Annotated in this window: 39 protein-coding genes and 2 pseudogenes (1 of these 41 cut by a window edge); 24 read left to right on the forward strand and 17 right to left on the reverse strand. The window is 60.5% G+C overall.

Going from position 1 to position 49,558, the window contains the following annotated elements; genetic code table 11:
- Positions 1–117, reverse strand: partial view of a DUF748 domain-containing protein gene (locus GIW28_RS10860; protein WP_017137403.1) — the start only. Its footprint begins 960 nt before the window's first position; the window shows 117 of its 1,077 coding nt (coding positions 1–117); the start codon lies at positions 115–117; its stop codon lies beyond the left edge, outside the window.
- 124 nt (positions 118–241) lie between these two features.
- Here GIW28_RS10860 and cysK point away from each other — a divergent pair, with 124 nt between their 5' ends.
- From cysK to GIW28_RS10870, 3 genes and pseudogenes are all read left to right on the forward strand, one after another.
- Positions 242–1,216: a cysteine synthase A gene (gene cysK, locus GIW28_RS10865; protein WP_099548669.1), complete on the forward strand. Its 975-nt coding sequence runs from the start codon at positions 242–244 to the stop codon at positions 1,214–1,216.
- Positions 1,217–1,220: 4 nt separating this feature from the next.
- A pseudogene (locus GIW28_RS30785) lies at positions 1,221–1,319 on the forward strand (N-acetyltransferase); the annotation flags it as partial.
- Between the two features lie 132 nt (positions 1,320–1,451).
- The gene (locus tag GIW28_RS10870; RefSeq protein ID WP_017137405.1) at positions 1,452–2,390 is read left to right on the forward strand and encodes an aspartyl/asparaginyl beta-hydroxylase domain-containing protein; all 939 of its coding nucleotides are present in this window, start codon (positions 1,452–1,454) and stop codon (positions 2,388–2,390) included.
- Positions 2,391–2,454: 64 nt separating this feature from the next.
- Here GIW28_RS10870 and acnA read toward each other — a convergent pair whose 3' ends face one another.
- Positions 2,455–5,196, reverse strand: coding sequence for an aconitate hydratase AcnA (gene acnA, locus GIW28_RS10875; protein ID WP_236447496.1), 2,742 nt, complete (start codon positions 5,194–5,196; stop codon positions 2,455–2,457).
- Positions 5,197–5,392: 196 nt separating this feature from the next.
- Here acnA and rlmM point away from each other — a divergent pair, with 196 nt between their 5' ends.
- Positions 5,393–6,469 carry a 23S rRNA (cytidine(2498)-2'-O)-methyltransferase RlmM gene (gene rlmM, locus GIW28_RS10880; protein WP_017137407.1) on the forward strand — a complete coding sequence of 359 codons (1,077 nt, stop codon included), beginning with the start codon at positions 5,393–5,395 and terminating at the stop codon, positions 6,467–6,469.
- A 125-nt stretch (positions 6,470–6,594) separates the two neighbouring features.
- Positions 6,595–6,840 carry a sulfurtransferase TusA gene (tusA, locus tag GIW28_RS10885; protein WP_058419610.1) on the forward strand — a complete coding sequence of 82 codons (246 nt, stop codon included), beginning with the start codon at positions 6,595–6,597 and terminating at the stop codon, positions 6,838–6,840.
- On the opposite strand, the gene GIW28_RS10890 is transcribed toward tusA, so the two are convergent.
- A complete protein-coding gene (locus tag GIW28_RS10890) occupies positions 6,837–8,219 on the reverse strand; it encodes an MATE family efflux transporter (protein WP_017137409.1) in 1,383 nt (460 codons plus the stop codon). The genes tusA and GIW28_RS10890 overlap by 4 nt on opposite strands.
- A gap of 208 nt (positions 8,220–8,427) precedes the next feature.
- Here GIW28_RS10890 and pdxB point away from each other — a divergent pair, with 208 nt between their 5' ends.
- Positions 8,428–9,570 (forward strand): 4-phosphoerythronate dehydrogenase PdxB, encoded by a 1,143-nt coding sequence (gene pdxB, locus GIW28_RS10895; RefSeq protein WP_099548672.1) that lies wholly within the window; start codon positions 8,428–8,430, stop codon positions 9,568–9,570.
- 193 nt (positions 9,571–9,763) lie between these two features.
- Here the strand turns inward: pdxB and GIW28_RS10900 are convergent, their stop codons facing one another.
- Positions 9,764–9,937 (reverse strand): PA1571 family protein, encoded by a 174-nt coding sequence (locus tag GIW28_RS10900; protein WP_017137411.1) that lies wholly within the window; start codon positions 9,935–9,937, stop codon positions 9,764–9,766.
- 235 nt (positions 9,938–10,172) lie between these two features.
- Between GIW28_RS10900 and GIW28_RS10905 the strand changes: the two genes are divergently transcribed.
- A complete protein-coding gene (locus GIW28_RS10905; RefSeq protein WP_169985558.1) occupies positions 10,173–11,960 on the forward strand; it encodes an ABC transporter transmembrane domain-containing protein in 1,788 nt (595 codons plus the stop codon).
- A gap of 229 nt (positions 11,961–12,189) precedes the next feature.
- Here the strand turns inward: GIW28_RS10905 and GIW28_RS10910 are convergent, their stop codons facing one another.
- Positions 12,190–14,118, reverse strand: coding sequence for a transglycosylase SLT domain-containing protein (locus tag GIW28_RS10910; protein WP_017137413.1), 1,929 nt, complete (start codon positions 14,116–14,118; stop codon positions 12,190–12,192).
- A 213-nt stretch (positions 14,119–14,331) separates the two neighbouring features.
- Here GIW28_RS10910 and GIW28_RS10915 point away from each other — a divergent pair, with 213 nt between their 5' ends.
- Complete coding sequence (locus GIW28_RS10915) at positions 14,332–16,254, forward strand: ATP-binding cassette domain-containing protein (protein ID WP_017137414.1); 1,923 nt, start codon at positions 14,332–14,334, stop codon at positions 16,252–16,254.
- Between the two features lie 181 nt (positions 16,255–16,435).
- Here GIW28_RS10915 and GIW28_RS10920 read toward each other — a convergent pair whose 3' ends face one another.
- Positions 16,436–16,888, reverse strand: a complete 453-nt coding sequence (locus GIW28_RS10920; RefSeq protein ID WP_056857288.1) for a universal stress protein — start codon at positions 16,886–16,888, stop codon at positions 16,436–16,438.
- 105 nt (positions 16,889–16,993) lie between these two features.
- Here GIW28_RS10920 and GIW28_RS10925 point away from each other — a divergent pair, with 105 nt between their 5' ends.
- The 7 genes from GIW28_RS10925 (at position 16,994) to GIW28_RS10955 (ending at position 25,463) form a co-directional block, all read left to right on the forward strand.
- Positions 16,994–17,431 (forward strand): hypothetical protein, encoded by a 438-nt coding sequence (locus tag GIW28_RS10925; RefSeq protein WP_236447497.1) that lies wholly within the window; start codon positions 16,994–16,996, stop codon positions 17,429–17,431.
- A gap of 499 nt (positions 17,432–17,930) precedes the next feature.
- Positions 17,931–20,078, forward strand: coding sequence for a fatty acid oxidation complex subunit alpha FadB (gene fadB, locus GIW28_RS10930; protein ID WP_236459071.1), 2,148 nt, complete (start codon positions 17,931–17,933; stop codon positions 20,076–20,078).
- A 29-nt stretch (positions 20,079–20,107) separates the two neighbouring features.
- Positions 20,108–21,283: an acetyl-CoA C-acyltransferase FadA gene (gene fadA, locus GIW28_RS10935; protein ID WP_017137418.1), complete on the forward strand. Its 1,176-nt coding sequence runs from the start codon at positions 20,108–20,110 to the stop codon at positions 21,281–21,283.
- A gap of 97 nt (positions 21,284–21,380) precedes the next feature.
- Positions 21,381–21,617 (forward strand): DUF1653 domain-containing protein, encoded by a 237-nt coding sequence (locus tag GIW28_RS10940; RefSeq protein WP_017137419.1) that lies wholly within the window; start codon positions 21,381–21,383, stop codon positions 21,615–21,617.
- Between the two features lie 114 nt (positions 21,618–21,731).
- Positions 21,732–24,353, forward strand: coding sequence for a type I DNA topoisomerase (gene topA / locus GIW28_RS10945; protein WP_236459070.1), 2,622 nt, complete (start codon positions 21,732–21,734; stop codon positions 24,351–24,353).
- A 127-nt stretch (positions 24,354–24,480) separates the two neighbouring features.
- Positions 24,481–25,002 (forward strand): DUF6586 family protein, encoded by a 522-nt coding sequence (locus GIW28_RS10950; protein ID WP_026013729.1) that lies wholly within the window; start codon positions 24,481–24,483, stop codon positions 25,000–25,002.
- 227 nt (positions 25,003–25,229) lie between these two features.
- Positions 25,230–25,463 (forward strand): hypothetical protein, encoded by a 234-nt coding sequence (locus tag GIW28_RS10955; RefSeq protein ID WP_010212068.1) that lies wholly within the window; start codon positions 25,230–25,232, stop codon positions 25,461–25,463.
- A 251-nt stretch (positions 25,464–25,714) separates the two neighbouring features.
- Here the strand turns inward: GIW28_RS10955 and sulA are convergent, their stop codons facing one another.
- Positions 25,715–26,188, reverse strand: coding sequence for an SOS-induced cell division inhibitor SulA (gene sulA / locus GIW28_RS10960; protein WP_170038815.1), 474 nt, complete (start codon positions 26,186–26,188; stop codon positions 25,715–25,717).
- Positions 26,189–26,198: 10 nt separating this feature from the next.
- Positions 26,199–26,807, reverse strand: coding sequence for a transcriptional repressor LexA (gene lexA, locus GIW28_RS10965; RefSeq protein ID WP_017137423.1), 609 nt, complete (start codon positions 26,805–26,807; stop codon positions 26,199–26,201).
- Between the two features lie 263 nt (positions 26,808–27,070).
- Here lexA and GIW28_RS10970 point away from each other — a divergent pair, with 263 nt between their 5' ends.
- Together GIW28_RS10970 and nagZ are read left to right on the forward strand one after the other, a co-directional pair.
- Entirely contained in the window at positions 27,071–27,778 is a 708-nt protein-coding gene (locus GIW28_RS10970; RefSeq protein WP_017137424.1) for a TetR/AcrR family transcriptional regulator, read from the forward strand.
- Positions 27,779–27,912: 134 nt separating this feature from the next.
- Positions 27,913–28,923 carry a beta-N-acetylhexosaminidase gene (nagZ, locus tag GIW28_RS10975; RefSeq protein WP_099548676.1) on the forward strand — a complete coding sequence of 337 codons (1,011 nt, stop codon included), beginning with the start codon at positions 27,913–27,915 and terminating at the stop codon, positions 28,921–28,923.
- Between the two features lie 100 nt (positions 28,924–29,023).
- On the opposite strand, the gene GIW28_RS10980 is transcribed toward nagZ, so the two are convergent.
- Genes GIW28_RS10980 through mfd form a run of 3 tightly spaced genes read right to left on the reverse strand, consistent with a single transcriptional unit; the run spans position 29,024 to position 35,754 of the window.
- Positions 29,024–31,714: a DEAD/DEAH box helicase gene (locus GIW28_RS10980; protein WP_236447061.1), complete on the reverse strand. Its 2,691-nt coding sequence runs from the start codon at positions 31,712–31,714 to the stop codon at positions 29,024–29,026.
- A gap of 9 nt (positions 31,715–31,723) precedes the next feature.
- Positions 31,724–32,293 (reverse strand): CsiV family protein, encoded by a 570-nt coding sequence (locus GIW28_RS10985; protein WP_017137427.1) that lies wholly within the window; start codon positions 32,291–32,293, stop codon positions 31,724–31,726.
- A gap of 11 nt (positions 32,294–32,304) precedes the next feature.
- Complete coding sequence (gene mfd, locus GIW28_RS10990) at positions 32,305–35,754, reverse strand: transcription-repair coupling factor (RefSeq protein ID WP_236447062.1); 3,450 nt, start codon at positions 35,752–35,754, stop codon at positions 32,305–32,307.
- Positions 35,755–36,094: 340 nt separating this feature from the next.
- On the opposite strand from mfd, the gene GIW28_RS10995 reads away from it, so the two are divergent.
- Positions 36,095–37,558: a glyceraldehyde-3-phosphate dehydrogenase gene (locus GIW28_RS10995; RefSeq protein WP_017137429.1), complete on the forward strand. Its 1,464-nt coding sequence runs from the start codon at positions 36,095–36,097 to the stop codon at positions 37,556–37,558.
- 162 nt (positions 37,559–37,720) lie between these two features.
- Here the strand turns inward: GIW28_RS10995 and GIW28_RS11000 are convergent, their stop codons facing one another.
- Together GIW28_RS11000 and GIW28_RS11005 are read right to left on the reverse strand one after the other, a co-directional pair.
- On the reverse strand, positions 37,721–39,019 hold the full coding sequence (locus GIW28_RS11000; protein ID WP_017137430.1) for an MFS transporter: 1,299 nt from the start codon (positions 39,017–39,019) through the stop codon (positions 37,721–37,723).
- Positions 39,020–39,293: 274 nt separating this feature from the next.
- Complete coding sequence (locus GIW28_RS11005; protein WP_236447063.1) at positions 39,294–39,836, reverse strand: chalcone isomerase family protein; 543 nt, start codon at positions 39,834–39,836, stop codon at positions 39,294–39,296.
- Between the two features lie 235 nt (positions 39,837–40,071).
- Between GIW28_RS11005 and sthA the strand changes: the two genes are divergently transcribed.
- The gene (sthA, locus tag GIW28_RS11010; protein WP_017137432.1) at positions 40,072–41,466 is read left to right on the forward strand and encodes a Si-specific NAD(P)(+) transhydrogenase; all 1,395 of its coding nucleotides are present in this window, start codon (positions 40,072–40,074) and stop codon (positions 41,464–41,466) included.
- A gap of 42 nt (positions 41,467–41,508) precedes the next feature.
- On the opposite strand, the gene GIW28_RS11015 is transcribed toward sthA, so the two are convergent.
- A complete protein-coding gene (locus GIW28_RS11015; protein WP_236447064.1) occupies positions 41,509–42,231 on the reverse strand; it encodes a glycerophosphodiester phosphodiesterase in 723 nt (240 codons plus the stop codon).
- Positions 42,232–42,275: 44 nt separating this feature from the next.
- Complete coding sequence (locus GIW28_RS11020) at positions 42,276–42,854, reverse strand: PilZ domain-containing protein (RefSeq protein WP_236447065.1); 579 nt, start codon at positions 42,852–42,854, stop codon at positions 42,276–42,278.
- 94 nt (positions 42,855–42,948) lie between these two features.
- Here GIW28_RS11020 and GIW28_RS11025 point away from each other — a divergent pair, with 94 nt between their 5' ends.
- The 3 genes from GIW28_RS11025 (at position 42,949) to GIW28_RS11035 (ending at position 46,199) form a co-directional block, all read left to right on the forward strand.
- The gene (locus GIW28_RS11025) at positions 42,949–44,199 is read left to right on the forward strand and encodes a lipoprotein-releasing ABC transporter permease subunit (RefSeq protein ID WP_099548679.1); all 1,251 of its coding nucleotides are present in this window, start codon (positions 42,949–42,951) and stop codon (positions 44,197–44,199) included.
- Positions 44,200–44,206: 7 nt separating this feature from the next.
- Positions 44,207–44,890, forward strand: a complete 684-nt coding sequence (lolD, locus tag GIW28_RS11030; protein WP_020372695.1) for a lipoprotein-releasing ABC transporter ATP-binding protein LolD — start codon at positions 44,207–44,209, stop codon at positions 44,888–44,890.
- A gap of 61 nt (positions 44,891–44,951) precedes the next feature.
- Positions 44,952–46,199 (forward strand): lipoprotein-releasing ABC transporter permease subunit, encoded by a 1,248-nt coding sequence (locus tag GIW28_RS11035; protein ID WP_236447066.1) that lies wholly within the window; start codon positions 44,952–44,954, stop codon positions 46,197–46,199.
- A 105-nt stretch (positions 46,200–46,304) separates the two neighbouring features.
- Here the strand turns inward: GIW28_RS11035 and GIW28_RS11040 are convergent, their stop codons facing one another.
- The gene (locus GIW28_RS11040; protein ID WP_177032819.1) at positions 46,305–47,660 is read right to left on the reverse strand and encodes a heavy metal sensor histidine kinase; all 1,356 of its coding nucleotides are present in this window, start codon (positions 47,658–47,660) and stop codon (positions 46,305–46,307) included.
- Positions 47,657–48,337, reverse strand: a complete 681-nt coding sequence (locus GIW28_RS11045) for a heavy metal response regulator transcription factor (protein WP_169985568.1) — start codon at positions 48,335–48,337, stop codon at positions 47,657–47,659. The genes GIW28_RS11040 and GIW28_RS11045 overlap by 4 nt, the downstream gene beginning before the upstream one ends.
- 155 nt (positions 48,338–48,492) lie before the next feature.
- Between GIW28_RS11045 and copI the strand changes: the two genes are divergently transcribed.
- Both copI and GIW28_RS11055 read left to right on the forward strand, forming a co-directional pair.
- On the forward strand, positions 48,493–49,023 hold the full coding sequence (gene copI, locus GIW28_RS11050) for a copper-resistant cuproprotein CopI (protein WP_236447067.1): 531 nt from the start codon (positions 48,493–48,495) through the stop codon (positions 49,021–49,023).
- Positions 49,024–49,089: 66 nt separating this feature from the next.
- Positions 49,090–49,558 (forward strand): annotated as a pseudogene (locus tag GIW28_RS11055) (NADPH-dependent 7-cyano-7-deazaguanine reductase QueF); the annotation flags it as partial.

Genomic DNA, 49,558 nt, shown 5'->3' on the forward strand with positions numbered 1-49,558 from the left:
GGCCAGCTTGTCGTTCAGGTAATTGCGCACCAGATAGGGCAGGGCCAGGTCCAGGGCGATCAGTACTACCACCAGTACGGCGACGATCCATAGCAGCCCACTGTAGCGACGTTTCATGTCAATGCTCTCCAACGGTATAGGCGATGGACCGCACGCGCGGGCGCAACGTTCCTCTGACTGGACGCCCAAAGGCCTGAGGCATACCCTTGGGGCCTTCTTGAAATTGCCTTAAGGACCCGTCATGAGCCGTATCTTTGCCGACAACGCGCACTCCATCGGTAACACGCCCCTGGTGCAGATCAACCGCATTGCGCCGCGTGGCGTGACCATCCTGGCCAAGATCGAGGGGCGTAACCCGGGTTACTCGGTGAAGTGCCGCATTGGCGCCAACATGATCTGGGACGCCGAAAGCACCGGCAAACTCAAGCCGGGCATGACCATTGTCGAACCGACCTCCGGCAACACCGGCATCGGCCTGGCATTTGTCGCCGCCGCCCGTGGCTACAAGCTGCTGCTGACCATGCCGGCCTCCATGAGCATCGAGCGACGCAAAGTGCTCAAGGCCCTGGGCGCCGAGTTGGTGCTGACTGAGCCGGCCAAGGGCATGAAAGGCGCTATCGACAAGGCTGGCGAGATTGTCGCCAGCGACCCGGCCACCTACTTTATGCCGGCCCAGTTCGAAAACCCGGCCAACCCGGCTATTCACGAGAAAACCACCGGCCCGGAAATCTGGAACGACACCGATGGCGCCGTGGACGTGCTGGTGGCGGGCGTGGGCACTGGCGGCACCATTACTGGCGTTTCGCGCTATATCAAGAACATTGCGGGCAAGCCGATTCTGTCGGTGGCGGTTGAGCCGAGGGTATCGCCGGTGATCACCCAGGCGCTGGCCGGTGAGGAGATCAAGCCGAGCCCGCACAAGATCCAGGGCATCGGCGCCGGGTTTGTGCCGAAAAACCTCGACCTGTCGATGGTTGACCGCGTGGAGCTGGTGACCGACGACGAATCCAAGGCCATGGCCCTGCGCCTGATGCAGGAAGAGGGGATTTTGTGCGGTATCTCCTGCGGCGCCGCCATGGCGGTGGCCGTGCGTCTGGCCGAGAAGCCGGAAATGCAGGGCAAGACCATCGTGGTGATCCTGCCGGACTCCGGCGAGCGTTACCTGTCGAGCATGTTGTTCAGCGATCTGTTTACCGATCAAGAAACCCAGGCGTGATGATCTCCTGTGGCGAGGGAGCTTGCTCCCGCTGGGTCGCGAAGCGGCCCCCAAGAACGGGACTGCTGCGCAGTCCAGCGGGAGCAAGCTCCCTCGCCACAGGTTTGGTGTATATCAGCCGGTCGGCCTGGGCCTTCTTCATAATGGCCCAAGTGTTTATCATGGCCGGCTGCTACGTCTGGTTTCCCGTTGACGGGAGGTTGCTGGCCAGGCGCTTATTTTCAGGAGTTGCTGCATGACCTTTTCTTTGGCCGCCAAACTGTCGGTGCTGGCGTTGTTTATCGGCAGCATTCTGTATGTGCACTTGCGCGGCAAGGCGCGTTTGCCGGTGTTGCGCCAGTTCGTCAACCATTCGGCACTGTTCGCCCCGTATAACGCCTTGATGTACCTGTTCTCGGCCGTGCCGTCCAAGCCATACCTGGATCGCAGCAAGTTCCCGGAACTGGATGTGCTCAAGGATAACTGGGAAGTGATCCGCGAAGAGGCCATGCACCTGTTCGACGAGGGTTATATCCGCGCCGCCGAAAAAAACAACGACGCCGGTTTTGGCTCGTTCTTCAAGAAGGGCTGGAAGCGTTTCTACCTCAAGTGGTACGACAAACCCCTGCCATCGGCGGAGGCGCTGTGCCCGAAAACCGTGGCTTTGGTGAGCAGCATCCCGAACGTCAAGGGCGCGATGTTCGCGCTGCTGCCGGGTGGCAGCCACCTCAACCCGCACCGTGACCCGTTTGCAGGCTCCTTGCGTTATCACTTGGGCCTGTCCACGCCGAACTCCGACGACTGCCGCATCTTCGTCGACGGCCAGGTCTACGCGTGGCGTGACGGTGAAGACGTGATGTTCGATGAAACCTACGTGCATTGGGTGAAGAACGAAACTGAAAAGACCCGTGTGATTCTGTTCTGCGATATCGAACGCCCGCTGAGCAACCGCCTCATGACCGGCATCAACCGCTGGGTCAGCAAGCAGCTGGGTCGCGCGACTGCGCCGCAGAACCTGGATGACGAGCGTGTGGGCGGGATCAACCAGGCGTATGCCTGGAGCAAGACGTTCAGTGACAAGTTCAGTGGTGTGGTCAAACAGTGGAAACGCAAGCATCCCAAGGCCTACCGCATTGCGCGGCCGGTGCTGGCTGTGGTTGTGCTGGTGCTGCTGTGGAAGTGGCTGTTCGGCTGATCTGAACACGGTCAAAACTGTGGGAGCAGGCAAGCCAGCTCCCACATTTGATCTCCCGTGTTGCTTAGGACGCGATCAACTGGCGCAGCACATAGTGCAAGATGCCACCGGCCTTGAAGTATTCCACCTCATTAAGCGTATCAATCCGGCACAGCACCTCAACCTTCTCGCTGCTGCCGTCTTCGCGGGTAATCACCAGTGTCAGGTTCATCCGTGGCTCGATCTCGGCATCGGTAAGCCCAAGAATGTCGATCTTCTCCTTGCCGGTCAGCTTGAGCGCCTTGCGGTTCTGATCCAGCTTGAACTGCAACGGCAACACGCCCATGCCCACCAGGTTGGAACGGTGAATCCGCTCGAAACTCTCGGCGATCACTGCCTTTACCCCCAGCAGATTAGTACCTTTGGCCGCCCAGTCGCGGCTTGAACCGGTGCCATATTCCTGGCCTGCAATCACCACCAGCGGCGTGCCCGAGGCCTGGTACTTCATGGCGGCGTCATAGATCGGCATTTTCTCGCCGGTGGGGATGTACAGCGTGTTGCCGCCTTCTTCGCCGCCGAGCATTTCGTTGCGGATACGGATGTTGGCAAAGGTGCCGCGCATCATCACTTCATGGTTGCCCCGGCGTGAGCCGTAGGAGTTGAAGTCGCGTGGCTCCACGCCTTGCTCGCGCAGGTAGCGCCCGGCGGGGCTGTCGGTCTTGATATTGCCGGCGGGGGAGATGTGGTCGGTGGTCACTGAATCGCCCAGCAGGGCCAGCACGTTGGCGTCCTTGACGTCTTCGATCACCGGCAGTGGCCCGGAAATATCGTCAAAGAACGGCGGATGCTGGATGTAGGTGGAGTCTTTCTGCCACACATAGGTCGCGGCCTGTGGCACTTCAATCGCCTGCCATTGCTCGTCACCGGCAAACACTTCGGCGTATTCCTTGTGGAACATGCCGGTGCTGACCTGCGCGACCGCGTCGGCAATCTCTTTGCTGCTCGGCCAGATGTCTTTGAGGTACACCGGCTTGCCGTCTTTGCCTTCGCCCAGCGGCTCGCTGCTGATGTCGATGCGCACGGTGCCGGCCAAGGCATAGGCGACCACCAGCGGCGGCGAGGCCAGCCAGTTGGTTTTCACCAATGGATGCACACGGCCTTCGAAGTTGCGGTTGCCCGACAGCACCGAAGCCACCGCCAGGTCGGCCTTCTGGATGGCTTTTTCGATCGGCTCAGGCAATGGCCCGGAGTTGCCGATGCAGGTGGTGCAACCGTAGCCGACCAGATCAAAGCCTAGCGTGTCGAGGTATTGGGTAAGGCCGGCCGCCTTGTAGTAATCGGTCACCACTTTGGAGCCGGGCGCCAGGGAGGTTTTTACCCAGGGCTTGCGGGTCAGGCCTTTTTCGACGGCCTTTTTCGCTACCAGGCCTGCGGCCATCATCACGCTGGGGTTGGAGGTGTTGGTGCAGGAGGTAATCGCGGCGATCACCACCGCGCCGTTTTTGAGGCGGTAGGTGTGGCCGTCGTACTCGTAATCGGTCTCGCCGACCAAATCCGCATTGCCCACGGCAACCCCGCCTCCGCCTTCACTTTCCAGGCGGCCTTCTTCTTTGCTGGCGGGTTTGAACTGCAGGTCGAGGAAGTCCGTGAACGCCTGGCCAACATTGGGCAGTGACACGCGGTCCTGCGGGCGTTTCGGCCCAGCCAGGCTGGCTTCGACACTGCCCATGTCCAGCGCCAGGGTGTCGGTAAACACCGGTTCCTGGCCGGCGTTGCGCCACAGGCCTTGGGCCTTGGTGTAGGCCTCCACCAACTTGACGGTTTCTGCCGGGCGGCCGGACAGGCGCAGGTAGTCCAGCGTCACCTCGTCCACCGGGAAAAAGCCACATGTGGCGCCGTATTCCGGGGCCATGTTGGCGATGGTAGCGCGGTCGGCCAGGGGCAGGTCGGCCAAGCCGTCGCCATAGAATTCGACGAATTTACCGACCACGCCTTTCTTACGCAGCATCTGGGTGACGGTCAGCACCAGGTCGGTGGCAGTAATACCTTCTTTCAATTTGCCGGTCAGTTTGAAGCCGATCACTTCCGGAATCAGCATCGACACCGGCTGGCCGAGCATCGCCGCTTCCGCTTCGATACCGCCCACGCCCCAGCCCAGTACGCCGAGGCCGTTGATCATGGTGGTGTGGGAGTCGGTGCCCACCAACGTGTCGGGGAAGGCGTAAGTGCGGCCGTCTTCGTCCTTGGTCCACACCGTGCGCCCCAGGTACTCAAGGTTGACCTGGTGGCAGATGCCCGTGCCCGGTGGCACTACGCTGAAGTTGTCGAACGCACTTTGGCCCCAGCGCAGGAAGGCGTAGCGTTCGCCGTTGCGCTGCATCTCGATGTCGACGTTCTGTTCAAAGGCGCTGGTGCTGCCGAACTTGTCGACCATCACCGAGTGGTCAATCACCAGGTCCACGGGGGACAGCGGGTTGATGCGCTGCGGGTCGCCACCGGCCTTGGCCACGGCGGCGCGCATGGCGGCCAGGTCGACCACGGCGGGCACACCGGTGAAGTCTTGCATCAATACGCGAGCCGGGCGGTACTGGATCTCGCGGTCGGACTGGCGCTCTTTGAGCCAGGCGGCGATGGCCTTGAGGTCGGCGCCGGTGACGGTCTTGTTGTCTTCCCAGCGCAGCAGGTTTTCCAGCAGCACCTTGAGGGACATCGGCAGCTTGTCCAGGTCACCCAGGCTCTTGGTGGCTTCGGGCAAGCTGAAGTAGTGGTAAGTCTTGTCGTCGATTTGCAGGGTTTTAAGGGTTCTCAGGCTATCTAGCGATGACATTACATGACTCCTTATGGTCCGCACGGCTACGGACCTGACGGGACGAACAGAGCTTTCAACTTAGCCCTGTTTTCATTAGCAGGCTAATAACTGGACTCTATCGTTAAGTCCAAGGTTCCGAACTCGGCTATCATGCGCGCGTTTTCATGACAGGTATTGCGATAGCGCAAGGCCGGTTGAGTCACCAGGAGAGTTGATGAACACCCTTTTTATGCACTGCCGCCCGGGTTTTGAAGGCGAAGTCTGTTCCGAGATCGCGGAACACGCCGCGCGCCTGAACGTTTCCGGCTACGCCAAGGCCAAGACCGGCAGCGCCTGCGCCGAATTTGTCTGCACCGAAGAAGACGGCGCCCAGCGCCTCATGCACGGCCAGCGCTTTGCCGAGCTGATCTTCCCAAGGCAGTGGGCGCGCGGGGTATTCATCGACCTGCCGGAAACCGACCGCATCAGCGTGATCCTCGCCCACCTGCGCGAATTCCCGGTGTGCGGCAGCCTGTGGCTGGAGATGGTCGACACCAACGACGGCAAAGAGCTGTCGAACTTCTGCAAGAAATTTGAAGTGCACCTGCGCAAAGCCTTGCTCAACGCCGGCAAGCTGGTGGACGACCCGAGCAAGCCGCGCCTGCTGTTGACCTTCAAAAGCGGTCGCGAAGTGTTCATGGGCCTGGCCGAGTCGAACAACTCGGCGATGTGGCCGATGGGCATCCCACGCCTCAAGTTCCCGCGTGACGCGCCAAGCCGTTCGACCTTGAAGCTTGAAGAGGCCTGGCACCACTTCATCCCCCGCGATCAGTGGGACGAGCGCCTGCATGGCGACATGACCGGCGTCGACCTCGGCGCCGCGCCGGGCGGCTGGACCTGGCAACTGGTCAACCGTGGCATGCTGGTGACCGCCATCGACAACGGCCCCATGGCCGAAAGCCTGATGGACACCGGCCTGGTGCAGCATTTGATGGCCGACGGTTTTACCTTCGTGCCCAAGCAGCCCGTGGACTGGATGGTCTGCGATATCGTCGAGAAACCGGCACGTAACGCCGCGCTGCTGGAAACCTGGATTGGCGAAGGGCATTGCCGCGAAGCGGTGGTGAACCTCAAACTGCCGATGAAGCAGCGTTATGCTGAGGTAAAGCGTTTGCTTGAGCGCATCGAAGACGGCTTCAAGGCTCGTGGTATTCGGGTGGAAATCGGCTGCAAGCAGCTGTATCACGACCGAGAGGAAGTGACTTGCCACCTGCGTCGGCTGGTTGATGCAAAAAAACCTAAAGGTCGCTGAAACCCAATGTGGGAGCTGGCTTGCCTGCGATAGCGGTATAACGGTTGAAATCTATGTTGAATGTGCCCCGGTCATCGCGGGCAAGCCCGCTCCCACACTGGAGCGGGCCAGTTTCAGGAGTGATTATGAGTATTGAATTGCCTGTCGACGGCACCCTCGACGCCACCGGCCTCAACTGCCCGGAACCGGTGATGATGTTGCACCAGCACATCCGCGACCTGCCGCCTGGCGGCCTGCTCAAGGTGATCGCGACCGACCCGTCGACCCGTCGCGATATTCCCAAGTTCTGTGTGTTCCTTGACCACGAACTGGTGGATCAGCAGGAACAGGCCGGCAAATACCTGTACTGGATTCGCAAGAAGTCCGCTTAAACCAGGCGAATCCGCCGGCGCGCGCTGCGTGCCAGGCGGATAACCAGCATCGCCGCGGCGCAGCTCAAGCCCACGATCAGCCCTTGCCACAGCCCACTCGGCCCACTCGCTGCGCCCAGCCAATCGGTCAGCCCCAGGGCATAACCCACCGGCAACCCCACGCCCCAGTAAGCAAACAAGGTCAGCACCATGGTCACCCGTGTGTCCTGGTAGCCACGCAACGCGCCGGCTGCGGTGACCTGGATCGCGTCGGAGAACTGGAACAGCGCCGCAAACACGATCAGCATCGATGCCACGTGGATCACCCGCGGGTCAGGCGTGTAAATCGTGGCAATCTGTTCGCGAAACAGCAGCATCAGGCTGCAGGACAGGCACGCGTAGGTCAGTGCCGTGCCCATGCCGACCCCGGCGGCAAAGCGTGCTTCACGCGGCTCGCCACGGCCCAATGCCTGGCCGACCCGCACCGTGACCGCCATGCTCAGCGAATAGGGGATCATAAACACCAGCGAGCTGAAGTTCAGCGCGATCTGGTGCCCGGCCACCACGTTGGCGCCCAGGCTGCCGATCAGCAGGGCGATCACCGCAAAGATGCTCGATTCGGCAAATACGGCGATCCCGATCGGCAGGCCGATGCCCAGCACGCGCTTGATCACGGCCCATTGCGGCCAGTCGAAACGCTTGAACAACTCGCTGCTCTGGTACGCCGGTGCCCAGCGGGTCCAGGCGGCGAGGCCGAGCATCATCACCCACATCACAATGGCTGTAGCCCAGCCACAGCCCACGCCGCCCATGGCCGGCACACCGAAGTGGCCATAAATGAACACGTAGTTCAGTGGAATATTCAATGCCAGCCCGCACAGGCCCATGACCATGCTGGGGCGCGTACGGCCCAGGCCATCACTGAAGCAACGCAACACGTAATACAGGGCGATGGCGGGCATGCCGGACGCGATGCCGTGCAGGTAGGCCATGCAGGGTTTGATCAGCTCGGGGTCGACATTCATCGCGTGCAGGATCGGCTCGGCGCTGATCAGCATCAGCAGGGCAGTGATGCCCACCACCACTGCCAGCCACAGGGATTGGCGCACCAGCGGGCCAATCTCGGTGTGGTGACCGGCGCCGAAGCGCTGGGCGACTTTGGGCGTGGTGGCCAGCAGCGTGCCGGTCATCAGCAGGTATACCGGAATCCAGATCGAGTTGCCCAAGGCCACCGCCGCCAGGTCTCGCGGGCTCACGCGCCCGGCCATCACCGCATCGACAAAGCCCATGGCCGTGGTGGCGAGTTGGCCGATCATGATCGGCAGGGCCAGGGTCAGCAGGCTGCGCACCTCGCGACTGACGCGGGCGGGGCGGGAGAGGGTGGCGGTGGCGGTGTTCACGTGCGGTTGTCCAGTAAAAGAGTTGCAAAGGACGGCGAAGTCTACGCCTTGACGCAGTGGTCAGGAAAAAACCTGTGTTGCTGATTTGTAATGCGCTTTCCCGGTAGAGGATAAAACCCTGTGGGAACTGGCCCATGTGGGAGCTGGCCAGCTCCCACACTCGAACCACGCATCCCTGTACACTGCTGGTCCGCGAAAGGAGCCTGCCATGCTGATTGTTGCCGACGAAAATATCCCGCTGCTCGATGCCTTCTTCGAAGGGTTTGGCGAGATTCGCCGCGTACCCGGGCGTTCCATCGACCGCGCCACGGTCGAGCAGGCCGATGTGCTGCTGGTGCGCTCGGTAACCAACGTCAATCGTGCCTTGTTGGACGGCACTCAAGTGCGCTTTGTGGGCACCTGCACCATTGGCACCGATCACCTGGACCTGGATTACTTCAAACAGGCCGGTATCACCTGGTCCAGCGCCCCGGGCTGCAATGCCCGAGGCGTGGTGGACTATGTGCTGGGCAGCTTGCAGACCCTGGCCGAGATCGAAGGCGCCGACCTGAACCAGCGCACTTATGGCATCGTCGGTGCCGGTGAAGTGGGCGGGCGCCTGGTCAAGGTGCTTAAAGGTCTGGGTTGGAACGTGCTGGTGTGCGACCCGCCGCGCCAGATTGCCGAAGACGGTGATTACGTCAGCCTGCAGCAGATTATCGAGCAGTGCGATGTGATCAGCCTGCACACGCCGCTGACCAAGTCTGGTAACGGCTCCACCTGGCACCTGTTTGATCGTGAACGCCTTGGTCGCCTCAAGCCCGGCACCTGGCTGATCAACGCCAGTCGCGGCCCTGTCGTCGATAACGCGGCCTTACGCGAAGTACTGCTGGAGCGCGAAGACCTGCAAGCCGTGCTGGACGTGTGGGAAGGCGAGCCCGAAGTGGACGTCGACCTGGCCGACCTGTGCGTGCTGGCCACACCGCATATCGCCGGCTACAGCCTCGACGGCAAACAGCGTGGCACCGCGCAGATCTACCAGGCTTTGTGCGCCCATATGGGCCAGGAACCCAGTATCCAGTTGAGTGATTTGTTGCCGCAGCCATGGCTGGCCGAGGTGCACTTGAATGCATCGACAGACCCGGCCTGGGCGCTGGCGACCTTGTGCCGCAGTGTGTACGACCCGCGCCGCGATGATGCGGATTTGCGCCGCAGCCTTGTGGGAACCGTGGAAGAGCAACGCAAGGCGTTCGACCTGCTGCGCAAGCATTACCCGGAGCGTCGCGAGATAGATGGCTTGAAGGTGCGGATCAATGGCGAGTCGGCAGTGTTGTCGAACATCGTCACTGCATTGGGCGCCATGCCTTTATAGGACTGTTACGCCTGTGGCGAGGGAGCTTGCTCCCGTTCGACTGCGCAGCAGTCGCAGGCTTTCAGGGGCGCTGCGCACTGGAGCGCCAGCCCGGCCCAGCGGGAGCAAGCTCCCTCGCCACAAAAGGCGGACCACAAAAAACAGGCATAAAAAACCCGGCCATCAAGGCCGGGTCTGAAAGAGCGTGGGCGCGTCAGCCTTGCTTGGCAGGTTTGACCAGTCGCTGTTCCAGGTCGCTGCACGCTTGCTGGATCATTTCTTCGGTAATCTGCACTTCGCGGCCCTTGGCGTCGATATACGAGCAAGGCAGGTGCTGCGGCTGGCGAATCACTTCAATTTTGGCGTCACTGCTGTTTTGCAAGGTCATGGCCTGTCTCCTCATCAGGTTGTGTGCCTAATCTAATACCTGCGCGTGACCGCGCTATTACAACTGCTTACACGATCACCGCTTCGAACGCCCAGTCCAGCAGAAACCGATACAAATTTCCACCCAGGCGTTAGACCGATAGCCTCTAGGCATCAACATCGGCGGGCATAATTAACCTGACGCATTGTTATTTAGCTAAGTTCCCCCAATGTTGGTGTACAGGTTCCTCATCGGTATGCCCGCCATGTTCTCAGTCCGTCAACGCCGTGCCATTCGCCTGGCCAGCCGCTTTATCGCGCCGTACCGCTGGCAGGCACTGGGTGCTTTGTTGGCACTCATCGTCACTGCGGGCATCACCTTGTCCATGGGGCAGGGCATTCGCCTGCTGGTGGACCAGGGGTTCATGACCCAGTCGCCGCACCTGCTCAACCAGTCCATTGGCCTGTTCATGGTGCTGGTGCTGGGCCTGGCCGTGGGTACGTTTGCGCGGTTTTACCTGGTGTCGTGGATCGGCGAACGGGTGGTGGCGGACATTCGTCGGCAAGTCTTCAATCATCTGATCTACCTGCACCCAGGCTTTTACGAGAACAACCGCAGTTCGGAAATCCAGTCGCGGCTGACCACCGACACCACGTTGCTGCAATCGGTGATCGGCTCGTCGCTGTCGCTGTTCCTGCGCAACGCCTTGATGGTGATCGGCGGCATCGTGCTGTTGTTTGTCACCAACCCCAAGCTCACCAGCATCGTGGTGGTGGCGCTGCCGCTGGTGCTTGCGCCGATCCTGATCTTCGGTCGCCGCGTGCGCAGCCTGTCGCGGCTGAGCCAGGACCGTATTGCCGATGTGGGCAGTTACGTGTCGGAGACGCTTGGCCAGATCAAGACCGTGCAGGCCTATAACCACCAGGTGCAGGACGAACAGCGCTTTGCCATCACCGTGGAAGAGGCGTTTGCCACGGCGCGTAAACGCATCGCGCAGCGCGCCTGGCTGATTACACTGGTGATCATGCTGGTGCTCGGCGCCGTGGGGGTGATGCTGTGGGTGGGCGGTATGGATGTGATCAGTGGGCGGATTTCCGGCGGTGAACTGGCGGCGTTCGTGTTTTACAGCCTGATCGTCGGCAGTGCGGTTGGCACTCTGAGCGAAGTGCTCGGTGAGCTGCAACGTGCCGCCGGTGCCGCTGAGCGGATTGGCGAACTGTTGCAGTCGAGCAATGACATCCAGGCACCCGCCGAAGGCAGCGTGCAGTTGCCGGAGCGGGTCAGCGGTCGTATGGAACTGCAAGACTTGCGTTTTTCCTACCCGTCGCGGCCGGACAGCTACGCCATCGACGGTTTGAGCCTGAGCATCAACCCCGGTGAAACCCTGGCGTTGGTCGGCCCATCCGGCGCGGGTAAATCGACGATCTTTGATTTGCTGCTGCGCTTTTACGATCCGCAGCAAGGCCGCATCCTGCTTGAGGGCCACCCGCTGACCGAACTCGAGCCAATGGACCTGCGCCGTCATTTCGCGCTGGTTTCCCAGAGCCCGGCGCTGTTCTTCGGCAGCGTTGAAGAAAACATCCGTTATGGCAACCCGTCCGCCACCCGCGAACAGGTCGAAGCCGCGGCACGCATCGCCCACGCCCATGACTTCATCCTGCAAATGCCCGACGGCTACCAGACCCATCTGGGCGACGGCGGTATGGGCCTGTCCGGCGGCCAACGCCAACGCCTGGCCATCGCCCGCGCGCTGCTGGTGGATGCGCCGATCCTACTGCTGGACGAAGCCACCAGCGCCCTGGATGCGCAGAGTGAGCACCTGATTCAGCAAGCCTTGCCGCAACTGATGCAGGGCCGCACCACGCTGGTGATTGCACATCGGTTGGCCACGGTGAAGAACGCCGACCGGATTGCGGTGATGGACCAGGGCAAGCTGGTGGCAGTGGGTACGCATCAACAGTTGATTGCGAGTAATCCGTTGTATGCACGGTTAGCGGCGTTGCAGTTCAGTGATGGCGGTGAGGTTGTGAAAAACGAAGGCTAGCTCGATCTATGTGGCGAGCGGGCTTGCCCCGCGTTGGGCTGCGTAGCAGCCCCAAAACCTGCCGACTCGGTCTATCAGTTACACCGCGGCGGGGCTGAATGGGGAGCGCTTCGCACTCCAGCGCAGGGCAAGCCTGCTCGCCACAACAAGCCTACTTGCCACATAAAGCCTGGTGCCCAAATGAAACCTGTTGGCCACAGCAAGCCTGCTGATCGGACTTCAGTCAGTCTTACTGATCATCAAAATACCGCTCATGCCAATCCACCAGCGGCTGCGGTGAATTGAGTTTCTGCCCGTAGATCACCGAATAAGACAGCACGTTCTGCACATACTGGCGGGTTTCGTCGAACGGGATGCTTTCCACCCACACATCGAAACTCAGGTGGTCGGCACCGCGCAGCCACTGGCGCACACGGCCAGGGCCGGCGTTGTAGGCGGCAGAGGCGAGTACGCGGTTGCCGTTGAATTGGCTGTGTACCTGGCTCAGGTAGGCGGCGCCGAGCTGGATGTTTTTGTCCGGGTCCAGCACCTGGGCCGGGGAGGCCAGTGGGATGCTGAATTTACGTGCGGTTTCTTTGGCAGTGCCGGGCATCAGTTGCATCAGGCCACTGGCGCCGACGCCGGAGCGCGCGTCGTCCATGAAGGCACTTTCCTGGCGGGTGATGGCGAACACCCAGCTTGAATGCAGGCCACGCACCTTGGCTTCGCGTACCAGCGTGTCGCGGTGTGCCATCGGGAAACGAATATCCAGATCATCCCAGTACTGCGCCTGGCTGATGGTGCGGATCGCCGGGAAGTACCACTTCATGTCGTAGGCCAGCTTGGCCTGGGCGACCATTTCATCGCGGTTGAAGTGACGGCTGACGTGGTACCACTCGCGGCGGCCATCAACAATCTGGCCGCGTGCATAGAACTCCATCGCGCGGCGCACACCGGGGGTGTTGCGCACTTTGTTGATCAGCGCCTGGCTCATCACCAAGGGTTTGTTTTTCAACTGGTAGGGCGCTTTGGAGCGATCAGCCGCGAGGAACCCGTAGAAATCACGTTCCTGCGCAAGGTTCTTGTACAGCACCAGCGGCTGCGGGTTCTTCGGCTCGGCCAGTTCCAGGCTACGCGCCTGCCAGTAGCGCCAGCGGTTGGTGGTGGCCAGGTCTTGCGGGAGTTTGCGGGTCAACTGGTAGGCATCTTCCCAGCGAGCCAGGCGCAACAGCAGGCGCAGGCGCCATTCGGAGACGGTGTTGTCACGCAGTTCGGGGTCGTACTTGGTCATCACGTCCAGGGCGCGTGGGTCGTAGCGGCGCGCGAGGGTCAGGCCGATTTCGCGGGCGATCGACACTTTTTCGTCACGGGAGAAGTGCATGCTGCTGGCATAGCCGTCGAGCAGGGCCATGGCCTTGTCCGGGTCCTGGCGTGCCAGGCGGCGCAGGCCCAGGCCCACAGCGTCAGACATGGCCTCGTTGGCCGGCAGGAAGCGCGACGGGTCGCTGAGCATGTCGGGCTTTTGCGCCACGTCGATCATCAAGCGGCCTTGGGCGCCGAGGGTTGGCAGGGTTTTCACCAGGCTGTTGGCCAACGCGTAGTTGCGGGCTTCGGCGGCGAGCTTGGCGCGGTCCCAGATTTTCTGTTCGGTGAGTTGGCCATCGGCGGCCCACTGGCCAAAGGTGGCGTCACAGGCGGCCGGCTGGGATTTGCCGGTCATCCAGAGTTTTTCGGTGGTCTTGTAGCCTTCGGCTTTGAGGTTGTGCGTCAGTTGGTACTGGCCATGCAGGCAGTCCAGTTCGACGAAATTGAGCTTGGCGTCGTAGTACTTTTCGAAGGTTTGCCAGTCACCACGGTCGGCCAGCCAGCGCAACCAACGCAGTTTCATCCAGTTGGCCTGGGGCAGGTCGCCGTTTTTGGCGAGGAACTGTTCGATTTCTTCGTTGCTCGCGGTTTTGAGGCGCGCGGTCAGCTCGTCGTAGGCCAGGTACGGCGTGAGCGGGTAGTCGGCCAGGGCCTGGCTGTATTGCATATACGGGCCGCTGTCGCCTTTGGCGAGGGCGCGTTTGGCTTCATCGTAATACTGACGTTGGGTGGTGAGGTCCACGGCCTGGGCGGATTGAACGGCGGTGGCGGAAAGAAGCAGACAAGATAAAAAGTTGAAAAGGCGACTGCGCATGAGACGTCCGTGCAGAGAAATCACGACTAGTGCCGACGTCGCCGACACTGATTGCCCCTAGCTTAGCCTTTTGCCAGCGGCTGGCGAAAGCTTTGCCGGCCGGCTGGCAGCAGTTCACCGTAAATGTCCTACAGAACGTGTCTGTGGCAAAAATGCCGGCCGCATCCCACCCTCAAGTCAGGTAGAATGCGCGCCCAGTTTTTGGAGAAGCGTATGACCCTGCTCAAATTCAGCGATGTGTCCCTTGCTTTCGGCGCTATGCCGTTGTTGGACAAGGTGTCCTGGCAGATCGCCCGTGGTGAGCGGGTGTGCATCATCGGCCGCAACGGCACCGGCAAGTCCAGCATGATGAAGCTGGTAAAAGGCGACCAGAAGCCCGATGACGGCTCTGTATGGCGCGCGCCGGGCCTCAAGATCGGCGAATTGCCGCAGGAATTGCCGGTGGCCGACGGACGGACAGTGTTCGACGTGGTTGCCGAAGGCCTCGACGGCGTTGGCGAGTTGCTCGCGCAGTACCATCACCTGGCGCAGAACTGCGTCACCGAAGCCGACCTGGACAAGCTCATGCACGTCCAGCAAGACCTCGAAGCCCGTGACGGCTGGCGTTTGCAGCAGCTGGTCGACAGCACCCTGAGCCGCCTGCAACTGCCCGCCGACAAGACCCTCGCCGAGTTGTCCGGTGGCTGGCGCCGTCGCGTGTTGCTGGCCCAGGCGCTGGTGTCCGAGCCCGACCTGCTGCTGCTCGACGAACCAACCAACCACCTGGACATCGGCGCTATCGCCTGGCTCGAAGAAGCCCTCAAGGATTTCCAGGGCGCCGTGCTGTTCATCACGCACGACCGCTCCTTCCTGCAAAACCTGGCCACGCGCATCCTCGAACTGGACCGTGGCGGCCTGATCGACTGGAACGGCGACTACGCCAGCTTCCTGGTACACAAAGAAGCCTCGCTGGCCGCTGAAGAAACCGCCAACGCGCTGTTCGACAAGAAGCTGGCCCAGGAAGAAGTCTGGATCCGCCAGGGCATCAAGGCCCGTCGCACCCGTAACGAAGGCCGTGTACGCGCCCTCAAAGCCCTGCGTGTTGAGCGCAGTGAGCGCCGCGAGCGCACCGGCAAGGCCAATATCCAGCTGGACACCGCCGACAAGTCGGGCAAGCAGGTGATGGTGCTGGAGAATGTCAGCTTCCACCACCCGGATGGCCCGTTCCTGATCAAGGACTTCTCGATGGTCCTGCAGCGCGGCGACCGTATCGGCCTGCTGGGCGCCAACGGCACCGGCAAGACCACCTTGCTCAAGCTGATGCTCAATGGCCTGCAACCGACCAGCGGCACCGTAGAAGAAGGCACGCGCATCGACGTGGCCTACTTCGACCAGTTGCGCCATCAGTTGGACCTGGAAAAGACCGTGATCGACAACGTTGCCGAAGGCCGCGACTTTATCGACATCGACGGTCAGAGCCGCCACGTGCTGAGCTACCTGGGCGACTTCCTGTTCAGCCCGCAGCGTGCGCGTACGCCAGTCAAAGCCCTGTCCGGTGGTGAGCGTGCGCGCCTGCTGCTGGCCAAGCTGTTCAGCAAGCCGTCCAACCTGCTGGTACTCGACGAACCGACCAACGACCTCGACGTGGAAACCCTCGAGCTGCTGGAAGAGGTTTTGCTGACCTTCAACGGCACCGTGCTGATGGTCAGCCACGACCGGGCATTCCTCGACAACGTGGTGACCAGCACCCTGGTCTTCGAAGGTGAAGGCAAGGTGCGTGAATACGTCGGTGGTTACCAGGACTGGATCCGTCAGGGCGGCTCGCCGCGCCTGCTGGGCGTGACCGAGAGCAAGTCCGGCAAGGCCGACCTGACCTCGGCAGTCGTGGCGCCTGTGGCCGCTGCTGCTGCACCGGTTGCGGAAGCTGCACCGGCGGCCAAGAAGAAGCTCAGCTACAAGCTGCAACGCGAGCTGGAAGCCTTGCCGGGTGATATCGACGCCAAGGAACAGCAGATCGCTGCGGTAGAAGCAGACATGGCTGACGCGGGTTTCTACCTGCGCCCGGCGGCGGAAACCGCCAAGGTGATTGCTTCCCTGGAAACGTTGAACCAAGAGCTGGAAGTGCTGATGGAGCGTTGGGCTGAGCTGGATGCCTGAGTGATTCGCACGCCATAAAAAAGCCCGGCGCTCATCGGTATGATCGCCGGGCTTTTTATATGAAATGCGATTCGAAATGTGGGAGCTGGCTTGCCTGCGATAGCCTCACCTCGGTCTGCCTGAAGCACCGAGGTGCCTGCATCGCAGGCAAGCCAGCTCCCACATTAGATCTTCATCGGCCTTACGAGCTTTTGACCAGCTTGACCGCCAGCACATCACACGGCGCGCCGTGCAGCACGTCATTGGCGGTAGAACCCAGCAACAACGCCAGGCCATGACGACCATGGCTGCCGACCACGATCAGGTCGCAGTTCTGCTCTTTGGCCAGGTGATGGATTTCCTGGCGCGGTTGGCCGTAGGTGAGGTGGCAGTCTTCCTTTTTCAAGTGCGGGTACTTGAGAATCAAACGGTCCAGGCGCTCTTTGGCCTGGTCAAACTGCTGTTGCTGCAACTGGGAAAGGTCCATGGGTACGTCGCCACCAAAGGCCATGGCCATGGGCTCGACGATATGCACGAGTGACAGCTTGGCGCCGTTGGCGATTGCTGAAGCCTGAGCGCGCTTGATAACCGGGTCGCACTCTTCGGTCAGATCGACCGCGACCAGGATATGTTTGTAGGAATGTTCGTTGGGCATGGCGCGTTCCTCCAGGAGACTGCAATAAGTTCAGTATGGCTGGTTTCAAGCGGATGGGGTTGCGTCAGCTCAAATCCGCGCATCTAGAAATTCGGGAGTACACATATGACGGTCTGGATAGTGGTGTCAATCCTTCTGGTGGTTCTTAGCCCCCTGGCCTGGCTGCGCCCGTCGCGCCATCAGAGCGGGCGCATGGCCCTGCGCATGGAGGCGCGCCGCATCGGTTTGGCCATGCAATTGGCGCCACAGGAGTGGCCGCACTGGCTTGCGCAACAGCCGCCGAGCCCCTGCGCGCAGTACTGCAGGCCACGGCGCGGCAGCACGCCGGCCCTGTGGAGTTATTGGCAAATGTCGCCAGGCGTATGGGTCAATCAATGGCGTGAAGTGTGTGAGGATGAAAAGTTGTTGCCGCATTTTGCGACGTTGCCGGCCAACGTCTACAAGGTCGAGGCCGACAAGCAAATGATCGCCCTGTATTGGGGCGAGAAGGGTGAGGCCAGTGTGCTGAAGGACATCGATACGCTGCTCAAGGCCCTGGCATGACGCCATTAGCGTTAAAAGACAGGCATTAAAAAGCCCGACATCATCATCGGGCTGGAGTTGGCCAGGCAGGCCGGTAATTCTGTGTTCCTCGCGCCGGGTGTTCATCACGGGGCGCTTTGCGGTTGTCGCAAGCCTAGCGGCATATCCGATTCTGTACAGCCTTTTCCCACATCTTTTTTATTATTGATTCTGTGAATATTTGAATATTGACAGGGCGCAGGCGTGGGCGTGGAGTTCTGAACTGACTGGAAAGTCGCGTTTTTCCTGGCCTTTCGAGCGATTGACAATTGCCCTGAATTGGATGAAGGTGACGTACCCAAATCAAACGGGCGTATGAATTGAGCGTTTGTCTGTCAGACGACTCATACAGAACCCCGACTAGCGCATTGGCGGGTGTGCCTGGCGGATTGGCATGAGCATTGAGGCAACTATCAATGTCCAACCAATAGGCCAGCGTCCAGTGTGTACTGTTCAGCTTCCATATCGTGGAGATCAGTTGATGATTTACGAAGGTAAAGCCATCACGGTTAAGGCTCTTGAAAGTGGCATCGTCGAACTGAAATTCGACCTCAAGGGTGAGTCCGTCAACAAGTTCAACCGTCTAACCCTGAACGAACTGCGTCAGGCCGTAGACACCATCAAAGCAGATGCTTCGGTCAAGGGCGTGATCGTCTCCAGCGGCAAGGACGTGTTTATCGTCGGCGCTGACATCACCGAATTCGTCGACAACTTCAAGCTGCCCGATGCAGAGCTTGTGGCCGGCAACCTCGAAGCCAACAAGATTTTCAGCGATTTCGAAGACCTCAACGTGCCAACCGTGGCTGCCATCAATGGCATCGCGTTGGGCGGCGGCCTGGAAATGTGCCTGGCTGCAGACTTCCGCGTCATGTCGGCCACCGCCAAAATCGGCCTGCCTGAAGTCAAACTGGGCATCTACCCAGGTTTCGGCGGCACTGTGCGTCTGCCGCGCCTGATCGGCGCTGACAACGCGATCGAGTGGATCGCCGCCGGTAAAGAAAACCGTGCCGAAGACGCGCTGAAAGTCGGTGCAGTCGATGCCGTGGTTGCCCCGGACAAACTGGCTGAAGCCGCCCTGAACCTGATCAAAGGCGCCATCAGCGGCGAATTTGACTACAAGGCCAAGCGTCAGCCGAAGCTGGAAAAACTCAAGCTCAACGCCATCGAACAAATGATGTCGTTCGAAACCGCCAAAGGTTTTGTGGCCGGCCAGGCCGGCCCGAACTACCCGGCGCCGGTTGAAGCGATCAAGACCATCCAGAAAACTGCGAACTTCGGTCGCGACAAAGCCCTGGAAGTGGAAGCGGCAGGTTTCGTCAAACTGGCGAAAACCTCGGCAGCACAAAGCTTGATCGGCCTGTTCCTGAACGATCAGGAACTGAAGAAAAAGGCCAAGGCCTACGACGAAATCGCCCGCGACGTGAAACAGGCTGCCGTACTGGGCGCCGGTATCATGGGCGGCGGTATCGCCTATCAGTCGGCGTCCAAAGGCACGCCGATCCTGATGAAAGACATCAACGAGCACGGCATCGAGCAAGGCCTGGCAGAAGCCGCCAAGCTGCTGGTGGGCCGCGTTGATAAAGGTCGCATGACCGCCGCGAAGATGGCTGAAGTGCTTAACGGCATTCGTCCTACGCTGTCCTACGGCGATTTCGGTCACGTCGACCTGGTGGTCGAAGCCGTAGTCGAAAACCCGAAGGTCAAGCAAGCCGTACTGGCTGAAGTGGAAGCCCAGGTTAAAGACGACACTATCCTGGCCTCGAACACTTCGACCATTTCCATCTCGCTGCTGGCCAAAGCCCTCAAGCGTCCGGAAAACTTCGTCGGCATGCACTTCTTCAACCCGGTACACATGATGCCGCTGGTGGAAGTGATCCGTGGCGAGAAGTCCAGCGAGTTGGCGGTTGCCACCACCGTTGCCTACGCCAAGAAAATGGGCAAGAACCCGATCGTGGTCAATGACTGCCCGGGCTTCCTGGTCAACCGCGTGTTGTTCCCGTACTTCGGCGGTTTCGCCAAGCTGGTCAGCGCCGGTGTCGACTTCGTACGCATCGACAAGGTTATGGAAAAATTCGGCTGGCCAATGGGCCCGGCGTACCTGATGGACGTGGTCGGTATCGACACGGGCCACCACGGTCGTGACGTGATGGCTGAAGGCTTCCCGGACCGCATGAAAGACGACCGCCGCTCGGCGATCGACGCGCTCTACGAGGCCAAGCGCCTGGGCCAGAAAAACGGCAAAGGCTTCTACGCCTACGAGGCTGACAAGAAGGGCAAGCAGAAGAAAGTGGCCGACCCGTCGGTTCACGAAGTGCTGGCTCCGGTCATCTACGAGCAGCGTGAGGTGTCCGATGAGGACATCATCAACTGGATGATGATCGCCCTGTGCCTGGAAACCGTGCGTTGCCTGGAAGACGGCATCGTTGAAACCGCCGCCGAAGCCGATATGGGCCTGGTGTACGGTATTGGTTTCCCTCCATTCCGTGGTGGTGCGCTGCGTTACATCGACTCGATCGGTGTGGCTGAGTTCGTTGCCCTGGCTGACAAATACGCTGATTTGGGCCCGCTGTACCACCCGACCGCGAAGCTGCGTGAAATGGCCAAAAACGGCCAGAGCTTCTTCGGTTAAGCGCCCAGACGACTAGAGCGAGAATATTTATGAGCTTGAATCCAAGAGACGTGGTGATTGTCGACTTCGGTCGCACGCCAATGGGCCGCTCCAAGGGCGGCATGCACCGCAACACCCGCGCCGAAGACATGTCGGCGCACCTGATCAGCAAATTGCTGGAGCGTAACGTCAAGGTCGACCCTAACGAAGTCGAAGACGTGATCTGGGGCTGCGTCAACCAGACCCTGGAGCAGGGCTGGAACATCGCGCGCATGGCGTCGTTGATGACCCAGATCCCGCACACCGCAGCTGGCCAGACCGTCAGCCGCCTGTGTGGTTCGTCGATGAGCGCGCTGCACACTGCTGCGCAAGCGATCATGACCGGCAACGGCGATGTGTTCGTGGTCGGCGGCGTGGAGCACATGGGCCACGTCAGCATGATGCACGGCGTCGACCCTAACCCGCACATGTCGCTGTACGCGGCAAAAGCCTCGGGCATGATGGGCCTCACCGCAGAAATGCTCGGCAAAATGCACGGCATTACCCGCGAAGCCCAGGACGCATTCGGCGTGCGCTCCCACCAGTTGGCCCACAAGGCGACCGTGGAAGGCAAGTTCAAGGATGAAATCATCCCGATGAACGGTTACGACGAGAACGGTTTCCTCAAACTGTTCGACTACGACGAAACCATTCGTCCGGATACCACTCTGGAAAGCCTGGCGGCCTTGAAACCCGCCTTCAATCCAAAGGGCGGCACCGTGACAGCCGGTACGTCGTCGCAAATCACCGACGGTGCTTCGTGCATGATCGTGATGTCGGCGCAACGTGCCCAGGACCTGGGCATTCAGCCGATGGCGGTGATCCGTTCGATGGCAGTGGCAGGTGTGGACCCGGCAATCATGGGCTATGGTCCAGTACCGGCCACACAAAAAGCCTTGAAGCGCGCGGGCCTGACCATCTCCGATATCGACTTCTTCGAGCTCAACGAAGCTTTCGCCGCACAGGCCCTGCCAGTGCTGAAAGATTTGAAAGTACTCGACAAGATGAACGAGAAGGTTAACCTGCACGGCGGCGCGATTGCCTTGGGCCACCCATTCGGTTGCTCCGGTGCACGTATCTCCGGCACTTTGCTTAACGTGATGAAGCAAAATGGCGGCAACCTTGGGGTTGCAACCATGTGCATTGGTCTCGGCCAAGGCATTTCCACCGTCTTCGAACGTATCTAAACGTTTCGCTGACGGAAGCCGGGGCCCAGTGCCCCGGTTTTTGTTTTTTGGAATTTTTAATATTTTTTTTCAACAAATATTGCACGAGGGCCAAAGCATGAAAGTCGAACCAGGGCTCTACCAACATTATAAGGGCCCGCAGTACCGCGTTTTTAATGTGGCGCGGCACTCCGAGACCGAAGAAGAAGTGGTGTTTTACCAAGCACTGTATGGCGATTACGGCTTTTGGGTGCGCCCATTGAGCATGTTCCTGGAGACCGTCGAAGTTGACGGCGAGCAGGTCCCGCGCTTTGCTTTGGTGCAGGTCGAACCCAGTCTTTTTTCAGGGCAATAACGGCAGGCCGCGCAGAATGCTGCGCTTGACCTCACCTTGTTGCCACTATATATAGCGTTGCCGCGACAGGCGCCAACTGCCTTTCACTTCTCGAATTCAGGAATTTTCCGATCCATGGGCAAATCGCTGGTCATTGTGGAATCCCCGGCTAAGGCCAAGACCATCAACAAGTACTTGGGCAACGAGTACGTGGTGAAGTCGAGTATCGGCCATATCCGAGACCTGCCCACCAGCGGTTCGGCTAGCGCCAGCAAGGAGCCTGCCGCCAAGCGCGGCAAGGCCGCTGCGGGCGAAGGTCCGGTGCTCAGCCCTAAAGAGAAAGCGCGCAAGCAGCTGGTCTCACGCATGGGTGTGGACCCGGATCATGGCTGGAAGGCCAAGTACGAAATCCTTCCAGGCAAGGAAAAGGTCATCGAAGAGCTGCGCCGGCTCGCCAAAGATGCCGACACCATCTATCTCGCGACGGACTTGGACCGCGAAGGGGAAGCCATTGCCTGGCACCTGCGCGAAGCCATCGGCGGTGATGACAGCCGCTACAAGCGTGTGGTGTTCAACGAAATCACCAAGAAAGCCATTCAGGAAGCCTTCTCCAAGCCGGGTGAGCTGGATATCGACCGTGTTAACGCCCAGCAGGCGCGTCGTTTCCTCGACCGCGTGGTGGGTTACATGGTTTCGCCACTGCTGTGGGCGAAAATCGCCCGTGGCCTGTCCGCCGGCCGTGTGCAATCGGTAGCGGTCAAGCTGGTGGTGGAGCGTGAGCGCGAGATTCGTGCGTTCAACCCCGAAGAATACTGGGAAGTCCACGCTGACCTGGGTACTGCCAAGGGCGCCAACGTGCGCTTTGAAGTGGCCCGTGAGAAAGGCGAGGCCTTCAAGCCGCTGAACGAAGCCCAGGCCATGGCCGCGCTGGAGAAGCTCAAGGCTTCCAGCTATAGCATCGTCAAGCGCGAAGACAAGCCAACCAGCAGCAAGCCGTCGGCGCCGTTCATCACGTCCACCTTGCAACAAGCCGCGAGCAACCGCCTGGGCTTTGGCGTGAAGAAGACCATGATGATGGCCCAGCGCTTGTACGAAGCCGGCTACATCACTTATATGCGTACCGACTCCACCAACCTGTCGCAAGACGCGGTGGCGATGGCGCGCACTTATATTGAAAGCGAGTTCGGCAATAAGTACCTGCCGGAAAAGCCGAACGTCTACAGCAGCAAGGAAGGCGCACAAGAGGCTCACGAAGCGATTCGTCCTTCCGACGCCAACACCGAGCCAAGCAAGCTGAGCGGCATGGAGCGTGATGCTGAGCGCCTCTACGAGCTGATCTGGCGCCAGTTCCTGGCCTGCCAGATGCTGCCGGCGCAATACCTGTCCACCACCGTCAGCGTGGGCGCAGGCGACTTCGAGCTGCGTGCCAAGGGCCGTATCCTCAAGTTCGACGGCTATACCCGCGTGATGCCGCAAATCGCCAAGCCAGGCGATGACGACGTGCTGCCGGACATGGCCCAGGGCGACACGTTGAAGCTGATCAAGCTCGACCCGTCCCAGCACTTCACCAAGCCGCCGGCGCGTTACTCTGAAGCCAGCCTGGTAAAAGAGATGGAAAAACGCGGTATTGGTCGTCCTTCGACCTATGCGGCAATCATCTCGACCATCCAGGACCGTGGCTACGTAGCGCTGCACAACCGTCGTTTCTACTCGGAAAAGATGGGCGACATCGTCACCGAACGCCTGTCCGAGAGCTTCTCCAACCTCATGGATTACGGCTTCACCGCCGGCATGGAAGAGAACCTCGATGACGTGGCGCAGGGCGAACGCGACTGGAAAAACGTGCTGGATGAGTTCTACGGCGACTTCAAAAAGAAACTCGAAGTAGCCGAAAGCCCTGAAAGCGGCATGCGCGCCAACCAACCGGTGATGACCGACATCCCGTGCCTGACGTGCGGCCGCCCGATGCAGATTCGTACCGCATCCACCGGTGTGTTCCTCGGTTGCTCGGGCTACAGCCTGCCGCCGAAAGAGCGCTGCAAGGCCACCGTTAACCTGGTGCCAGGCGATGAGATTGCCGCCGACGACGAGGGTGAATCCGAGTCGCTGGTACTGCGCGGCAAGCACCGTTGCCCGATCTGCAGCACGGCGATGGACGCCTACCTGCTCGACGAGAAGCATAAGTTGCACATCTGCGGTAACAACCCGGATTGCAATGGCTACGAGATCGAAGAGGGCACCTACCGCATCAAAGGCTACGAAGGTCCGAGCCTGGAATGCGACAAGTGCGGCAGCGAGATGCAGCTCAAGACCGGTCGTTTCGGCAAGTTCTTCGGCTGCACCAACCCGACTTGCAAGAACACGCGCAAACTGCTCAAAAGCGGTGACGCGGCGCCGCCGAAGATGGACCCGGTGAAGATGCCTGAACTCAAGTGCGAGAAGGTCAACGACACCTACATCCTGCGTGACGGCGCTTCGGGCCTGTTCCTGGCGGCCAGTCAGTTTCCGAAAAACCGCGAGACCCGTGCTCCGTTGGTGATGGAAATCGTGCCGCACAAGGACGAGATCGATCCGAAGTACCACTTCCTGTGTGAAGCGCCGAAGAAGGATCCCGACGGTCGCCCGTCCGTGATCCGCTACAGCCGCAAAACCAAGGAGCAGTACGTGCAGACCGAAGTGGACGGCAAGCCTACCGGCTGGAAAGCTTTCTACGACGGTGGTAAGTGGAAGGTCGAGGACAAGCGCCAGGGCGCTTGATCGGCTGATCTGCCAGCTACAAAGGCCGCCTGAAAAGGCGGCCTTTTTTTACGCTTGCAGGAAACTTGGCTGATCCGTGACACTGTTCAGCCAGCATCACGCTTATTTCGTTGTGGAGATTGCCGTTATGGCCAACGAACTCTATACCCGTACCAATCAGAAAATTTACTTCGCGGGTTTGTCCCTGGAAGCCCTTGGCCGCGCCGAGGAAGGGAAGGAGATGAATGCCATCGCGCTGGTCCAGGCCGGGCGTGAGGCGGCGTTGTTCCACCTCTATGGCGCTTTGCTGGGCCTGTGCCATGAAATTGCCGGGTTCTACCGCTTGCCCCAGGCGGGCGCACCACGCGCAGAAATGCTCATGAACCGCGAAGTGCTGGACAGCATGGCGATTCCTGAACTGGCCGAACTGGTGGAAATGGCGCAGAGCCCCGACAGTTGGGTTGCTCGATTGCTCAAAGCGCATGCGGATATGTTCCAGCCGCCGCGTGTTCCCCATGTGCCCAAGGGTGATGTGACACAGCCGCTGATCGTGGCCGTTGCGCTGGGAGAGGATGAGCCCAAGCCCTTGAGCCGCGAAGAGCTGGAAAGCTGGCGCCAGGAGCTGAAGAAGATGGCGTTGCGGTTTCGTGAAGGCTTGAACGAGTGTTAAGAGGTTTGCGCTGAACAAAGGTGGGAGCTGGCTTGCCTGCGATAGGCTGGGTCAGCTTGCCGGCCATTTGCTGATGCACCGTGATCGCAGGCAAGCCAGCTCCCACATTGAGAGCAGTCTTGCCGAAGAGCACCATTCATCAAGCCGTTAAGAAACCTGTTCAGATCCTCAGCGAGGCTGGGTGGATGACTGATATAATCCCGGCCTTTCGTGGAGAACAGACTTATATGCCAACGTCCTTTCTGGAAATTGTAGAGTTGCCTGACGGCCGAATCGAGCTGCGCAGGGCCGAGGACGAGGGTTCTCTGGTTATTTTGGATTTTTCCGAAGATGCAAAAGTGTTCCTGCAGGGCCAACATGTAGAAGTGGCAAAAGCCATGTTGAGCGTTGGTGTGCAGATGGCTGGTCGCCTGGCCGAAGGCGAGCCGGAGAAGGAAGATGGGCCGCGGGTGCTTCACTGAGTAGCAATGACGCGCTCTCGGAAGTGTTCTGACGACCGGGCTTCTGTGGCGAGGGAGCTTGCTCCCGCTGGGCTGCGAAGCGGCCCTGAATAGATTTAATGCGCTGTATCAGGTATTCCACGGTGCCTGGTTTTGGGGCTGCTGCGCAGCCCAGCGCGAGCAAGCTCGCTCGCCACAACAAGCTCACCTGCCACAACAGGCTCGCCTGCCATAACAAGCCCATCCATACGGCTGGCCTGCAGCAGATCCCATTACCCCAATCGAATATTCAAACTCTGCGCATCGCCCGTGCGCGCGGCGCTGATCAGCTGCTGCTTGGCTGTTGCATTCAGCGGGTTCAACCAGCTCACCACCGTGTGGCTGCGCCCCAGGCGCAAGGCTTCGCACGTCAGTTGCTGAGCACTTTGCGCACCGCGCGGTTGCAGCAGCAGGATGCGCTCACGGTTGAGCCCGGCGTCCCGCAGCCAGGCCTGGGTCAGGCTGGCGGGTGGGGCAATCAGCGTCAGCCAGCGTGCGTCCTGCTCCTCGCTCAATTCTCGAAGGATCGGCGCCAGCAGGCTCAGGCAGCTCCCGGCAGCACCGCGCAACGACAGTTCACTGAACGCCTCAGGTTCGGAGCCCCAAGGGGCCTCGACCGCTTCCTTGAGAATGGGCGCAAGGGGTTGGGCCATAAAGGCCTCGAACAGCGACAGTTGTGTGTGTTGTGGGGTGTGCACGAGTTGCATGGTGCCTCCTTTAGCGGCGAATAACGCCGACGCTCAAGCCTTCGATCACCAGGTCCTGATCTTTCAGGTTCACTTCAATCGGGGCGAACTCAGGGTTCTCGGCCATAAGCCAGACCTTGCTGCCTTCGCGCTTGAAGCGTTTGACGGTGACTTCGTCGCCGATACGGGCGACGACGATCTGACCATTACGGGCTTCGCGAGTGGTGTGGACAGCCAGCAGGTCACCGTCGAAAATGCCCACGTCCTTCATGCTCATGCCGTGTACGCGCAACAGGTAGTCGGCACGCGGATGGAAGAAAGTCGGGTTGATGTTGCAGGACTCTTCGACGTGCTGCTGCGCCAGGATCGGCGCACCGGCGGCGACGCGACCGATGATCGGCAGGGTCGATTCGTCGGCCTTGGCTTCAAAGCCAGGGATGCGAATACCGCGTGAAGCACCTGGGGTCATCTCGATCGCACCTTTGCGGGCGAGGGCCTTGAGGTGTTCTTCGGCGGCGTTGGGGGACTTGAACCCCAGTTCCAGCGCAATTTCCGCTCGCGTCGGCGGGTAGCCGTTGTCGTCGAGGCAGCGCTTGATAAAAGCCAGAATCTCAGCTTGGCGTGGCGTCAGTTTTAGCATGTTGATCGCTCTGTCTTTTTATACAGTGACTGGGATTATATACAGTGAACTGCGCTTGGCAATCATCCTTTTTTGGCACTCCGCTGGACGGTCGTCTGTCACTCTTCCTGCAAGGCATAGACAGCGCTGCCTACAGGGCGCGAAGGATGTGATTAAATAGCGATGAAATAGATGACTGCCCGGCCGGAAAACGGCCTCGCAGGCTTGACAAGACACACCCTGAAACGTATGTTTCAAACAAGTGTTTGTCAGGCGGAGTAGCCATGGCCCAGTCGGAAACCGTTGAACGCATTCTCGATGCTGCCGAGCAATTGTTCGCGGAAAAAGGATTTGCTGAAACTTCATTGCGGCTGATTACCAGCAAGGCTGGGGTTAACCTCGCCGCTGTGAACTATCATTTCGGCTCGAAAAAAGCCCTGATCCAGGCGGTGTTCTCGCGCTTCCTGGGGCCGTTCTGCGCCAGCCTCGACCGTGAGCTGGAGCGTCGCCAGACCAAGCCCGAAAACAAGCCAAGCCTGGAAGACCTGCTGGAAATCCTGGTTGAGCAAGCCTTGGTGGTTCAACCGCGCAGCGGCAATGACCTGTCGATCTTCATGCGCCTGTTAGGGCTGGCCTTCAGCCAGAGCCAGGGCCACTTGCGCCGTTACCTGGAAGACATGTACGGCAAGGTGTTCCGTCGCTACATGCTGCTGGTCAACGAAGCTGCGCCGCGTATTCCGCCGATCGAACTGTTCTGGCGTGTGCACTTCATGCTCGGCGCTGCCGCGTTCAGCATGTCCGGGATCAAGGCGTTGCGTGCGATTGCCGAGACCGATTTTGGCGTCAACACGTCCATCGAACAAGTGATGCGCCTGATGGTGCCGTTCCTTGCCGCCGGCATGCGTGCCGAAACCGGCGTGACCGATCCGGTCATGGCCGCTGCCCAGTTGCGTGCGCGCAGCAAATCTACGCCGGCCGTCGCCAAGGCGTGATTGCCCCAGGTGTGCGCGGCGGCTAAGCTAGCCGCCATGCCGATTTCAGCTATTTACTCACAACCCGTTGTGCTCGCTGCGCTTATTGCGCCAGGTGAGGGCAACGGGTTGTGTGCGTTATTTAAGGAAAGTTTATGACTGCTGCCCTGCAAGGTTCGTTAATGGTCGATGTGGCCGGTACTTGGCTGACGGCCGAGGATCGCCAGTTGTTGCGCCAGCCTGAAGTGGGCGGGTTGATCATTTTTGCGCGCAATATCGAGCACCCGCGGCAAGTGCGCGAATTGAGTGCGGCCATTCGCGCGGTGCGCCCAGACCTGCTGCTGGCGGTCGATCAGGAAGGCGGGCGTGTGCAGCGCCTGCGCCAGGGCTTTGTGCGTCTGCCGGCCATGCGCCTGCTGGCGGATAAACCCAACGCCGAATACCTGGCCGAGCTGTGCGGCTGGATCATGGCCACTGAAGTGCTGGCGGTCGGCCTCGACCTGAGCTTCGCCCCGGTGCTTGACCTCGACTACCAACGCAGCGCCGTTGTCGGCACCCGTTCCTTCGAAGGCGATCCGGAGCGCGCTGCCGTGCTCGCGGGTGCATTCATTCGCGGCATGAACAGCGCCGGTATGGCGGCCACCGGTAAACACTTCCCGGGCCATGGCTGGGCCGAGGCGGATTCCCACGTCGCGATTCCAAACGACGAGCGCAGCCTGGAACAGATTCGCGCAAATGACCTGGTGCCTTTCGCACGCCTGAGCAAGCAATTGGCGGCGGTGATGCCGGCCCACGTCATTTATCCGCAAGTGGACGCCCAACCCGCCGGTTTCTCGCGTCGCTGGTTGCAGGATATTTTGCGTGGCGAGTTGCAATTTGACGGGGTGATTTTCAGCGATGACCTGTCCATGGCTGGCGCTCATGTGGTCGGTGATGCGGCCAGTCGAATTGAGGCGGCGCTGACGGCCGGTTGTGATATGGGGTTGGTGTGTAATGACCGTGCTGCTGCTGAGCTGGCACTGACTGCGGCGCAGCGCATGAAGGTTACGCCATCGGCGCGGATTGCGCGGATGCGTGGGCAGGCGATTGCCTCTACGGAGTACAAGCAGGATCCGCGTTGGCTGGTGGCGCTTACCGCGTTGCGCGATGCTCAGTTGATCGACTGAACACCGCGTCGCTGCCATCGCAGGCAAGCCAGCTCCCACTCTCGATTTGTGAATACATTCAAGGGTGGGAGCTGGCTTGCCTGCGATAGCGATCTAACCGTCAGCGCTTCTCTTGCTTGTTGGGCAACGGCGCAAACAACGCCTCGATATCCTCATTACCCAACTGCCAATCCCCGGTCGTGCGCCCATCCAGCACGCCTGCTGCCAGATCAGACTTTTCCTTCTGCAGGTGTTGGATCTTCTCCTCCACCGTGCCTCGCGCAATCATCTTGTACACGAACACTGGCTTCTCCTGCCCGATGCGATACGCACGGTCGGTCGCCTGGTTTTCCGTCGCCGGGTTCCACCACGGGTCATAGTGGATCACCGTATCCGCCTCGGTCAGGTTCAAGCCCACGCCGCCGGCCTTCAGGCTGATCAGAAAAATCTGCAGCTTGCCGCTCTGAAAATCCTTCACTGGCGTGCGCCGGTCGCGGGTCTGGCCGGTGAGTAATGCGTAGGGCACGCCGCGTTTTTTCAGCTCGGCTTCGATCAGGCTCAGCATCGAGGTGAACTGCGAGAACAACAATATCCGGCGCCCTTCGGCAAACAGCTCTTCGAGCATCTCCAGCAGGCTGTCGAGTTTGCCCGAGCTGCTGCCACGGGCGGGCAGGGTGGCGTCGTTGACCAGGCGCAGGTCGCAGCACACCTGGCGCAACTTGAGCAGCGCTTCAAGAATGATGATCTGGCTGCGCGCCACGCCCTTGCGGGTGATTTCGTCGCGCACCTTCTTGTCCATGGCCAGGCGCATGGTTTCGTACACGTCGCGCTGGGCCTCATTGAGGTCGACCCAATGGATGATCTCGGTCTTGGGCGGCAGCTCGGTGGCCACCTGCTCTTTGGTGCGGCGCAGCAGGAAAGGTTTTATCCGACCGTTGAGGTGTTGCAAGCGCACCTCACTGGCGCGCTTTTCGATGGGCACGCGGTAATCGCGGTTGAAGCTTTTTACGTCACCCAGCCAGCCCGGCAGCAGAAAGTGGAACAGCGACCACAGCTCGCCCAAGTGGTTTTCCAGCGGCGTGCCGCTCAGGCACAGGCGCTGGCGAGCAGTGAGCTCGCGCGCGGCCTGGGCAGCCTTGCTGTTGGGGTTCTTGATGTATTGGGCTTCATCGAGGATCAGCACATGCAAGGGCAGGGCGGCGAGCGTGTCGATGTCCTTGGGCAGCAGCGCGTAGGTGGTCAGCAGCAGGTCATAGTCCTGCAAATGGGGGAAATGTTTCTTACGGCCAGCGCCGTATAGCGCCTGCACCCGCAGTTGCGGTGTGAAGTGCGCCGCCTCATCCAGCCAGTTGGGAATCAGGCTGGTGGGCATCACCACCATGCACGGTCGGTCGAGGCGTCCGGCGGCCTTTTCGCTGAGAATATGCGCCAGGGCCTGCAGGGTTTTGCCCAGGCCCATGTCATCGGCAAGGATCCCGCCGACATCGAGCTGACGCAGCGACTGCATCCAGCTCAAGCCTTCCAGCTGATACGGGCGCAAGGTCGCGTTCAAGCCCTCGGGCGCCACGCAGGTGAAGTCCTTGATGTCGCGCAGGCGCTGGGCGAAATTGCGGATCTTCTCACCGCCTTCCCATTGCAGCGGCAGGTCTTCCAGCGGGTTCAGGCGAATGGCGTCGGCTTTGGCCAGACGCAAGCTGGTGGTGCCGGTTTCCTGTAGGTAAAACTCGCCAAGGGTTGCCAGCACCGGCTTGAGCCTGCCGTACGGCAAAGCCACTTGCAGCGGGCCGTGGCCGTTGGGCAGGCCGGGAATATTCACCAGGATCAGCTCGTCGTCACGGCGCCGGGCAAGTTTTTCCGGGTTGAGGATTTCGGTATGCGAACGCATCAAGTTGAGCAAAATCGGCAACAGGCTCAGGCGCTCGCCATTGACGATAATCCCCAGCTCCAGGTCGAACCAGTCGCGTTCCGGGCCTTCGTCGACGGTGGCGTACCAGTCATCGACGGTGCTCAAGTCGAAACCGAAATCCTCATCGATCTGCAACTCCCAACCCTCGGCGCGCAAGGTCGGCGAGGCGTTGAGGGTGAAGTTCAACCAGGCGCTGTCATTGACCATTTCGAACAATTCACCGGCACTCTCCGGCAAGGCCTTGCTCTGGCGTGTAGCGATCTTGAAGCCCAGCAGGCGCAGTTGTTCGCGATAGGGTTGCTCCAGTTCCGGATGGCGCTTGATGCGCAGGCTCTGGGTTTCCTGGCGCACGATGATGTCGGCGTTTTTTTGCCCGCTGACATAGTTGCCCAGGTAATTGAACGACAGCGCCGCACGGTGCTGGATATAGCGCTGCATCTTGCCATTACGCGGTTCAAACGCGCTGAACTCCACGCTGGCCAGCCACAGGCGCGGCACTGGCCGCACATCTTCCATCACCACCTGTGGCAGCACCACGCGGTTATCCAGCACGGCCTGGAGTTTTTCCAACAGCTCGGCATCTTGCGCAGCGGCCGGGTAGGCCAGGGTTTCCTGGACCTTGAGCAGCACGGCCGCGATGTGTTTGCAGTTGGTGTGTACCGGGCAGGTGCAGCGGCTGTCCACCAGGATCAGCGTGCCCTTGGCCGATTCGCGCAGCGAGATGGTTTGTCGGTAAACATTGCCGCCCGAGCCTTCGCAGCTGGCGATGATGGTGCTGTCGCCGGACTCGACGATGCGCACACGGTTTTCCAGGGCGTAACGCCGCCCGCGCTCAAGGCTTTGCTCTTTAAAGCGATTGGCCCACGAAGGGGCCAGGGGTTTGGTCAACGACGACGTCAGGGGCATGGCGCTGGATCAGTCCTGAATGTCGGGCGGTGGCGCACTGGGTGGTTTGGCGGTCAGCGAAGTGATCTTGATCAGCAGCGCCAAGTGGCCGCCATCCAGGTAATTGAGTTGGTTGTTCTTGGTGCGCACGTCTTGCTGGCTCAAGTGTTCGCTGGCAATCACGCTGCCATTGGCGTCGAACTGGTTGATCCAGAAATCCGCGTCGATATCGGTAAAGCGCCCCAGTTGCAGGTTCAGCGTGCCTTCGATGGGGAACTGGCCGAACTGCTCCTGGCCGTCGGTAATGGCCAGCTTCACGGGTTGCTCGCCCAGGTTCTGATCCCAGGCCCGGTGCAGCAATACGGTGTAACTATTGTCCGCACTGAGCTTGTCGACGATGTTGCCCAGCCGCGGTGGGCTCAGCTTGTCGGTCGGCAACCGCGCAGCGCCGGCATCCCAGTTTTCCGGCGCGGCGCGGCTGTTGATCACCGGTTCGGCGTTCTGGCGCACCAGGATCATTTCAACCAGGTACGGGCTGTCGGCAAACGCCGAAGGTGCGACCACCACCAACACTAAGCTCAGAATGCGGAACAGGCGCATGGGGGCGTCCTTCAAGCAGATTTCGGGATGAGGCGCTCAAACAGCGCCTCCAGGGTATTGAAGCGTTCTTCGGCACGCTCCATCGGCACCATGAATTTGAACAGCGTAGCCCCTTCGAACTTGTAGCGGTTGGGTTGGCCCTGAATCAGTTTGATCAGCACCAATGGGTCCACCGGCGTTTGCGCCTCGAACTCGATGCGCCCACCCTGCGGCCCGGCGTCGACTTTCTTGATGCCCAGCTGTTCGGCCTGCAATTTCAGCAGCGTCAGGCGCACCAGGTTCTTGGTTGGCTCGGGCAGCAGGCCGAAGCGGTCGATCATCTCGACTTGCAAGTCCTTGAGGCCTTCTTCGTCGGTGGCCGAGGCGATGCGCTTGTACAGAATCAGCCGCGCGTGCACGTCGGGCAGGTAGTCCTCGGGAATCAGCGCCGGCAAACGCAGGTTGATTTCCGGGCCGCCGCCCAAGGGTTGGTCGAGGTTCGGTTGTTCGCCCTTGCGGATGGCTTTCACTGCGCGCTCGAGCATCTCCATATACAAGGTGAAACCCACGGCCTGGATCTGTCCGCTCTGGCCGTCGCCGAGCAGTTCGCCGGCGCCACGGATTTCCAGGTCGTTGGTGGCCAGTACAAAACCGGCACCGAGGTCCTGGGTATTGGCGATCGCTTCCAGGCGCTTTTCGGCATCGGAGGTGATCTGTTGGCGCGGCGGAGTCAGCAGGTAGGCATAGGCCTGGTGGTGACTACGGCCCACACGGCCACGCAACTGGTGCAATTGCGCCAGGCCAAACTTGTCGGCGCGCTCGATGATGATGGTGTTGGCGCTTGGCACGTCGATGCCGGTCTCGATGATGGTCGAGGCAATCAGCACATTGAAGCGCTTGTGATAGAAGTCGCTCATGACTTGTTCGAGTTCGCGCTCGCGCATCTGCCCGTGGCCGATGGCAATACGGGCTTCCGGCACCAGTTCGGCGAGGTCGGCGGCGCATTTCTCGATGGTCTTCACGTCGTTGTGCAGGTAATACACCTGGCCGCCACGCAGCAATTCGCGCAGCAGTGCTTCCTTGACCGTGCTTTTGTTCTGCTCCATCACAAAGGTGCGCACCGACAACCGGCGCGCCGGCGGCGTGGCAATGATCGACAAGTCGCGCATGCCCGACACGGCCATGTTCAGCGTGCGTGGGATCGGCGTCGCAGTGAGCGTAAGAATGTCGACTTCGCTGCGCAGGGCCTTGAGCTGTTCTTTTTGACGCACACCAAAGCGGTGCTCTTCGTCGATGATCACCAGGCCCAGGTTCTTGATCTTCACATCGTCCGACAGCAGCTTGTGCGTACCGATCACGATATCGATCTTGCCCTCGGCCAGGTCAGCGACGGCGGCGTTGACTTCCTTGGCGGATTTGAACCGGCTCATCACTTCCACGGTCACCGGCCAGTCGGCAAAGCGATCACGGAAGCTGTTGTAGTGCTGTTGGGCGAGCAGGGTGGTGGGTACCAGGATCGCCACCTGGCGGCCACCGTGCACCGCAATAAAGGCCGCGCGCATGGCCACTTCGGTTTTGCCGAAGCCCACGTCGCCGCAGACCAGGCGGTCCATCGGCTTGGGCGCCAGCATATCGGCGCGCACCGCTTCGATGGTGGTTTGCTGGTCGGGAGTTTCTTCGAAGGCAAAGCCGGCGCTGAAGGTGGCGTAGTCGGCTTTCGGGTCGGCAAACGCATAGCCTTCGCGCGCGGCACGGCGGGCATAAATGTCGAGCAACTCGGCCGCTACGTCGCGCACCTGTTCGGCGGCCTTGCGCTTGGCTTTCTGCCAGGTCTCGGAGCCCAGGCGATGCAACGGCGCCAGCGCGTCGTCGCTGCCGGTATAGCGGGCGATCAGGTGCAGGCTGGCCACCGGCACATAGAGCTTGGCGCCTTCGGCGTATTCCATCGTGAGGAATTCGGCGGCCTGGTTGTCGATCTCCAGGGTCTGCAGGCCCAGGTAACGGCCCACGCCGTGGTCGATATGCACCACCGGCGCGCCTTCGCGCAGCTCGGTGAGGTTCTTGATCACCGCGTCGTTGTTGGCGTCGGCGCGTTTTTCACGGCGCCGGCGCTGCATCACTCGCTGACCGAACAGCGGGCTCTCGGCGATGAGTGCCAGCGCCGGGTCGTCCAGCAACAAGCCTTCGTCCAGCGGCGCAATGGTGATCGCCAGGCGCTCTTTGCCGGCGACGAAATCCGGCCAGCTGTCGACGGTTTTCGGGCGCAGCTTCAGGCGTTCCAGCAATTCCAGCAGCACTTCGCGACGGCCGGCGGATTCGGCGGTAAACAGCACGCGACCAGGGAAGTCGCCAAGGAAATTCGACAGCGCTTCCAGTGGCTGGGTGGCTTTGGCCTGGATCGCCAAGTCCGGCAGCGTGCTCGCCGGGAAACGCTCGCGACCACTGCCGGTGTCCACGTCCTGCTGGCTGGCGACCACGCGCGGCCAGTTTTTCAGGCGGGCGAAGCAGTCTTCCACCGGCAGGAACAGCTCGGCGGGCGGCAATAAAGGTCGCGACGGGTCGACGCGGCGCTCTTCGTAGCGGTTGCGCACGTCGTTCCAGAAGTTTTCCGCCGCCTGCTCGATGCCCGGCAGCGAGAACACTTGGGTGTCTGCGGGCAGGTAATCGAACAGGGTGGAGGTTTCGTCGAAGAACAGCGGCAGGTAGTACTCGATACCGGCCGGTGTAATCCCGCTGCTTAAATCCTGAAAGATCGGGCAGCGGCGGAAGTCGACGTCGAAGCGTTCGCGAAAGCGCGCCTTGAAGCGCGTGACCGCGTCTTTTTGCAGCGGGAATTCGCGCGCCGGCAGCAGCTTGATCGACTCTACTTTGTCGATGGAGCGCTGGTTGTCCGGGTCGAAGGTGCGCAACGTCTCGATTTCGTCATCGAACAGGTCGATGCGGTACGGCAGTTTGCTGCCCATCGGAAACAGGTCGATCAACGCACCACGCACCGCGAATTCGCCGTGTTCGTACACCGTGTCGACGCAGCGGTAGCCGCTGGCTTCCAGGCGCGTGCGCATCTGCTCTACATCGAGTTTCTGGCCGACATCCAGCACCAGGCTGCTGCCGAGCAGGAACTTGGTCGGCGCCAGGCGGTGCAGGGCGGTGGTGATCGGCACCACCAGCACGCCGTGCGCCAGTTCCGGCAGGCGGTACAGGCTGGCAATGCGCTGGGAAATGATGTCCTGGTGCGGCGAGAACAGGTCGTAGGGCAGGGTTTCCCAGTCGGGGAAATGCAGCACCGGCAAATCGGGGGCGAAGAAGCTCAGCTCCTGCTCCAGCCGCTCGGCGCTTTGGCTGTCGGCGGTGAGTAGCAGGGTAAAGCGCTTGGCTGCGCTGGCAGCCTCGGCAATGGCCAGGCTCAGGGCGGCACCGGGCAGGTTGCCCCAGTGCTGTTTACCTGCCGCGGCAGGGAGAAGCGGTAGACGCAGAACGGGCACGGAAGGTTGAGCTCCAAGCGTTGCGACAAAGTCGGTAATTGTAGCGGCCCAAGGTGCCGCCTGTCAGTTGCTGACTGAACCTATTACGGTTTGCAGGAAATGTAGTGGCTAAGACAAACAATGGCGGGTTTTGACTCAATATGTAGTGCCATTTTGTGCAGATGTTTCGGAGGGTTACGGACAAGTCGGCGTTGGCGCTCAACCAGCGGCCTTCTGGAAGCCGCGTATTTACTGGGCTGCAGCGGTGTGTGATTTTTTCGCAAGCACTTTTTGTTGCCCGACGCGCATTGCTCCGAGGCCGGTCGGGCGGCATAATGTAGCCCCTTTTTTCTGCCCCTACATGTGGAAGGTTCCCGTGACTCAGAAGCCCGACCAGTGTCTTGGTGAATGGATCGACCGTGAAGCACTCGCTGAAGCGATGATTCCGCTTATCGGTCAGCTGTACCGCAATAACAATGTGGTGAGCTCGATCTATGGCCGCAGCCTGATCAACCAGTCAGTCATCGCGATTCTCAAAGCCCATCGCTTTGCTCGCCATCGTTCTGCCGACGACAGCGAACTCTCCGTCCACGAAACATTCCCTCTGCTTAAAGCCATGAGCGAGCTCAAGCTCGGCGCGGCTTCGGTAGACCTGGGCAAGTTGGCTTACAAGTTCCGCAAAGAAGGTGCCGGCCGCAGCGCCGAGCAGTTCGTGCGTGAAGAAATGGCCGATGTGGTTGGCCAGCAAAACGCTGCAGCCCGCAAAGGCACCGACGTGGTGTTGTACGGCTTCGGTCGTATCGGCCGCCTGCTGGCGCGCATCCTGATCGAAAAAACCGGTGGCGGCGACGGCCTGCGCCTGCGTGCCATCGTGGTGCGTAAAGGCGCCGAGAACGACCTGACCAAGCGTGCCAGCCTGCTGCGCCGCGACTCGGTACATGGCCCGTTCAACGGCACCATCGTCATCGACGAAGAAAACAACACCATCACCGCCAACGGTAACCTGATCCAGGTGATCTACGCGAAGAACCCGGCCGAGGTGGATTACACCCAATACGGCATCAAGGACGCACTGCTGGTGGACAACACCGGTGTATGGCGTGATGCCGAAGGCCTGGGCCAGCACCTGGCCTGCCCAGGTATCGACCGCGTTGTACTGACTGCGCCTGGCAAGGGCAAGCTCAAGAACATCGTGCACGGTATCAACCACGGCGAAATCACCGCTGACGACAAGATCGTGTCCGCTGCTTCCTGCACCACCAACGCCATCGTGCCGGTGCTGAAGGCTGTGAATGACAAGTTCGGCATCGTGAATGGTCACGTTGAAACGGTTCACTCGTACACCAACGACCAGAACCTGATCGACAACTTCCACAAAGGCGATCGCCGCGGCCGTAGCGCCGCGTTGAACATGGTGATCACCGAGACCGGTGCCGCCACCGCTGCTGCCAAGGCCCTGCCTGAGCTGGCCGGCAAGCTGACCGGTAACGCTATCCGCGTACCGACGCCGAACGTGTCGATGGCCATTCTCAACCTGAACCTTGAGAAAGCCGCCACCCGCGAAGAGATGAACGAGTACCTGCGCTACATGGCGCTGCACTCCGACCTGCATAAGCAGATCGACTTCGTTAACTCGCAGGAAGTGGTGTCCACCGACTTCGTGGGCTCGCGCCACGCCGGTGTGGTCGACGCTGAAGCGACCATTACCCAGGACAACCGCGTTGTGCTGTACGTGTGGTACGACAACGAGTTCGGCTACAGCTGCCAGGTGGTTCGTGTGATGGAAGACATGGCCGGGGTTAACCCGCCAGCATTCCCGCGCTAAGCCTTTGCGGTAAATGAAAAAGCCCCGACTGGTTCGGGGCTTTTTTGTGGCTGTTGGTTTTGTGGTGAATATCAGGGCCTCATCGCAGGCAAGCCAGCTCCCACATTTCGACTTGTGAACACCGTCAAATGTGGGAGCTGGCTTGCCTGCGATAGCGGTCTATCAGGCGCCGCCAACCACCGAAGCCTGCGCCGTCCGCAATTCATGCCGATTGCCTTTAAACAGCACCAACGTCGCAATCAGCCCCAACACCGCCGCACCACTGAGCCAAATCCCTGGCGCCGCCTTGTTATCCAGCACATGGATCAGGTAAGTACAGGCCGCCGGCGTAAACCCACCGAAGGTCGCCGTTGCCAGGCTATAAGCCAGCGAGAATCCAGTGGTGCGCACTTCAATCGGCATGATCTCGGTAAGCGCCACCACCATCGCCCCGTTGTACGAGCCATACAGGAACGACAACCACAACAGCACGATCAGCAGATGGCTGAAACTCGGATTCGCCACCAGCCACGACAGCGCCGGATACGCTGTGAGAATTGCCAGAATCGTCGCACCCAGCAGCAAGGGTTTGCGCCCGATCTTGTCGGACACCGCGCCCATCACCGGCAGCCAGATAAAGTTGGAGATGCCCACGCACACCGTCACCAGCAATGCGTCGAAGTCAGACAGGTGCAGTTCGGCCTTGCCGAAGGTCGGGGTGTAAGCGGTAATGAGGTAGAACGACACGGTGGTCATCACCACCAGCGCCATGCCGGCGATGACGATGCCAAAGTTCTGGCCGATCGAACGCACGATTTCCTGCAGGGTAGGGCGGTGTTTACGTGCCTGGAACTCTGGGGTTTCCTCCAGCGAACGGCGAATCACGAAGATCACCGGCACGATCAGGCAGCCGATCAGGAACGGCACGCGCCAGCCCCAGTCGCCCATCTCTTCCGGGCTGAGCCAGTGGTTGAGGCCCACGCCGAGCAAACCGGCGAACACCACCGCAGCCTGCTGGCTGGCGGACTGCCAACTGACGAAAAAGCCCTTGCGGCCCGGTGTGGCGATTTCTGCCAGGTACACCGACACACCGCCCAGCTCGACGCCGGCAGAGAAACCCTGAAGCAGTCGACCGAACAGCACGATCAGCGGCGCGGCCACACCCAATGTGGCGTAGCCGGGCACACAGGCAATCAGGATGGTGCCGGCGGCCATCAAGGCCAGCGTGATGACCAGGCCCTTTTTGCGGCCGTGGCGGTCGATATAGGCGCCAAGGAAGATTGCGCCCAGTGGCCGCATCAGGAAACCGGCGCCGAAGGTCGCAAGCGATAGCATCAACGAGGCAAACGCGCTGTCGCTGGGAAAGAAGGTCTTGGCAATGGCCGTGGCGTAGAAGCCGTAGACCATGAAGTCGAACATCTCGAGGAAGTTGCCGCTGACAACGCGAAAAATCGCTTTGCCTTTGCCCGTGGTAGTGGACATGTCATGCACTCATGTTGGCTGTCTTATTAGTGATCCCTGGTCATTACTCGTCCTTGCTGCAGTTTTGTAACCATATGTGTATTGGCCATTACCGGCAATAAAAATTGATAGCAAGCATGACTAAATGCGCAGTTGTCGAGGGCGATGAAAATCAAATGTGGGAGCTGGCTTGCCTGCGATAGCGGTGTGTCAGTCCGCAAATGGATGGCTGACCCACCGCTATCGCAGGCAAGCCAGCTCCCACAGGGTTCTTTGGTGTTTTTGGGGGCGTTGGTTAGTTCAGGAGGGCGTTGCGCAGGCTGTCCGACAGGCCTTTCGGCGCGAGCCAGATACCGAGGTAGGCTTTCGCCAATTCATCATCGCGACTGCTGAACACCACTTGCTCATTGATCTCCAGGCTCAGCCCACGCCCAGGACGAAAATCCAGGGCGTAACGGTCACCGCTGCGAATGTTGCGGAAACTGGCGTGCAGTTGGTCCAGCTCAGGCTTCAGGCGGGCGAGGGTTGCAGCGGATTGCTGACGTTCAAGGGTAGCCGTAGCGGCCTTGATCACATCATTGCGGTCGATGTCGCGAAAGTAATACAGCGCCAGGCGCACAGCCTTTCGCTGGTCCCAGGCCTGTCTGGCGTTGACGTCTGCCGGGGCATACAGCGCTGCCGCGTACACATCCGCCCAGAGATACACCAGCACTGCCTGGTTTTTCAGCACCAGCTCATGCGTTTGCGCAGCAAAACCGGCTTGCTTAAGCCGACTCGCTTCACTGGCGTGCGCCGTCAGCGAAAAAATCATCATTAAACAGAAAACCACATGCCGCATAATGGCCCCGCCTGCGAAGGTGCGTGTCAGCAGTGTAATGCCAGTTTGCAGTTCCTGTAGTAAAGGCAAGACTGGCCTACGACGCGACCAAGGGTTAATGTGCGCGGCGTTGAGCCTTATATAGACTGTGCCCCGGCTCACACACTTGAGCCAAAAATTTCCTTCATGCCCGCTGGCCGCGGCATGATTTAGCCAGGCGTCCAACCGTACGCCTGGCCTGTTCTGAGGAGTACGCATGGCTGTCTACAACTACGACGTGGTGGTACTGGGTTCCGGCCCGGCTGGAGAAGGTGCGGCAATGAACGCCGCCAAAGCGGGGCGCAAGGTGGCGATGGTCGATAGCCGTCGCCAGGTCGGCGGTAACTGCACCCACCTGGGTACCATCCCGTCCAAGGCCTTGCGTCACTCGGTGCGCCAGATCATGCAGTTCAACACCAACCCGATGTTCCGGGCCATTGGTGAGCCGCGCTGGTTCTCGTTCCCGGACGTGCTTAAAAGCGCCGAGAAAGTCATCTCCAAGCAAGTTGCGTCTCGCACGGGTTACTACGCCCGTAACCGCGTCGACCTGTTTTTTGGCACCGGCAGTTTCGCCGACGAGCAAACCGTCGAAGTGGTCTGCGCCAATGGCGTGGTCGAGAAGCTGGTGGCCAAGCACATCATCATCGCCACCGGTTCGCGCCCGTATCGCCCAGCCGATATCGATTTCCACCACCCGCGTATCTACGATAGCGACACCATCCTGAGCCTGGGCCACACCCCGCGCAAACTGATCATCTATGGCGCCGGCGTGATCGGCTGTGAATACGCCTCGATCTTCAGTGGCCTGGGTGTGCTGGTGGAGCTGGTCGACAACCGTGACCAGTTGCTGAGCTTCCTCGACTCGGAAATCTCCCAGGCGTTGAGCTACCACTTCAGCAACAACAACATCACCGTGCGCCACAACGAAGAGTACGAGCGGGTCGAAGGCCTGGATAACGGGGTGATTTTGCACCTCAAGTCCGGCAAGAAGATCAAGGCCGACGCCTTGCTGTGGTGCAACGGTCGTACCGGCAACACCGACAAGCTGGGCATGGAAAACATCGGGGTCAAGGTCAACAGCCGTGGCCAGATCGAAGTGGATGAGAATTACCGCACCTGCGTACCGAACATCTACGGTGCCGGTGACGTGATCGGCTGGCCGAGCCTGGCCAGTGCTGCGCATGACCAGGGCCGTTCGGCCGCTGGCAGCATCGTCGACAATGGCAGCTGGCGTTATGTGAACGACGTGCCGACCGGGATCTACACGATTCCCGAGATCAGCTCGATCGGCAAGAACGAACACGAACTGACCAAGGCCAAGGTGCCTTATGAAGTCGGCAAGGCGTTCTTCAAGAGCATGGCGCGTGCGCAGATCGCCGGTGAGCCGCAAGGCATGCTGAAGATCCTGTTCCACCGTGAAACCCTTGAGGTTCTCGGCGTGCATTGCTTCGGCTACCAGGCCTCCGAGATCGTGCACATCGGCCAGGCGATCATGAGCCAACCGGGTGAGCAAAATACCCTCAAGTATTTCGTAAACACCACGTTCAACTACCCGACCATGGCCGAAGCCTATCGGGTAGCGGCCTACGACGGCCTCAACCGGCTTTTTTGAGCGGCTCCGGCCGGTGGCCTGAGCCGGCCGGGGAGACCGATTTCAGTAATTCTCGAGGGTGGCAGTGGCCAAACCGGGAAAGTCTGTAATCAGGCTATCTACGCCGAAGTCGGCGAGCCTGCGCATCAGCGCAGGTTCGTTGACCGTCCACACGGACACGTGCAAACCCTGACGCTGGGCTTTTTCCAGGCGCTCGGGGGTGCACAACGTCCAGTTCAACGCCAAGTACTCACAGCCGTAGTTCTGCGCGACCTTCAACGGGTCGAGCCAGGCGTATTCGGCCACCAGGCCGCGTGACAGGTCCGGGGTGAGCTCCACCGCCGCTTTTAATACTTCCCGAGAACTTGAGGTCACGGTGACCTTGTCCATCAGGCCATGCCGCACGGCCATCTCGCGGATCGCCAGCACAGTGGTCGCGGCGCGGGTGCGCGAGGCACTTTTGACTTCCAGCTGCCAGTGATCGAAGTCGCACTGTTCGAACAGTTCGTCCAGGCGGGGAATCGGGCACGGTTTGACCCAGCCTGGGCCACCTTTGCGCGCGTCCATCTTTACCAGGTCGGCGGCTGAATATTCGACGACCTTGCCGCGCCGGTCGGCGGTGCGCTTGAGGGTCGGGTCGTGGATCACCATCAACTCGCCGTCCATGGACAGGTGCAAGTCCAGTTCGCAACGGCGTACACCGTGCTTGAGGCACTCCTGAAAGCTGGTCAGGGTGTTTTCCGGTGCTTCGCCTTTGGCACCGCGGTGGCCGTAAATCAGGGTCACAGTTGCTCCTTTGCGCCAGATAGGCTGGCGTGTTCAATACGTATTCAGAGGTCGTCGCTTTGTTCCCGGGCCAGACGGCGTTCCTGTGCCTGTTTCTGCAGGATATAGCGCGCCAGCAACTGGCGTTGGGCGTCGGTCATGGATTCGAACTCCGTGCCCACGTCAAAACCATCGCCTTTGGGCTCGCAATGCGTCACGCGTGCGCGCAGCAGCAGGCCGAGCGCCTGGGGCATCAGCACCAGCTTGACCGCCAGGTGCGCGCCGGGCGCCAGCGGCGTGGGGTACTGGAAGTCGATGCCGCCTTCGGAGATGATCACCGGCTGCGGTGCGCCGACTTCGTCCAACAGACCACGGGCCATGATCTGGCTGAGCAGGTCCACGCGTTTGTTCTGGACTTTGAGAAAGGCCGCCAGGCTGCGATCTTTCTCGCTGATCTGGCGCAGCAGGTGCTGGGCTTCGAATTCGCTGAGGTGCAGTTCGCTGAGCAGATTGAACAGCGGGGAATCATCCAGCAACACTTCCTTGCTCGCCGCTTCCGGGGCAGGCAGTGTGCTGATTTGAAGTGCGATCATGTCGTCGATACGGTAGTATTCGCGGCGTTCTTCTTCATCTAATGTCGACATGGCGAACCCCAGGTAACGGTAATGGTCAGAGTGTAAAGCTGCTTACCAGACCCCGCCACCGGGACGTCTTCTTTTCCTCCGAACAAGCCCCGACATGTTCAGACCTCTCTTCGTATTTATCGGCACGCGTTATACCCGTGCAAAGCGCCGCAATCATTTTGTGTCGTTCATTTCCCTGACCTCGATGATCGGGCTCGCCTTGGGCGTGGTCGTGATGATCGTGGTGCTGTCGGTGATGAACGGCTTCGATCATGAGATGCGCACCCGCGTGCTGGGCATGGTGCCCCACGCGACCATCGAGTCCGATGAACCCATCAACGACTGGCAAAGCCTGGCCTCCAAGGTCAAGCAGAACCCCAAGGTGGTGGCCGTTGCGCCCTTTACCCAGATGCAGGGCCTGCTGACCAACGACGGCAAGGTGCAGAAGATCCTGCTCAATGGCGTCGACCCGGCCCAGGAACGTAACGTGTCGATCATCGACAAGTTTATGTTGCAGGGCAAACTCGACGACCTGGCGCCCGGCAGCTTCGGCATCGTGATCGGCGACAAGGCCGCGGCCAAGCTCGGCGTGGGCATCGGCGACAAGCTGACCTTCGTCGCGCCGGAAGTCACCGTGACCCCGGCCGGCATGTTTCCGCGCATGAAGCGCTTTACCGTGGTCGGCACCTTCCACGTCGGCGCCGGCGAAATCGACGGCTACCTGGGGCTTACCAACCTCACTGACCTGGCGCGCCTGCATCGCTGGCAGCCGGATCAGGTGCAGGGCCTGCGCCTCAAGTTCAACGACCTGTTCGATGCGCCGCGCGGCGCCTGGGAAATCGCCCAGCACCTGGGCGACTCGCAGTACTACGCCCGTGACTGGACCCGCACCCACGGCAACCTCTACCAGGCCATCCGCATGGAAAAAGCCATGATTGGCCTGCTGTTGCTGCTGATCGTCGCCGTGGCTGCGTTCAACATCATCTCCACGCTGGTGATGGTGGTGAACGACAAGAAGGGCGATATCGCCATCCTGCGTACCCTTGGCGCCACGCCGGGCCAGATCATGGCGATCTTCATGGTGCAGGGCACCGTGATCGGTGTGGTCGGCACCTTGATCGGCACCGCCGTCGGCATTCTGGCCGCGCTGAACGTCAGCGCCGCCATTGCCGCGCTGGAAAAAGTCATCGGCCACAAGTTTCTCAACGCTGACGTCTACTTCATCGACTACTTGCCGTCCCAGGTTCAGGCCCAGGACGTGTTGATGGTGGGCGGCGCCGCGTTGCTATTGAGTTTCCTTGCCACCCTGTATCCAGCCTGGCGCGCGGCACGCACCCAGCCAGCACAGGCCTTACGTTATGAGTGAATCGGGCATGAGTGAAAAAGCTATCTTGAGCTGCCGCAACCTGGGCAAATCCTACGAGGAAGGCCCGGAGTCGGTAGTGGTGTTGTCCAACCTGCAGCTGGAACTGCACCCGGGCGAGCGCGTGGCGATCGTCGGCAGTTCCGGTTCCGGCAAAAGTACCTTGCTCAACCTGTTGGGCGGCCTGGATACGCCTTCCGAGGGCAGCGTGTGGCTGGCCGGCGAAGAACTGTCGGCACTGGGTGAAAAAGCCCGTGGCCAACTGCGCAACCGTTCGCTCGGTTTTGTGTACCAGTTCCACCACCTGCTGCCGGAATTCACCGCACTGGAAAACGTGTGCATGCCGCTGCTGATCGGCAAGACCGCGATCCCGGAAGCCCGCCAGCGCGCCAAGGCACTGCTGGAGCGCGTCGGCCTCGGCCATCGCCTGGAGCACAAACCGGCGGAACTGTCCGGCGGGGAGCGCCAGCGTGTGGCCATCGCCCGTGCCCTGGTGAACAACCCAGGCCTGGTGATGCTCGATGAGCCGACCGGCAACCTCGACTCGCACACCGCGCAAGGCATCAAGGACTTGATGCTGGAACTGAGCACCCAGATGCGCACCGCGTTCCTGGTGGTCACCCATGACATGAGCATGGCCCGCCAGATGGACCGCGTGTTGCACCTGCAGGAAGGTCATCTGGTCGCCATCTGACCCGTTTCAAGCCTGGCTTTTTTAAGCCAGGCTTTTTCATTTTTTTAAACGGTGCCCGCGAATGTTCAGACCGTTATCGATTTTTATCGGCACGCGCTATACCCGCGCCAAGCGCCGCAACCGTTTTGTCTCGTTTATCTCGATGACCTCGATGATCGGCCTCGCCCTGGGCGTGCTGGCGATGATCGTGGTGCTGTCGGTAATGAACGGCTTCCAGCGTGAAATGAGCACGCGCATCCTCGGCATGGTGCCCCACGCCACTATCGTCGGTGTAAACCCGATTGATAACTGGCAGCCCGTGGCCGCCGCCGCGCTGAAGAACCCCGAGGTCACCGCTGCGGTGCCGTTCACACAGATGGACGGCATGTTCTCCTACAAGGGCGCGATGCAGCCGATCGAGATCAGCGGCGTTGACCCGGCCCAGGAAGGCAAGGTGTCGATCGTTGCCCAGCATATCGTGCGCGGCAAACTCGAAAACCTGAAGGCCGGCGAGTTCGGCGTAGTGATCGGCGACATCACCGCTCGGCGCTTTCGCCTGAATGTGGGCGACAAGCTGACCCTGATCGTGCCGGAAATCAGCACGGCCGCACCGGGTGGCATCACCCCGCGCATGCAGCGCTTGAACGTGGTCGGTATCTTCAAGGTCGGTGCCGAGCTGGATGGCTCCATGGCCCTGATCAACATGGCCGACGCCGCCGAGATCCAGCATTGGCAGCCGAACCAGGTGCAAAGCGTGCGCCTGGCGGTAAAAGACTTGTACGCGGCCCCCAAGGTTTCGGCCGACATTGCCGCGAGCCTCGGCGCCGACTACAAGCCGGATGACTGGACCCACACCCAGGGCAGCCTGTTCAGTGCAATGAAGATGGAAAAGACCATGATCGGCTTGCTGTTGCTGATGATCGTCGCCGTCGCTGCGTTCAACATCATCGCCACCCTGATCATGGTGGTGAACGACAAAGGCGCGGACATCGCGATTTTGCGCACCATCGGCGCCACGCCACGGCAGATCATGGCGATCTTCATGGTGCAGGGCACGGTGATTGGTATTGTCGGCACCCTGATCGGCGGCGTGCTGGGTGTGATTGCGGCGCTGAACGTGAGTGAACTGGTGGGCTGGCTGGAGCGCGTGACCGGGCAGCATATCTTCAGTTCGGACGTGTACTTCGTCAGCAACCTGCCTTCCGAGCTGCAAGGCGGCGATGTGCTGCTGATTTGCACGGCCGGGTTTGTGTTGAGCTTTATGGCGACGATTTACCCGGCGTATCGGGCGGCGAAGATTGAGCCGGCGCATGCCCTCAGGTATTCGTAAACGCTAAGACCGCTATCGCAGGCAAGCCAGCTCCCACATTTTGATGTGTGAATACATTCGAATGTGGGAGCTGGCTTGCCTGCGATAGGGCCGGCCCAGCTTGCATCAATCCCCCTTGGGCAACTCAATCACAAACCTGGTCCACCCGGCTTCAGATTCACAATAAATCCTCCCTCCATGCGCCCGCACAATCGACTGGGTAATCGCCAACCCCAGCCCCGCATGTTCACTGCTGCCTTCACGGCGCGCGGGGTCTGCCCGATAGAACCGATCAAACAATTTAGGTAACAAAGCCGCTGGAATACCTTCCCCGGTATTGGCCACAGTCAGCGTCACAGCCTGTGCGCTTTCCATAATCCGCACCCGCACCTCGCCACCCACCGGGGTAAACCGCAGCGCGTTATCCAGCAAGTTCGACACGGCCCGGCGCAACATACCGCGATCGCCCGCCGTTTGAGCCGTGCCTTCGCACACCAGATTGACCTGCGCGTCTTCGGCCAACAGCGCAAAAAACTCCAGCAACGCCTCCACTTCATCGTGCAGCGCCAGCGCTTCGCGCTTGGGCATCAGCAGGCCATGGTCGGCTTTGGCCAGGTACAACATGTCATTCACCAATTGCGCCATCCACTGCAACTCCTCCAGGTTGCTGTGCAGCGCCTCGCGGTAGTCCTCCAGCGGGCGCGGCTGGGTGAGGATCACCTGGGTTTGAGTCAGCAGGTTCGACAGGGGCGTGCGCAGTTCATGGGCGATATCGGCGGAGAAAGACGAGAGGCGCTGGAACGCGTCGTCGAGCCGTCCCAGCATCGCGTTAAACGCTTGGGCGAGTTCGGCCAGTTCCACCGGCATTTGCGCCTGGGGCAATCGTTGGGTCAGGGAGTGGGCCGACACGCCGGCGGCCACTTCACTCATGCGCCGTAACGGCCGCAGCCCGCTGCGCGCTGCCCATGCGCCGAGCAGCGCGGTGGCCAGGGCGGACAAGCCGACCGTGAGCCAGATCAACCGCTGCATGCGTTGCAGAAAGTGCTGGTGGTGCGTGATGTCGAGGATCAGCGACAGTTGCGGCGAGCCGGGTTGGCCCGCCAGCAACGGCGCGTTGTACACGCGGTAGTCGGTGCCCGCGTTTTGCAGGCTGTGCAGGCCGGGTGCTGCGGGCAGCGTGACGCTCGGCGCGCCATCAAACCAGCGTTGGCCGGCGGCGCTGATGCGCAAGGCGAGGTCCGGCTGGCGGCTGAGTTCGGCACGCAGTTGCGCTTCTCGCGGGGTGAAGGACGCCAGTGAGTCGACACCCTGCAAGGTGCTGCGCAGCGCGATCAGTTTGCCGTCGAGTTGCTGCTGGTCCAGCTCGATAAAGTGCGCTTCGCTGGCCTGGTTGAACAACACGCCAGCGATGAGCGAGACCACCGCCGTACAGCCGGCAAACAACAATGCCAGACGGCTGGCCAGGGACAGGCGCGCAATCAATTGCACCGTTCCTCCAGCACATAGCCCATGCCGCGCACGGTGTGGATCAGCTTGGTGGGGAAGTTGTCGTCGACTTTAAGGCGCAAGCGGCGGATCGCCACTTCGATGATATTGGTGTCACTGTCGAAATTCATGTCCCACACCTGGGAGGCAATCAGGCTCTTGGGCAGCACTTCGCCCTGGCGGCGCAGCAGCAGTTCGAGCAGGGCGAACTCCTTGGCGGTGAGGTCGATACGCTGGCCGCCGCGCTCGACGCGGCGGCGGATCAGGTCCAGGCGCAGGTCGGCCAGTTGCAGCGTGGTTTCCTGCGGGGTGCTGCTGCCACGGCGCAACAGGCTGCGCACCCGCGCCAGCAATTCGGAAAAGGCGAAAGGCTTGACCAGGTAATCGTCGGCGCCCAGCTCAAGGCCGTGCACACGGTCTTCCACGGCGTCGCGGGCGGTGAGGAACAACACCGGGATTTCCAGGCCGGCACTGCGCACGGCGTGCAGAATTTGCCAGCCGTCGCGGCCGGGCAGCATCACGTCGAGGATCAGCAGATCGTAATCGCCGGTCAGGGCCAAATGCTGCCCACTCGTGCCGTCGGCCACCAACTCGGTGGTAAAGCCAGCCTCGGTCAGGCCCTGGCGCAGGTAGTGGCCGGTTTTCGGTTGGTCTTCAACGATCAGCAGTTTCATGGGCAACTCGTGGCGACAGGTGGCGATGGGCTTTATACCGTGGGCGGCAGCGTCAGGGCGTAACCTGACAAAGTTGTAATCTAGCAGTCAGCTGGCTGGCAGCAGAGCCATCTTAAAGTGCTGACCAAGCTGGACACACTTTTTGGAGAAGCGTCATGGCGTTGCGTACACCTCTGTTATTGGCGGGCTGTTTGTTGGCATTGAGCGTTAATGCAATGGCTGATGAGGCTCACACCTACGCGTTTGGTCACCCGGCACCGGCCGATAAAGCCACGCGCACCGTGGAAGTAACCCTGCAGGACATTTCCTTTTCACCCAAGGCTCTGGATGTAAAAGCCGGTGAGACCGTTCGCTTTGTGCTGGTCAACAAAGGCCAGTTGCTGCACGAGTTCAACCTGGGTGATGCGGCGATGCACGCCAAACACCAAAAAGAAATGCTCAAGATGCAGGCCAGCGGCATGCTCACGGCCACCGGCATGGGCAAGATGGACCACGCCGCCATGGGGCATGGCGATATGGGCGAGATGGGTGGCATGAAGCATGACGATCCCAACAGCGTGCTGGTGGAACCGGGCAAGACCGCCGAGCTGACCTGGACCTTCAACAAGGCCACCGGTCTTGAGTTTGCCTGCAACATTCCGGGGCATTATCAGGCGGGCATGGTCGGCAAGCTGACCGTTGAGTGAGGCGATTCTTAAGGGCGGGAGCAAAGGCTGGTAGACTGGCGCGGTTTATTTAGCCAGGTTTCCGCCATGCATCCCGCAGCCGAACATTCGCCGCTGGGCAAGTCCAGTGAATACATCTCTACCTACACGCCGTCGTTGCTGTTCCCGATCCCTCGCGCCGCCAAATGGGCCGAGCTGGGCCTGACTGCCGAAACCCTGCCTTATAAGGGCGTGGATTTCTGGAACTGCTTCGAACTGTCGTGGCTGCTGCCATCCGGCAAGCCGGTGGTGGCCATCGGTGAATTCAGCATCCCGGCCGAGTCGCCGAACATCATCGAGTCCAAATCTTTCAAGCTGTACCTCAACTCGCTGAACCAGACCGCGTTTGCCGACACGCAAAGCCTGGAAGCCACCTTGCGCACCGACCTCAGCGCCGCCGCCGGCCTGCCTGTGAGTGTGCGCATCCGCAGCCTGGCCGAGGTTGAGGCCGAAGGCGTGATGGCGTTGCCGGGGGCGTGCATCGACGAGCTGGATATCAGTGTCAGCAACTACGAGC

Source organism: Pseudomonas sp. PA-5-4B (assembly GCF_021606215.1).
Taxonomy (GTDB): Bacteria; Pseudomonadota; Gammaproteobacteria; order Pseudomonadales; family Pseudomonadaceae; genus Aquipseudomonas; species Aquipseudomonas edaphica.

Coding starts and splice junctions, on each gene's coding strand:
- GIW28_RS11020 (WP_236447065.1), bottom strand. CDS start 42,854: ATGTCGACATTAGATGAAGAAGAACGCCGCGAATACTACCGTATCGAC.
- GIW28_RS10980 (WP_236447061.1), bottom strand. CDS start 31,714: ATGCCCCTGACGTCGTCGTTGACCAAACCCCTGGCCCCTTCGTGGGCC.
- GIW28_RS11005 (WP_236447063.1), bottom strand. CDS start 39,836: ATGCGGCATGTGGTTTTCTGTTTAATGATGATTTTTTCGCTGACGGCG.
- topA (WP_236459070.1), top strand. CDS start 21,732: ATGGGCAAATCGCTGGTCATTGTGGAATCCCCGGCTAAGGCCAAGACC.
- rlmM (WP_017137407.1), top strand. CDS start 5,393: ATGAACACCCTTTTTATGCACTGCCGCCCGGGTTTTGAAGGCGAAGTC.
- GIW28_RS10905 (WP_169985558.1), top strand. CDS start 10,173: ATGCCCGCCATGTTCTCAGTCCGTCAACGCCGTGCCATTCGCCTGGCC.
- sulA (WP_170038815.1), bottom strand. CDS start 26,188: ATGCAACTCGTGCACACCCCACAACACACACAACTGTCGCTGTTCGAG.
- GIW28_RS10870 (WP_017137405.1), top strand. CDS start 1,452: ATGACCTTTTCTTTGGCCGCCAAACTGTCGGTGCTGGCGTTGTTTATC.
- acnA (WP_236447496.1), bottom strand. CDS start 5,196: ATGTCATCGCTAGATAGCCTGAGAACCCTTAAAACCCTGCAAATCGAC.
- GIW28_RS10970 (WP_017137424.1), top strand. CDS start 27,071: ATGGCCCAGTCGGAAACCGTTGAACGCATTCTCGATGCTGCCGAGCAA.
- copI (WP_236447067.1), top strand. CDS start 48,493: ATGGCGTTGCGTACACCTCTGTTATTGGCGGGCTGTTTGTTGGCATTG.
- nagZ (WP_099548676.1), top strand. CDS start 27,913: ATGACTGCTGCCCTGCAAGGTTCGTTAATGGTCGATGTGGCCGGTACT.
- GIW28_RS10915 (WP_017137414.1), top strand. CDS start 14,332: ATGACCCTGCTCAAATTCAGCGATGTGTCCCTTGCTTTCGGCGCTATG.
- sthA (WP_017137432.1), top strand. CDS start 40,072: ATGGCTGTCTACAACTACGACGTGGTGGTACTGGGTTCCGGCCCGGCT.
- fadA (WP_017137418.1), top strand. CDS start 20,108: ATGAGCTTGAATCCAAGAGACGTGGTGATTGTCGACTTCGGTCGCACG.
- GIW28_RS11025 (WP_099548679.1), top strand. CDS start 42,949: ATGTTCAGACCTCTCTTCGTATTTATCGGCACGCGTTATACCCGTGCA.
- pdxB (WP_099548672.1), top strand. CDS start 8,428: ATGCTGATTGTTGCCGACGAAAATATCCCGCTGCTCGATGCCTTCTTC.
- GIW28_RS11035 (WP_236447066.1), top strand. CDS start 44,952: ATGTTCAGACCGTTATCGATTTTTATCGGCACGCGCTATACCCGCGCC.
- GIW28_RS11000 (WP_017137430.1), bottom strand. CDS start 39,019: ATGTCCACTACCACGGGCAAAGGCAAAGCGATTTTTCGCGTTGTCAGC.
- lexA (WP_017137423.1), bottom strand. CDS start 26,807: ATGCTAAAACTGACGCCACGCCAAGCTGAGATTCTGGCTTTTATCAAG.
- GIW28_RS10955 (WP_010212068.1), top strand. CDS start 25,230: ATGCCAACGTCCTTTCTGGAAATTGTAGAGTTGCCTGACGGCCGAATC.
- GIW28_RS10920 (WP_056857288.1), bottom strand. CDS start 16,888: ATGCCCAACGAACATTCCTACAAACATATCCTGGTCGCGGTCGATCTG.
- lolD (WP_020372695.1), top strand. CDS start 44,207: ATGAGTGAAAAAGCTATCTTGAGCTGCCGCAACCTGGGCAAATCCTAC.
- GIW28_RS10900 (WP_017137411.1), bottom strand. CDS start 9,937: ATGACCTTGCAAAACAGCAGTGACGCCAAAATTGAAGTGATTCGCCAG.
- GIW28_RS10985 (WP_017137427.1), bottom strand. CDS start 32,293: ATGCGCCTGTTCCGCATTCTGAGCTTAGTGTTGGTGGTGGTCGCACCT.
- GIW28_RS10950 (WP_026013729.1), top strand. CDS start 24,481: ATGGCCAACGAACTCTATACCCGTACCAATCAGAAAATTTACTTCGCG.
- GIW28_RS10940 (WP_017137419.1), top strand. CDS start 21,381: ATGAAAGTCGAACCAGGGCTCTACCAACATTATAAGGGCCCGCAGTAC.
- tusA (WP_058419610.1), top strand. CDS start 6,595: ATGAGTATTGAATTGCCTGTCGACGGCACCCTCGACGCCACCGGCCTC.
- fadB (WP_236459071.1), top strand. CDS start 17,931: ATGATTTACGAAGGTAAAGCCATCACGGTTAAGGCTCTTGAAAGTGGC.
- GIW28_RS10925 (WP_236447497.1), top strand. CDS start 16,994: ATGACGGTCTGGATAGTGGTGTCAATCCTTCTGGTGGTTCTTAGCCCC.
- GIW28_RS11045 (WP_169985568.1), bottom strand. CDS start 48,337: ATGAAACTGCTGATCGTTGAAGACCAACCGAAAACCGGCCACTACCTG.
- GIW28_RS10995 (WP_017137429.1), top strand. CDS start 36,095: ATGTGGAAGGTTCCCGTGACTCAGAAGCCCGACCAGTGTCTTGGTGAA.
- GIW28_RS10910 (WP_017137413.1), bottom strand. CDS start 14,118: ATGCGCAGTCGCCTTTTCAACTTTTTATCTTGTCTGCTTCTTTCCGCC.
- cysK (WP_099548669.1), top strand. CDS start 242: ATGAGCCGTATCTTTGCCGACAACGCGCACTCCATCGGTAACACGCCC.